At 69.7% G+C, this 55,090-nt stretch carries 50 protein-coding genes and 4 pseudogenes; 26 read left to right on the top strand and 28 right to left on the bottom strand.

From position 1 onward, the window contains the following. The 7 genes from D466_RS0114050 to D466_RS0114020 all read left to right on the top strand — a co-directional run. On the top strand, window positions 1-198 hold a 198-nt coding region (locus D466_RS0114050; RefSeq protein WP_018914344.1), incomplete at its 5' end, for a response regulator. Next, window positions 195-725 carry a protein phosphatase CheZ gene (locus D466_RS0114045; RefSeq protein ID WP_018914343.1) on the top strand — a complete coding sequence of 177 codons (531 nt, stop codon included), beginning with the start codon at window positions 195-197 and terminating at the stop codon, window positions 723-725. The genes D466_RS0114050 and D466_RS0114045, both read left to right, overlap by 4 nt. A 31-nt stretch (window positions 726-756) precedes the next feature. Beyond that, entirely contained in the window at window positions 757-1,722 is a 966-nt protein-coding gene (locus tag D466_RS0114040; RefSeq protein ID WP_018914342.1) for a methyl-accepting chemotaxis protein, read from the top strand. 39 nt (window positions 1,723-1,761) lie between these two features. Beyond that, entirely contained in the window at window positions 1,762-2,130 is a 369-nt protein-coding gene (locus D466_RS0114035; protein ID WP_018914341.1) for a response regulator, read from the top strand. Window positions 2,131-2,163: 33 nt separating this feature from the next. Next, window positions 2,164-2,490, top strand: coding sequence for a lipid asymmetry maintenance protein MlaB (locus D466_RS0114030; RefSeq protein WP_018914340.1), 327 nt, complete (start codon window positions 2,164-2,166; stop codon window positions 2,488-2,490). Then, window positions 2,487-4,745: a chemotaxis protein CheA gene (locus tag D466_RS0114025; protein ID WP_018914339.1), complete on the top strand. Its 2,259-nt coding sequence runs from the start codon at window positions 2,487-2,489 to the stop codon at window positions 4,743-4,745. The genes D466_RS0114030 and D466_RS0114025 overlap by 4 nt, the downstream gene beginning before the upstream one ends. A gap of 97 nt (window positions 4,746-4,842) precedes the next feature. Next, window positions 4,843-5,394 (top strand): chemotaxis protein CheW, encoded by a 552-nt coding sequence (locus D466_RS0114020; protein WP_018914338.1) that lies wholly within the window; start codon window positions 4,843-4,845, stop codon window positions 5,392-5,394. Window positions 5,395-5,449: 55 nt separating this feature from the next. On the opposite strand, the gene D466_RS0114015 is transcribed toward D466_RS0114020, so the two are convergent. Then, window positions 5,450-6,466 carry an LD-carboxypeptidase gene (locus D466_RS0114015; protein ID WP_018914337.1) on the bottom strand — a complete coding sequence of 339 codons (1,017 nt, stop codon included), beginning with the start codon at window positions 6,464-6,466 and terminating at the stop codon, window positions 5,450-5,452. Beyond that, complete coding sequence (gene tadA, locus D466_RS0114010; RefSeq protein ID WP_018914336.1) at window positions 6,459-7,073, bottom strand: tRNA adenosine(34) deaminase TadA; 615 nt, start codon at window positions 7,071-7,073, stop codon at window positions 6,459-6,461. The genes D466_RS0114015 and tadA overlap by 8 nt, the downstream gene beginning before the upstream one ends. A 229-nt stretch (window positions 7,074-7,302) precedes the next feature. Between tadA and D466_RS0114005 the strand changes: the two genes are divergently transcribed. Continuing rightward, window positions 7,303-8,046, top strand: a complete 744-nt coding sequence (locus D466_RS0114005) for an MgtC/SapB family protein (protein WP_018914335.1) — start codon at window positions 7,303-7,305, stop codon at window positions 8,044-8,046. A gap of 63 nt (window positions 8,047-8,109) precedes the next feature. Here the strand turns inward: D466_RS0114005 and putA are convergent, their stop codons facing one another. Then, the gene (putA, locus tag D466_RS0114000) at window positions 8,110-11,961 is read right to left on the bottom strand and encodes a trifunctional transcriptional regulator/proline dehydrogenase/L-glutamate gamma-semialdehyde dehydrogenase (RefSeq protein ID WP_018914334.1); all 3,852 of its coding nucleotides are present in this window, start codon (window positions 11,959-11,961) and stop codon (window positions 8,110-8,112) included. Between the two features lie 201 nt (window positions 11,962-12,162). Between putA and D466_RS0113995 the strand changes: the two genes are divergently transcribed. From D466_RS0113995 to D466_RS0113965, 6 genes are all read left to right on the top strand, one after another. Next, window positions 12,163-13,305 (top strand): branched-chain amino acid ABC transporter substrate-binding protein, encoded by a 1,143-nt coding sequence (locus D466_RS0113995; protein ID WP_018914333.1) that lies wholly within the window; start codon window positions 12,163-12,165, stop codon window positions 13,303-13,305. A gap of 56 nt (window positions 13,306-13,361) precedes the next feature. Then, window positions 13,362-14,267 carry a branched-chain amino acid ABC transporter permease gene (locus tag D466_RS0113990; protein WP_018914332.1) on the top strand — a complete coding sequence of 302 codons (906 nt, stop codon included), beginning with the start codon at window positions 13,362-13,364 and terminating at the stop codon, window positions 14,265-14,267. Continuing rightward, window positions 14,267-15,214, top strand: a complete 948-nt coding sequence (locus tag D466_RS0113985; RefSeq protein ID WP_018914331.1) for a branched-chain amino acid ABC transporter permease — start codon at window positions 14,267-14,269, stop codon at window positions 15,212-15,214. Before D466_RS0113990 ends, D466_RS0113985 begins: the two co-directional genes overlap by 1 nt. Next, the gene (locus tag D466_RS0113980) at window positions 15,211-16,029 is read left to right on the top strand and encodes an ABC transporter ATP-binding protein (protein ID WP_018914330.1); all 819 of its coding nucleotides are present in this window, start codon (window positions 15,211-15,213) and stop codon (window positions 16,027-16,029) included. Before D466_RS0113985 ends, D466_RS0113980 begins: the two co-directional genes overlap by 4 nt. A 2-nt stretch (window positions 16,030-16,031) precedes the next feature. Beyond that, on the top strand, window positions 16,032-16,772 hold the full coding sequence (locus D466_RS0113975; RefSeq protein WP_369759427.1) for an ABC transporter ATP-binding protein: 741 nt from the start codon (window positions 16,032-16,034) through the stop codon (window positions 16,770-16,772). A 111-nt stretch (window positions 16,773-16,883) separates the two neighbouring features. Then, window positions 16,884-18,653 carry a patatin-like phospholipase family protein gene (locus tag D466_RS0113965; RefSeq protein ID WP_018914328.1) on the top strand — a complete coding sequence of 590 codons (1,770 nt, stop codon included), beginning with the start codon at window positions 16,884-16,886 and terminating at the stop codon, window positions 18,651-18,653. A 15-nt stretch (window positions 18,654-18,668) separates the two neighbouring features. On the opposite strand, the gene D466_RS0113960 is transcribed toward D466_RS0113965, so the two are convergent. Together D466_RS0113960 and D466_RS0113955 are read right to left on the bottom strand one after the other, a co-directional pair. Then, complete coding sequence (locus D466_RS0113960) at window positions 18,669-21,299, bottom strand: autotransporter domain-containing protein (protein WP_020610678.1); 2,631 nt, start codon at window positions 21,297-21,299, stop codon at window positions 18,669-18,671. A gap of 405 nt (window positions 21,300-21,704) precedes the next feature. Further along, window positions 21,705-22,520 (bottom strand): helix-turn-helix transcriptional regulator, encoded by an 816-nt coding sequence (locus D466_RS0113955; RefSeq protein ID WP_018914327.1) that lies wholly within the window; start codon window positions 22,518-22,520, stop codon window positions 21,705-21,707. A gap of 80 nt (window positions 22,521-22,600) precedes the next feature. Here D466_RS0113955 and D466_RS0113950 point away from each other — a divergent pair, with 80 nt between their 5' ends. Both D466_RS0113950 and D466_RS0113945 read left to right on the top strand, forming a co-directional pair. Continuing rightward, entirely contained in the window at window positions 22,601-23,494 is an 894-nt protein-coding gene (locus D466_RS0113950) for an SDR family oxidoreductase (protein ID WP_026285276.1), read from the top strand. Between the two features lie 22 nt (window positions 23,495-23,516). After that, window positions 23,517-24,413 (top strand): SDR family oxidoreductase, encoded by an 897-nt coding sequence (locus tag D466_RS0113945; protein ID WP_018914325.1) that lies wholly within the window; start codon window positions 23,517-23,519, stop codon window positions 24,411-24,413. A gap of 139 nt (window positions 24,414-24,552) precedes the next feature. Here D466_RS0113945 and D466_RS0113940 read toward each other — a convergent pair. From D466_RS0113940 to D466_RS23415, 4 genes and pseudogenes are all read right to left on the bottom strand, one after another. Then, window positions 24,553-24,819: pseudogene (locus tag D466_RS0113940) on the bottom strand (nucleotidyl transferase AbiEii/AbiGii toxin family protein); the annotation flags it as partial. Further along, window positions 24,816-25,553, bottom strand: a complete 738-nt coding sequence (locus D466_RS0113935) for a type IV toxin-antitoxin system AbiEi family antitoxin (RefSeq protein WP_026285275.1) — start codon at window positions 25,551-25,553, stop codon at window positions 24,816-24,818. The gene D466_RS0113935 and the pseudogene D466_RS0113940, both read right to left, overlap by 4 nt. A 94-nt stretch (window positions 25,554-25,647) precedes the next feature. Continuing rightward, the gene (locus D466_RS0113930) at window positions 25,648-25,908 is read right to left on the bottom strand and encodes a DUF2274 domain-containing protein (RefSeq protein ID WP_018914322.1); all 261 of its coding nucleotides are present in this window, start codon (window positions 25,906-25,908) and stop codon (window positions 25,648-25,650) included. Beyond that, window positions 25,905-26,090 (bottom strand): annotated as a pseudogene (locus D466_RS23415) (TrbI/VirB10 family protein); the annotation flags it as partial. The gene D466_RS0113930 and the pseudogene D466_RS23415, both read right to left, overlap by 4 nt. Before the next feature lie 155 nt (window positions 26,091-26,245). On the opposite strand from D466_RS23415, the pseudogene D466_RS24815 reads away from it, so the two are divergent. After that, window positions 26,246-26,362, top strand: a pseudogene (locus D466_RS24815) (AlpA family transcriptional regulator); the annotation flags it as partial. A gap of 16 nt (window positions 26,363-26,378) precedes the next feature. Here the strand turns inward: D466_RS24815 and D466_RS0113920 are convergent. The 5 genes and pseudogenes from D466_RS0113920 to guaB all read right to left on the bottom strand — a co-directional run bounded on the left by D466_RS0113920 (window position 26,379) and on the right by guaB (window position 30,840). Continuing rightward, the gene (locus D466_RS0113920) at window positions 26,379-26,903 is read right to left on the bottom strand and encodes an AlpA family transcriptional regulator (protein ID WP_018914321.1); all 525 of its coding nucleotides are present in this window, start codon (window positions 26,901-26,903) and stop codon (window positions 26,379-26,381) included. Between the two features lie 4 nt (window positions 26,904-26,907). Then, window positions 26,908-27,183 carry a hypothetical protein gene (locus tag D466_RS23410; protein ID WP_016448862.1) on the bottom strand — a complete coding sequence of 92 codons (276 nt, stop codon included), beginning with the start codon at window positions 27,181-27,183 and terminating at the stop codon, window positions 26,908-26,910. A 62-nt stretch (window positions 27,184-27,245) separates the two neighbouring features. Further along, a pseudogene (locus tag D466_RS23405) lies at window positions 27,246-27,487 on the bottom strand (integrase); the annotation flags it as partial. 276 nt (window positions 27,488-27,763) lie between these two features. After that, window positions 27,764-29,356 (bottom strand): glutamine-hydrolyzing GMP synthase, encoded by a 1,593-nt coding sequence (guaA, locus tag D466_RS0113905; protein WP_026285274.1) that lies wholly within the window; start codon window positions 29,354-29,356, stop codon window positions 27,764-27,766. 8 nt (window positions 29,357-29,364) lie between these two features. Continuing rightward, window positions 29,365-30,840, bottom strand: a complete 1,476-nt coding sequence (guaB, locus tag D466_RS0113900) for an IMP dehydrogenase (protein WP_026285273.1) — start codon at window positions 30,838-30,840, stop codon at window positions 29,365-29,367. A 131-nt stretch (window positions 30,841-30,971) separates the two neighbouring features. On the opposite strand from guaB, the gene D466_RS0113895 reads away from it, so the two are divergent. Continuing rightward, entirely contained in the window at window positions 30,972-31,490 is a 519-nt protein-coding gene (locus D466_RS0113895) for a DUF4124 domain-containing protein (protein ID WP_018914317.1), read from the top strand. On the opposite strand, the gene D466_RS0113890 is transcribed toward D466_RS0113895, so the two are convergent. Beyond that, complete coding sequence (locus tag D466_RS0113890; protein ID WP_051083762.1) at window positions 31,484-32,482, bottom strand: asparaginase; 999 nt, start codon at window positions 32,480-32,482, stop codon at window positions 31,484-31,486. The two genes, D466_RS0113895 and D466_RS0113890, sit on opposite strands and share 7 nt — an antisense overlap. 63 nt (window positions 32,483-32,545) lie before the next feature. On the opposite strand from D466_RS0113890, the gene lexA reads away from it, so the two are divergent. Further along, window positions 32,546-33,214, top strand: a complete 669-nt coding sequence (lexA, locus tag D466_RS0113885) for a transcriptional repressor LexA (protein WP_026285271.1) — start codon at window positions 32,546-32,548, stop codon at window positions 33,212-33,214. Window positions 33,215-33,232: 18 nt separating this feature from the next. On the opposite strand, the gene rraA is transcribed toward lexA, so the two are convergent. After that, the gene (gene rraA, locus D466_RS0113880; protein WP_018914315.1) at window positions 33,233-33,781 is read right to left on the bottom strand and encodes a ribonuclease E activity regulator RraA; all 549 of its coding nucleotides are present in this window, start codon (window positions 33,779-33,781) and stop codon (window positions 33,233-33,235) included. Window positions 33,782-33,968: 187 nt separating this feature from the next. Here rraA and D466_RS0113875 point away from each other — a divergent pair, with 187 nt between their 5' ends. Next, window positions 33,969-34,850 (top strand): cytochrome c oxidase assembly protein, encoded by an 882-nt coding sequence (locus D466_RS0113875; RefSeq protein WP_026285269.1) that lies wholly within the window; start codon window positions 33,969-33,971, stop codon window positions 34,848-34,850. Window positions 34,851-34,911: 61 nt separating this feature from the next. On the opposite strand, the gene D466_RS0113870 is transcribed toward D466_RS0113875, so the two are convergent. After that, a complete protein-coding gene (locus D466_RS0113870) occupies window positions 34,912-35,511 on the bottom strand; it encodes an SCO family protein (RefSeq protein ID WP_018914312.1) in 600 nt (199 codons plus the stop codon). Between the two features lie 113 nt (window positions 35,512-35,624). Next, entirely contained in the window at window positions 35,625-38,222 is a 2,598-nt protein-coding gene (clpB, locus tag D466_RS0113865) for an ATP-dependent chaperone ClpB (protein ID WP_018914311.1), read from the bottom strand. Between the two features lie 249 nt (window positions 38,223-38,471). Here clpB and D466_RS0113860 point away from each other — a divergent pair, with 249 nt between their 5' ends. From D466_RS0113860 to D466_RS0113850, 3 genes are read left to right on the top strand one after another with little or no spacing between them, the layout of a single operon-like run. Then, window positions 38,472-38,810 carry a YqjD family protein gene (locus tag D466_RS0113860; RefSeq protein WP_018914310.1) on the top strand — a complete coding sequence of 113 codons (339 nt, stop codon included), beginning with the start codon at window positions 38,472-38,474 and terminating at the stop codon, window positions 38,808-38,810. A gap of 13 nt (window positions 38,811-38,823) precedes the next feature. Then, on the top strand, window positions 38,824-39,216 hold the full coding sequence (locus D466_RS0113855) for a phage holin family protein (RefSeq protein ID WP_018914309.1): 393 nt from the start codon (window positions 38,824-38,826) through the stop codon (window positions 39,214-39,216). Then, on the top strand, window positions 39,206-39,538 hold the full coding sequence (locus D466_RS0113850) for a YqjK family protein (RefSeq protein WP_018914308.1): 333 nt from the start codon (window positions 39,206-39,208) through the stop codon (window positions 39,536-39,538). The genes D466_RS0113855 and D466_RS0113850 overlap by 11 nt, the downstream gene beginning before the upstream one ends. 14 nt (window positions 39,539-39,552) lie before the next feature. On the opposite strand, the gene D466_RS0113845 is transcribed toward D466_RS0113850, so the two are convergent. The 9 genes from D466_RS0113845 to D466_RS0113805 form a co-directional block, all read right to left on the bottom strand. Next, complete coding sequence (locus tag D466_RS0113845; RefSeq protein WP_018914307.1) at window positions 39,553-40,035, bottom strand: molybdenum cofactor biosynthesis protein MoaE; 483 nt, start codon at window positions 40,033-40,035, stop codon at window positions 39,553-39,555. Window positions 40,036-40,058: 23 nt separating this feature from the next. Beyond that, window positions 40,059-40,316, bottom strand: a complete 258-nt coding sequence (gene moaD / locus D466_RS0113840) for a molybdopterin converting factor subunit 1 (RefSeq protein WP_018914306.1) — start codon at window positions 40,314-40,316, stop codon at window positions 40,059-40,061. Window positions 40,317-40,445: 129 nt separating this feature from the next. Further along, a complete protein-coding gene (locus D466_RS0113835; RefSeq protein WP_018914305.1) occupies window positions 40,446-41,375 on the bottom strand; it encodes an autotransporter domain-containing protein in 930 nt (309 codons plus the stop codon). A 117-nt stretch (window positions 41,376-41,492) separates the two neighbouring features. Further along, entirely contained in the window at window positions 41,493-44,831 is a 3,339-nt protein-coding gene (locus D466_RS21850; protein ID WP_018914304.1) for an autotransporter-associated beta strand repeat-containing protein, read from the bottom strand. A gap of 304 nt (window positions 44,832-45,135) precedes the next feature. Then, entirely contained in the window at window positions 45,136-46,365 is a 1,230-nt protein-coding gene (glp, locus tag D466_RS0113825) for a gephyrin-like molybdotransferase Glp (RefSeq protein WP_018914303.1), read from the bottom strand. A 173-nt stretch (window positions 46,366-46,538) separates the two neighbouring features. After that, window positions 46,539-47,090, bottom strand: a complete 552-nt coding sequence (mobB, locus tag D466_RS0113820) for a molybdopterin-guanine dinucleotide biosynthesis protein B (protein WP_018914302.1) — start codon at window positions 47,088-47,090, stop codon at window positions 46,539-46,541. A gap of 16 nt (window positions 47,091-47,106) precedes the next feature. Beyond that, window positions 47,107-48,513 (bottom strand): threonine synthase, encoded by a 1,407-nt coding sequence (thrC, locus tag D466_RS0113815; protein ID WP_018914301.1) that lies wholly within the window; start codon window positions 48,511-48,513, stop codon window positions 47,107-47,109. Then, window positions 48,513-49,823 (bottom strand): homoserine dehydrogenase, encoded by a 1,311-nt coding sequence (locus tag D466_RS0113810; protein WP_026285266.1) that lies wholly within the window; start codon window positions 49,821-49,823, stop codon window positions 48,513-48,515. Before D466_RS0113810 ends, thrC begins: the two co-directional genes overlap by 1 nt. An 88-nt stretch (window positions 49,824-49,911) precedes the next feature. Further along, window positions 49,912-51,150 carry a pyridoxal phosphate-dependent aminotransferase gene (locus D466_RS0113805; protein WP_018914299.1) on the bottom strand — a complete coding sequence of 413 codons (1,239 nt, stop codon included), beginning with the start codon at window positions 51,148-51,150 and terminating at the stop codon, window positions 49,912-49,914. Window positions 51,151-51,299: 149 nt separating this feature from the next. Between D466_RS0113805 and D466_RS0113800 the strand changes: the two genes are divergently transcribed. The 3 genes from D466_RS0113800 to D466_RS0113790 all read left to right on the top strand — a co-directional run bounded on the left by D466_RS0113800 (window position 51,300) and on the right by D466_RS0113790 (window position 54,332). Further along, a complete protein-coding gene (locus tag D466_RS0113800) occupies window positions 51,300-51,686 on the top strand; it encodes an Mth938-like domain-containing protein (protein ID WP_018914298.1) in 387 nt (128 codons plus the stop codon). A gap of 135 nt (window positions 51,687-51,821) precedes the next feature. Further along, window positions 51,822-52,286: a peroxiredoxin gene (locus tag D466_RS0113795; RefSeq protein ID WP_018914297.1), complete on the top strand. Its 465-nt coding sequence runs from the start codon at window positions 51,822-51,824 to the stop codon at window positions 52,284-52,286. Window positions 52,287-52,466: 180 nt separating this feature from the next. Next, window positions 52,467-54,332: a PhoH family protein gene (locus tag D466_RS0113790; RefSeq protein ID WP_018914296.1), complete on the top strand. Its 1,866-nt coding sequence runs from the start codon at window positions 52,467-52,469 to the stop codon at window positions 54,330-54,332. A gap of 517 nt (window positions 54,333-54,849) precedes the next feature. Here the strand turns inward: D466_RS0113790 and D466_RS21845 are convergent. Further along, the coding region (locus D466_RS21845) for a transposase (protein ID WP_018914295.1) at window positions 54,850-55,090 on the bottom strand (241 nt) is incomplete at its 5' end.

Raw genomic sequence — 55,090 nt, 5'->3', positions numbered from 1 at the left:
GAGATCCGCGCCAGCGAGGACCCCGGCATCCGCGGCCTGCCGGTGCTGATGGTCACGGCCGAGGCGAAGAAGGAGAACATCCTGGCGGCCGCGCAGGCGGGGGTCAACGGCTACATCGTCAAGCCCTTCCCGGCCGACGCGCTCAAGGCCAAGATCGACGGCATCCTGCACCGGCTGCAGGGCGGGGGTCGGTCATGAGCAGCCCACCGGACGCGCAGGCCTCGGGCCAGGCGCTGCACAACCTGCGCGAGGCCGACGCGCTGCTCACCCAGGGCGTGCAGCGCATCCTGCACGCCTCCAGCGACCTGCCCGGGGCCAGCCACCCGCTGCAGGAGGTGCTGCACCTGAGCGAGCAGCAGGCCATGCTGACCCTGGAGGCGGTGGAGGCCGCGCAGGCCGAGCTGCAGGCCATCCGCGACACCAACGGCGGCTTCATCGACCAGCGCCTGCAGCGCCTCGAAGGGCACCTGCAGACCATCCTGACCACCCAGCAGGGCCAGGACCTGACCGGCCAGCGCCTGAAAAAGACCATTTCGCTGCTGCAGGCCGTGGAGTCGCGCATCCAGGACGCGCTCGGCAAGCTGGGGCCGGTCGCCGCCGGGGAGCAGCCCGCGCTGGTCGAGCTGCACGCCGTGCTTCCTGCCGAGGCCCTGTCCGACACCTTCGGTGCCGGCCGCCTCGACCAGGACAACGTCGACGACCTGCTGTCCCAGCTGGGCCTGTAGCCCGGCGCCCCGCGCCAACCGAGAGACCGCCATGCAAGATGCCGCCCACTTCGTCCCGACCGCCGCCGGCGCGGCGGCGCCCGCCGACTCCCCCGCGGCGCGCGCGCTGGAGCTGCTGTCGCAGCACGTCCAGGGTGCGCGCTCTCAGATGGACGGCGCGGTGCTCGACCTCAGCCGGCGCTTCGCGCAGCTGCACGCGAGTTTCGAGAAATCCATGCGCGCCTCCGACGCGGCCGCCTCGGCGCAGGCCGGCTCGGCCGTGGCCGACGCCTTCTCGCAAAGCCGCGAGGAGCTCGGCCAGATGGTGGAGAAACTGCGCGTAGCCCTGCAACGGCGCGACGAGGCAGCGCGCCAGGCGCAGGGCGTGACCGGGCACGCCAGCGCCCTGCACGGGCTGGTCGAACGCGTGGCCGCGCTGGCCGCCAAGACCGACCTGCTGGCGCTCAACGCCACCATCGAGGCGGCGCGAGCCGGAGAGCACGGACGCGGCTTTTCCATCGTCGCCGAGGAAGTGCGCAAGCTCTCCGCGCAGTCGCGCCTGACCAGCCAGGACATGGCCGAGCGGGTGACGGCCATCGGCAACGAGATGCGCGCCATGGCCCAGGCCGCGATGCGCTCGACCGAGGAAGAAAAGCAGACTTTCGCCGACACCGACCAGGCCGTGCAGGGCGTGCTGGGGCGCCTGCACGAACTGGCCGCCGAGCAGGGGCGCGCGGCGGCCACGCTGCGAGCCGAGGGCGAGCAGGCGCAACAGGAAGTCTCCCGTGTCATGGTGGCGTTGCAATTCGGCGATCGCGTCAGCCAGATCCTGGACCACGCCGCGCGCGCGCTGCAGGACCTGTCGCAGGAGTTCGCCAGGTCCCCGTCCAGCCCCGACGGCGAAGCCATGCTGGCGCGCCTGGCCGTGGGCTACACGACGCAGGAGCAGCGCCTGGCCCACGAAGGGGCGCAGAACGATGCACAATCCGGCGGCGACGACGAGATCACCTTTTTCTAAAACGTTGCGTCCGCAATATCTCCGCGTTAGCCTGTCGAAATGTCCAAGACCATTCTGATCGTCGATGATTCCGCCTCCCTGCGACAGGTGGTGAACATCGCCCTTTCCAGCGCCGGCTACGAGGTGATCGAAGCCTGCGACGGTGTCGATGCCCTGTCCAAGCTGGACGGCCGCAAAGTGCACCTGATCATCAGCGACGTGAACATGCCGAACATGGACGGCATCGAGCTGGTGCGCCAGGTGAAGACCAAGCCCGACTACAAGTTCACCCCGATCATCATGCTGACCACCGAGAGCCAGGCCGAGAAAAAGGCCGAGGGTCAGGCCGCCGGAGCGCGCGCCTGGGTGGTCAAGCCCTTCCAACCTGCGCAGATGCTGGCCGCCGTGGCCAAGCTGATGCCGGCCTGAAGCCCTACCCGTAGCCCTGGAGCCGAGCCCACCATGGAAGTGCTGACCCGCGACGAGGTCGCGCCGGGACGCGTGGAGCTGCGCGGCTCCATGGACATCTACGCCGCCGCCGAACTGCACGCGCGCCTGCTGGAACTGCTGCGCACGCGCCAGCGCCTGGAGCTGGACCTGTCCGGGGTCGACGAGATCGACACCTCGGGCGTGCAGCTGCTGATGTCCACCAAGCGGGCCGCCGCCGCGCAAGGCCGCGCGCTGAGCCTGGTGGCGCACAGCCCGGCGGTGCTGGAAACCCTGGAACTGTGCCAGCTGCTGGCTTTCTTCGGGGATCCGGTGGTGGAGACGACGGGAGCCCGATCATGAGTTTCGAGCAGCAGATGCTGCAGGCGCTGCAGGCCTTCATCACCGAGGCGCGCGACCTGCTTTCCGGCATGGAACACAGCCTGCTCCAGCTCGAGGGCGGAGCCGACCCCGACGTGGTCAACGAGCTGTTCCGCGCCGCCCACACCATCAAGGGCTCGGCCGGCCTGTTCGGGCTGGACGGCGTGGTGCGCTTCACCCACCACCTGGAAAGCCTGCTGGACCAGATGCGCGCCGGCGCGGTCGCCGCCGACGACGCGGTGGTGGGCACGCTGCTCGACGCCCGCGACCACCTGGCGGGGCTGATCGAAGCCGTGGCCGAGGGCGGCGACGGCATGCACCCCGGCTCCAACGAGCAGGCGCTGGTGGCGCGCCTGCAGAGCCTGCAGGCGCCTTCGGGCCTGCCGCAGGCCCCGGCCTCCGCATCCGCCGAACCGCGGGCGCAGGCCGCTGCGGGCGCGGTCACGGTGTCGACGCTGTCCGCGGCCGACGCCGAGACCGTAGTGCGCCTGCAACCGCAGGAGGCAAGCACCGGCAGCTGGCACATTTCCCTGCGATTCGGGCGCGATTGCCTGCGCAACGGCATGGATCCTCTCGCCTTCATCCGCTACCTGCGCGGATTGGGCGACATCGTCGGGCTCGCCACGCTGGACGACGGGCTGCCCGCGCTGCCCGAGCTGGACCCGGAGTCCTGCTACCTGGGCTTCGAGATCAATTTCCGCAGCGAAGCGAGCAAGGCGGACATCGAGGCGGTGTTCGAGTTCGTGCGCGAGGACAGCGACATCTGCATCCTGCCCGCGCACAGCCGCATCGCCGAGTACGTGGAGCTCATCCGCTCGCTGCCGGAGGACGAACTGCGCCTGGGCGAGATCCTGGTGCAGGTCGGCACGCTGACCCGCCACGAGCTCGACCACGCGCTGCGCGAGCAGGAACAAGGCGCGCTGAGCCAGCCGCAGGGCGAGCGCGAGCCCCTGGGCCAGATCCTGGTGCGCGAAGGCGCCACGCACGAGCCCATCGTGCAGGCGGCGCTGGACAAGCAGCGCCAGGCCAAGGAGCGGCGCAGCCGCGAAGGCCAGATGCTGCGCGTGGCCGCCGACAAGCTCGACGCGCTGATCGACCTGGTGGGCGAACTGGTCATCGCCAGCGCCGGCAACGCGCTTCACGCGCAGCAGCCCGAGCAGGTCGAGGCGGCCGCGCAGGTCACGCGCCTGGTGGAGGAAATCCGCGAGCGCGCGCTCAAGCTGCGCATGGTGGAGATCGGCGAGACCTTCGCGCGCTTCCAGCGCGTGGTGCGCGACACCGCGCGCGAACTCGGCAAGGACATCGCGCTGGTGATCCAGGGCGGCGAGACCGAGATGGACAAGTCGCTGGTGGAGAGCATCACCGACCCGCTGATGCACCTGGTGCGCAATTCGATGGACCACGGCCTGGAAAAGCCCGACGTACGCATCGCCCGCGGCAAGCCGGCGCAGGGAACCCTGCGCTTGTCGGCGACCCACGACGCGGGCAGCATCGTCATCGAGGTGGTCGACGACGGCGCCGGGCTGAACCGCGAGCGCATCTGCGCCAAGGCGGTGCAGCGCGGCCTGATCGCCGCCGAGGACGCCGAGGCCATGCCCGACGCCGAGGTGTGGAAACTGATCTTCGAGCCGGGTTTCTCCACCGCAGAGACCATCACCGACCTGTCGGGGCGTGGCGTGGGCATGGACGTGGTGCGCCGCAACATCGAGGCCATCCGCGGCAGCATCGAGATCCACAGCGAGGCAGGCAGGGGCACGACGATGCACCTGCGCCTGCCGCTGACCCTGGCCATCATCGACGGCTTCCTGATCGAAAGCGGCGGGCGCAACTACGTGCTGCCGCTGGACGCGGTGGTCGAGTGCCTGCAGTACCCGGAGAACGCGCCGCAGCAGGGCTACCTGAACCTGCGCGGCGAGGTGCTGCCGTTGCTGCACCTGGAGCGCGCGCTGGGCACCCGGGCGGAAGGCGCGCCGGGCGCCGCCGGCTCGCGCCGCAACGTGGTCGTGGTTTCCGCGTCGGGGCAGCGCGTGGGCCTGGTGGTCGAGCGCCTGCTGGGCGAGTACCAGACGGTGATCAAGCCGCTGGGCTCGCTGTTCGCCCACCTGCGGGGCATCGGCGGCTCGACCATCCTGGGCAACGGGCGCGTGGCGCTGATCCTCGACGTTCCGGCCCTGCTCGCCGCGGCGCCCGAGGTGACGCGCCATCACCGCGCGCTGCCGGGCGCGCAGGCCGCCTGAGGCCGCGGATGCACCGCATGTCCCGCCCGCGCGAACCCTGACCGCCCATGCTGGCACAATCGGCCCTGCACGCACGTTCATTCCACCCGCATTCGCCATGAACCTTCCCGTCCCAGCCTCCTCCACGTCGGCGGTTTCGCTCGATGCCCTGCACGCGCACGGTCCCGCGGGGCCCGGCCAGTACCTGACCTTCTCGCTGCAGGGCGAGTCCTACGGGGTGGACATCCTCGGCGTGCGCGAGATCATCGAATACGCGCGCCCCACCACCATCCCGATGATGCCCGGCTTCGTGCACGGGGTGATCAACCTGCGCGGCCACGTGGTGCCGGTCATCGACCTGTCGCAGCGCTTCGGCCGCCCGCCCACCGAACTGCGCGCGCGCACCTGCATCGTCATCGTCGAGGTGAACACCGCCGACGGCGCGCAGGCACTGGGCGTGCTGGTCGACGCGGTCAACGCCGTGCTCGACCTGGACGATTCGCAGATCGAACCGGCGCCGGCCTTCGGCACCGGGCTGCGCCGCGAGTTCATCCAGGGCATGGCGCGCATGGACAGCGGCTTCATCATCCTGCTGGACATCCCGCGCGTGCTGTCCACCGAGGACCTCGCCGCGCTGGCACACGTGGCCGAAGGCAGCGCCACGGCCTGAACGCGAAGGCGCCGGCGGCGAGCCGGCGCATGCCGCGTCCCGCGCGGCCGCGCCTTCAGTGCGGGTCGTGGGAATCGTGCCCGGTGCCGTGGGCGTGCGCGCCCGGCGCCAGATGGTGGCCGCCGTGCGAGTGGCCGAACACCAGGTAGGCGTCCGTGCCGTCGCGCAGCAGGCGGCAGCGCGCGCCGTGCGGCAGGCACAGCTTGGTGCGCACGTGCCCGAAGGGCAAGCCGCTCAGCACCGGCACCTTGTACTCGCGCAGGCGCGAGCGCAGCCAGGCCACCACGTCGGGCAGGTCGTAGCCGGCGTCGTGCTCGCTCAGGCGGTAGTCGGTGAAAGCGCCCAGCAGCACCGCACGCTGGCGCTGCAGCACGCCGGCACCCAGCAGCTGGGTGAGCATGCGCTCCACCCGGTAGGGGTGCTCGGACACGTCCTCCAGGAACAGCACGCCGCGCGCGCGCGGCAGGTAGGGCGTGCCCACCAGGTTGCACACCAGGCTCAGGTTGCCTCCCCACAGCACGCCGGAGGCGTCGAGCGAGCGCGGGGCGTCGGGGCATTCGAAGCCCACCGCCTCCAGGCGTGCATCCACGACGTCCAGGAAGCTTTCCTGGGTGATCTCGTCCACCCGCTCGGCGCCGAAATCGAAACTCGCCATCGGGCCGCTGTAGCTCACGGTGCCGGCGCGCGCCAGCATGGCCAGTTGCAGCGCGGTGAAATCGCTGTGCCCCACCCACACCTGTCCTCGCCGGCTCACGGCCTCGTGCAGCAAGGCGTAGTCCAGCGCATCGAGCACGCGCGTGAGGCCGTAGCCCCCGCGCGTGGCCATCACCACGCTCGCGCGGCTGCGCGCGGCACGGTGCAGCGCCTGTACGCGCCGCGCGTCGCTGCCGGCGAAACGCTGCTCGCGCAACAGCGCCGCGGAGTCGATTCGCACGCGAAAGCCCAGCTCGCCCAGGTGCTGCGCAGCGCGCTGCACGCGTTGCGGCTGCGGCACGGCGCCGGAAGGAGAGACGATGCGCAGTTCTCCGCGCGGGAAGGCCTTGCGCGCCTTCGGCGCGGCGGGTTCAGACATCGAAATCCTCTCCGGGCTGGTCCAGGTGGCTGACCTCGATGCCGCCCTGCGCGGCGCCCTGCCCGGATTCGTCGGCGGCCTGCGCGCGTTCCTGCGCGCCCAGGCGCCGGCGCTCGCGGAAGAACTCCTGCAACAGGGCCCCGCAGGCCGCGGCCTCCACGCCGCCGTGCAGCTGCGCGTGGTGGTTCAGGCGCGATTCCGCGAACAGGTTCAGCACGCTGCCCCCGGCCCCGGTCTTGGGGTCGAAGGCCCCGAACACGACCCGCTGCACGCGCGCGTGCAGCATCGCCATCGCACACATCGCGCAAGGCTCCAGCGTGACGTACAGCGTGCAGCCGGGCAGCCGGTAGTTGCCCAGCAGGCTGGCGGCCTGGCGCAGCGCGACGATCTCGGCATGCGCGGTGGGATCCGAATCCCCCACCGGACGGTTGTAGCCGGTAGCCAGCACCTTGCCGTCGCGCACCAGCACGGCGCCCACCGGCACCTCGCCCAGCAGCCAGGCGTTCTGCGCCTGATCCAGCGCCAGGCGCATGAAGGCGCTGTCCGCCTGGGCATCCGGCGGATCGGGCAAGTCGCAGCCGTGCTCGGCCTCGGGTTCTCGGTCCATGGCGCAAGCATACCCGGGCGCGTCGTGCGCATGGCGCTCTGGCCCCACGCTCGGGGCATGCTCGGGCACGGCGGCAGCGTGTGAGGCCCTATTTCTGACGGGGTAATAGGGTCGTACGGATGGTGCCATGATGGAAAGCTTTCCTTTGAAACCTATCGTTTGAAACCTGAGGTTTGAAACCTGAGGTTTGAAACCAATGGCAGCCCATCGTGCTGCCAGGGAGGACGCCATGCCACACAGCTACGATCCGATCCTGCGTCTGTTGCTCGCGGCGCTGCTGGGAAGCGTCATCGGCCTTGAACGCGAACGCCTGAACTGGATGGCTGGGCTGCGCACGCACATGCTGGTGTGCGTGGGGGCGGCTCTGGTCATGCTGGTGTCGGCCTTCGGCTTCGCCGATTCCCTGGGCCGCCCCAACGTGGTGCTCGACCCTTCCCGCGTGGCCGCGCAGGTGGTCTCGGGCATCGGTTTTCTCGGCGCCGGGGTGATCCTGCTGCGTGGCGACGTGCTGCGCGGCGTCAACACGGCCGCCAGCCTGTGGTCGGTGGCCGGCGTCGGACTCGCGGTGGGCGGCGGCATGTACCTGGCGGCGACCAGCGCGACCGCGATCATCCTGATCATCCTGGCAGGGATCAAGCCCTTCGAGAACCGCCTGTCCCACGCCGCCGAATTGCAGGGCAATACCGCGCACGGCCCGCGCGTACCCGACCTGGAATTGCTGGCCGAGCGCGATTCGCTGGGGGCGCGGACCGTCTGCGAGGCACTGCGCGACGAGCCCGCGCGCCTGACCGGCATGGTGCTCACGCCCGGCGAACAGCGCCGGGGCCCGGAGCCCCTCGACACCCTCGACCATCTGAGCTTGAACTTCGACCCGCTCTCGGCGCCTGCGCTGCAGCGCATCGAACAGCGCCTGCTGGCGCTGCCCGGCGTACGTGCCTGCTGGCGCGGCGCGGCCGCCGGGGTGCCGCGCTGAGCCTGCCCACCGATCGCGGATTCGGCGGGGGCGGACTCGGCGGGGACGACCCGGCGCCTCGCTTCAGCCGATGGTCATCAGGCTGGCGTTGCCCCCGGCAGCGGCCGTGTTCACGCTCACCGACTGCTCGTGCAGCAGCAGCTCCAGCGGGTAGTCCGAGGCCTTGATGCCGTCGCTGGGCAGCGCATAGACGTTGACCACCGCGTGGTCCAGGCGCGTGAGCTCGGCCTGCAGCTCGCGCAGGCCGGCCGGCCCGCCCTCGTACAACGCGGCGTCGGGCAGGTCCTGCGCCGAGGCCAGGCGCACGCGCTCGCGCAGGGGCTGCGGCACCAGCGCCGCGGCTTGCTCGGCGTGGGCGCCGGACAACAACGCGACGTTGCCGGTGGCCAGCGCGGCGGCGGCCTGGCGCAGCAGTTCCTCGCGGCTGCCGGCGCGGCACAGCAATTGGCCCCGCGGCAGCAGCAGATAGTCGTTGTGCTCGCCCACCGGTCCGGCCAGGCGAACCGGCTGCACCGCCGGCGCCAGCGTCGCGTAGGCCTGCGCCGCCGGGATGTCGATGCCCTGCCCGCGCAGCGCATCCAGCAAGAGCCGCAGTTCCTCGGGCGCCTCGGCGCAGCGCAGGAACGGAGCCCCGGTGGGTGCGACCAGGCGCCGCAGGTACAGCGGGCCGCCGGCCTTCGGCCCGGTTCCCGAGCGCGCATGCCCGCCGAAGGGCTGCACGCCCACCACGGCGCCGATGATGTTGCGGTTCACGTAGACGTTGCCCGCGCGGATGCGTGAGCCCGCCCTGGCGATGGTCTCGTCGATGCGGCTGTGGATGCCGAAGGTCAGGCCGTAACCCAGCGCGTTGACCGCGTCGATGGCCTGCTCCAGCTGCTCGCTGGGGTAGCGCAGCACGTGCAGCACGGGGCCGAAGACCTCGCGGCCGAGTACGTCCACGGAGGGAATCTCCACCAGCGTGGGCGCCACGAAGTGTCCGTGCCGAGTCGCTTCCGGAAGCTTGGGTGCGTACACCGTGTAGCCACGCGAGCGCATGGCCTCGACGTGGCGCTCGATGGTCTCGCGCGCTTGCGCGTCGATCACCGGGCCCACGTCGGCATCCAGGCGGTCCGGGCGTCCGAGCTGCAGCTCGTCCATCGCGCCGCGCAGCATCTCGAGCAGACGATCGGCAACGTCTTCCTGCACCAGCAGGATGCGCAAGGCCGAGCAACGCTGGCCGGCCGAGTCGAAGGCCGACGCGACGATGTCCGTCACCGCCTGCTCGGGCAAGGCGGAGGAATCCACCACCATCGCGTTCTGCCCGCCGGTCTCGGCGATCAGCGGAATCGGCAGGCCGTGCGCGTCCAGGCGCTCGGCCAGCTGGGCCTGGATCAGCCGCGCCACCTCGGTGGACCCGGTGAACAGCACGCCGCGCACACGCGCATCGCCGACCAGCGCGGCGCCGACCCGTCCGTCCCCCGGCAGCAATTGCAAAGCCCCCGCCGGCAGCCCGGCCTCGAGCAGGATCTCCACCGCCGCATGCGCGATCAGCGGCGTCTGCTCGGCCGGCTTGGCCAGCACCACGTTGCCCGCGGCCAGCGCCGCCGCGATCTGCCCGGTGAAAATCGCCAGCGGGAAATTCCACGGGCTGATGGCCACCACCGGCCCCAGCGGACGGTGCTCGGAATCGTGCAGGTGGCGCACCGCCTGCGCCGAGTAGTAGCGCAGGAAGTCCACCGCTTCGCGGACCTCGCCGATGGCCGCGGGAAGCGCACGCCCCGCCTCGCGCACGATCAGGCTGGCCAGGCGCGGCATGCGCTGCTCCAGCAGATCGGCGGCGCGCTGCAGGATGGCCGCGCGGTCGGGCGCCGGCGTGGCCTGCCACACGGGGGCCTCGGCCAGCGCCAGCTCGAAGGCACGCGCGCACAGCGCCGGATCGGCCTCCACCACGGAGCCCACCACGTCACGCAGCTCGGCCGGGTTGAGCACGGGGCGCGCCGCGCCCTGCACCTGGCCGTCGGCCAGCAGCGGGCGCGCCTGCCAGCGCGTCTCCAGGCTGGCCAGCCCGGCCGCGGCCAGCGCGCCCAGGCGTTGTTCGTTGCTGAGGTCGAAACCGGCCGAGTTGGCACGCTCGCCGCCGTACAGATCCACCGGCAGCGCGATGCGTTCGTGCGGCGCGCCCAGCGGCACGATGCGCCGCGCCTCCTGCACGGGGTCGGCGACGATCTCGTCCAGGTCGGCCTTGGGATCGTTGATCTTGTGCACGAAGGAGGTGTTGGCTCCGTTCTCCAGCAGCCGGCGCACCAGGTAGGCCAGCAGGGTCTCGTGCGTGCCCACCGGGGCGTAGATGCGGCAGGGCCGGTTCAGGCCCTCGGAGGACACCACCTCCTCGTACAGCGGCTCGCCCATGCCGTGCAGGCACTGGAACTCGTACTGGCCGACGTAGAAATTGTGGCCGGCCATCGCGTGGATGGCCGCCACCGTGTGCGCGTTGTGGGTGGCGAACTGCGGGAACACCGCCTGCGGGGCGTCGAGCAGCTTGCGCGCGCAGGCCAGGTAGGACACGTCGGTATGCACCTTGCGGGTGAACACCGGGAAGCCCTCCAGGCCGTCGAGCTGGGCGCGCTTGATCTCGCTGTCCCAGTAGGCGCCCTTGACCAGGCGCACCATCAGGCGCCGGCGCGAGCGCTGCGCCAGGTCGATGAGGAAATCCAGCACGAAGGCCGCGCGCTTCTGGTAGGCCTGCACGACGAAGCCGATGCCGTTCCAGCCTTGCAGCGCCGGGTCGAAGCACAGGCTTTCCAGCAGGTCCAGCGACAGCTCCAGGCGGTCGGCCTCCTCGGCGTCGATGTTCAGGCCGATGTCGTACTGGCGCGCCAGGCGCGCCAGGTGGCTCAGGTGCGGCAGCAGTTCCTCCATCACCCGCTGGCGCTGCGCTCGGCTGTAGCGCGGGTGCAGCGCCGACAGCTTGATGGAGATCCCCGGGCCTTCGTAGATGCCGCGGCGCTGCGCCGACTTGCCGATGGCGTGGATGGCCTGCTCGTAGTCGCGCAGGTAGCGCTCGGCGTCGCGCGCGGTGAGCGCCGCCTCGCCGAGCATGTCATAGGAATGCCGGAAGCCCCGCGCCTCGCGCTTGCGCGCGTTGGCCAGGGCGTCGGCGATGGTCTGGCCCAGCACGAACTGCTCGCCCATCAGGCGCATGGCCATGTTCACGCCGCCGCGCACCATGGGCTCGCCGCCGCGCGCCACCAGGCGCGTGAGCAGCGAGGACAGCTTGTCCTCGCTGCTGGTGACCACCAGGCGCCCGGTGAGCAGCAGGCCCCAGGTGGCCGCGTTGACGAACAGCGAGCGTCCGCCGCCGAGATGGCTCTGCCAGTCGCCCGCGCCCACCTTGTCACGGATCAGCGCGTCGCGCGTGGGGGTGTCGGGAATGCGCAGCAAGGCCTCGGCCAGGCACATCAGCGCGATGCCTTCCTGGCTGGACAGCGCGTACTCCTGCAGCAGGGTCTCGACCAGGCCGCGGGTGCGCTTGGAGCGCAGCTTGAGCGCCAGCCGGCGTGCCGTGTCCTGCACCGAGGCCGCCAGTTCCGGCGCGAGTTGCGCCTGCGCCAGCAGCGCGGGCACGCATTCGGTCTCGGGGCGCCGGTAGGCCGCGGTGATGGCCGCGCGCAGCACGGTCTGGGGTTGCACCTCCTGTGCCATTTCCAGGAAAGGCACCGGCGCCGGCTCCTGCTGCGCCTCGGTGGCGTCCAGTCCGCCCGGCTCGGCGGCCTCCTCGCCGGCGGCCAGACCCTCGCCCCGCTCCAGACGCTCCAGGCCCTGCAGGATCATCTGCTTGACCACGTAATGCGGGCTGCGGCCGTGCGTTTCCGCCGCGGCCTTGATGCGCAGGCGCACCTGCTCGTCAATCTTGACACCGATCGTCGTGACACCCATGAATGCAGTCCGGTTGTGCAGTCCGCAAAGCGGCATGGCGCGCATGGTTGCACCTTTGTGCCGCAAAGTAAAGAACGAGGTATAACCTTGATACCATTCCGTGCCGGCTTTAGGTGTAACCCTAATGCGTCTCAGGGTAACACCCGGTATGGTGCGGGCTTCGCTCCCCCGTCTTGTTCAACCTCTGCGAGTAGCCAGATCATGACCATGAAGTTCTCCAGGAAGCTCGTCTACGGCCTCGTCGCCGGCGCCTTCGGCGCTGCCGCCGCCCAGGCCGCCACCCCGATCACCATCGGCGTGCAGGCGCCCATCACCGGGCAGTACGCCAACGAGGGCCAGGGCATCGCCGACGCGGTCAAGCTGCTGGTCAAGCAGCAAAACGCCAAAGGCGGCCTGCTGGGTCACCAGCTGCAGGTCAAGGTCTGCGATGACCAGGGCGAAGCCGCCCCGGCCGCGATCTGCGCGCGCCAACTGGTCAACGACGGCGTGCTGGCCGTCATCGGCAGCTACACCAGCGGCGCCGCGCTCGCCGCGCAGCCGATCTACGCCCGCGCCAAGGTGATCCAGACCTCCGACGGCACCAGCGACGAGCTGACCGCCCACGGCTTCAAGACCTTCTTCCGCAACGCGCCGCCCAACAGCGCCGAAGCCGTGTTCACCGCCGGCTACTTCAAGGCCATGGGCTACAAGCGCGTGGCGGTGGTCACCGACCACTCCAGCTTCTCCACCGGCCTGGCCGACGCCGTCGTGGCCGACGCGAAGAAGGACGGCATCGAGGTCCTCGACAAGGCCTTCATCACCGCCGGCTCGCAGAACTACACCCCGGTGCTGACCAAGCTGAAGGCCCAAAACCCGCAGGTGGTGTACTTCTCCGGCTACTACACCGACGGCGGCCTGATCAAGGCGCAGATGGCCCAGCTGGGCATGAAGGCCAAGTTCGTCGGCGGCGACGCCAACCAGAACGTGGCCTTCGCCAAGATCGCCGGCGCCGCGGCCGCGGGCGCCACCATCATCAACGTGCCCGCCCCGCAGGACCTGCCCTACCCCGCGGCCAAGGAGTTCCTGGGCCAGTTCCAGAGCGCCTACGGCCACCAGCCGCCGAGCATCTTCACGCTGACCAACGCCGACGGCCTGCGCGCGGTGCTGTACACGGCCGAGAAGATCAAGAGCGTGGAGCCGGCCAAGCTGATCCCCGCGCTGCATGAGCTGCACGACTTCCAGGGCCTGACCGGCACCTTCTCCTGGAACGCCGTGGGCGAGCGCACGGGCAGCCCCTACGTGGCCTTCGAGGTCACGTCCTCCGGCGCCTACAAGATCACCTACCCGGCCGCGGCCGCCAAGTAAGAAACACCGCCGGGGCGCGCGCAGGGATGCGCGCGCCCCGCGGGGGGGAAACTTCCATGCTGAGCACCGTGCTGCAGCAGCTCGTCAACGGGCTGACCGTCGGCGGCATCTATGCGCTCATCGCCCTGGGCTACACCATGGTGTACGGGGTGCTGCGCCTGATCAACTTCGCGCACGGGGACCTGTGCGTGTTCGGCGCCTACATCGGGCTGGTGGCGCTGAGCGCCGGCTCGGGCAGCGGGCAGTCGCATCTGCTGCTGCTGGGCGGCGCCTTCATCCTGGCCGCCATCGCCGTGGGCGCCGCCGGGATGCTGCTTGAATTCACCGCCTACCGGCCGCTGCGCCGCGCCGACCGCCTGAGCGCGGTGGTGTCCGCGCTGGGAGCCTCGCTGTTCATCGAGAACGGCATCATGCTCATCTGGGGCCCGCAACTGCGCGTGTTCCCCAGCCACCTGCTGCCAGCACATTCCTGGAACTGGGCCGGCGCGCGCATCGAGCTCGTGCAGGTGCTGATCATCGCAGGCAGCGCCTTGCTCATGGCCCTGCTGTACTGGTTCGTGCACCACACCCGCTATGGCACCGCCATGCGCGCGGCCGCCAGCGACCAGGACGCGGCGCGCCTGATGGGCATCAACGTCAACCGGGTGATCGTCAGCGTGTTCGTGCTGGGCCCGGCCATCGGCGCCATCGGCGGCCTGTTCATCGGCCTGTACTACCGGCAGGTGTACTTCACCATGGGCTGGACCTACGGGCTCAACGCCTTCATCGCCGCCATCCTCGGCGGCATCGGCAACATCCCCGGCGCCATGCTGGGCGGCGTGCTGCTGGGCCTGTTCAACGCCTTCGCGGCCGGATTCGTGTCGAGCTCCTGGCAGGACGCGATCACCTTCGCGCTGCTGATCGGCATCCTGCTGCTGCGTCCCACCGGGCTGCTGGGCGAGCGCGTCGCGGAGAAAGTCTGATGAAAGCCCTGCTCGAGTTCGTCAACCGCCCCTGGGTCGGCGTCGTGCTGTGGCTGGCCGGCCTGGGCATCCCGCTGGTGCTGGACCAGACCTGGGTGTTCATCGCCGCGCTGTTCGCGGTGTACGCCATCGTCGCGCTCAGCCAGGACGTGGTGCTGGGCCGCGCCGGCATGTTCGACATGGGCCACGCCGTCTACTTCGGCGTCGGCGCCTACGTCACGGCGATTCTCAACACGGTGTACGGCTGGCCCATCCTGGCCACCTGGCCGCTGGCCGTGCTGGCCGCGGCGCTGGCGGGCGCGCTGCTGGCCGCGCCCATCGTCAAGCTGCGCGGCGACTACCTGCTGGTGGCCACCATCGGCTTCAATGCCATTTTCATCCTGGCGCTGGACAACAACCTGGGACACCTGACCGGCGGCGCCGACGGCGTGTTCGGCATCGGCGGGCCCTCGCTGTTCGGCCTGGACGCGAGCAGCCAGAACGCGCAGTTCTGGCTCGACTGGGTGGCCTTCGCAGCGATCATGCTGCTGATCCGCAACCTGGACCGCTCGCACCTGGGACGCACCTTTCACTACATCAAGCACGACCAGCTCGCCGCCACCACCATGGGCGTGGACACGCGCAAGTACCGCGTGCTCGCCTTCGCGCTGGGCGCGGCGCTGGCCGGCTTCGCCGGCACCTTGTTCGCGGCGCTGATGGCCGCGGTCAGCCCCGGGTCCTTCGTGTTCACGGCGTCGGTCACGCTGTTCGCCATCGTGCTGGTCGGAGGCCAGGGTTCGATTCCCGGCGTGCTGCTGGGCACCGCGTTGATGTTCGTCGTGCCGCAGGCGTTCCAGAGCTTCGAGAAATACCGCTATTTCGTGTTCGGCATCGCGATGGTGCTGATCATGGTGCTGCGCCCGCAGGGCATCTGGCCGCGCATGGCGCGCAAGGAGAGCGTGCGATGAGCGCGGCTGCGCAAACCGAGCTGCTGCGCCTGGACGGCGTGGGCGTGCGCTTCGGCGGCCTCAAGGCCGTGGACGCGCTGAGTTTCGCGGTCGGCCCGGCGCAGGTGGTGGGACTCATCGGCCCCAACGGCGCCGGCAAGACCACGGCCTTCAACCTGATCACCGGGGTATACAAGCCCACCGAGGGGCGCGTGTCCTTCGACGGCCGCGACATCACCGGCTGGGCTCCGCACCGCGTGGCCCAGGCGGGCATTTTCCGCACCTTCCAGACCATCCGCCTGTTCCAGGGGCAGAGCGTGGTCAACAACGTGCTGGCGGGCCTGCACCTGCGGACCCGGCAGGCCTGGTGGCAGGGGCTGCTGGCGACGCCGGCGCAACGCCGCGAGGAGCGCGAACTGCGCGAGCAGGTGATGGCGCTGCTCGAGCGCCTGCGCCTGGACAAGCTGGCGCTGGAGGACGTGGCCTCGCTGCCCTACGGCGTGCAGCGCCGCGTGGAACTGGCGCGCGCGCTGATCGCCAAGCCGCGACTGCTGATTCTCGACGAGCCCGCGGCCGGACTGAACGACCAGGAATCGGCCGAGCTCAACAAGACCATCCTCGAGGTGCGCGCCCAGGGCATCAGCGTGCTGCTGGTCGAGCACGACATGAACGTGGTGATGAACGTCACCGACCACATCGTGTGCATCAACTTCGGGCGCAAGATCGCCGAGGGCACGCCCGAGACCATCCGCAGCCATCCCGACGTGATCGAGGCCTACCTGGGCACGGACGACGACGACGACGCGCTGCTGGCGCCTGCCGGGGAGGCCGCATGAAACTGCTGGAAATCCGCGACCTCGACGTGCGCTACGGACACATCCAGGCCCTCAAGGGCATCAGCCTGGACGTGGCCGAGGGCGAGATCGTCGCGCTGCTGGGCGCCAACGGCGCCGGCAAGACCACGCTGATGCGCACCATCAGCGGGCTGCTGCGTCCCCATGGCGGGCAGATCCTGCTGCGCGGCGCGCCGATCCAGCGCACCGGCGCCGACGCCATCGTGCGCCTGGGCGTGTCGCAGGTGCCCGAGGGACGGCGCGTGTTCCCCACCCTCAGCGTGCTGGAGAACCTGCGCCTGGGCGCCTACACGCGCGGCAGCGCCGAGGCCGAGCAGACCCTCAAGCAGGTGTGGACCATGTTCCCGCGCCTGCTGGAGCGCCGCGAGCAGCTGGCGGGCACCCTGTCCGGCGGGGAGCAGCAGATGCTGGCGATCGGGCGCGCGCTGATGGCCCACCCGAAGCTGCTGCTGCTCGACGAGCCCAGCCTGGGCCTGGCGCCGATCATCGTGCGGGACATCTTCCGTTCCCTGCACCAGATCCGCCAGCAGGGCATGACCGTGTTGCTCGTGGAGCAGAACGCGCGCATGGCCCTCAAGCTCGCCGACCGCGCCTACGTGCTGGAGACCGGCCACATCCGCCTGCAGGGCCCGGCGGCCGAGCTGCTCGCCTCGCCCGAGGTGCAGGCCAGTTACCTGGGCCACGGCGCCGCCCAGCCGGCGGCTGCCGCACCGGCCGCCGGCTGAGGCGGCGGCGGCCGCCCGCCCTGGCGCCGCCCCGTGTTGCTCGGGCGGTACGGCGCCGGGCGCACGCCTGGGCTACGCTTGCGGCATGGGGATCGAATCCGGGGGGTCTTGATGGACGTTCCGGCCATGCCGGCGCTGCCGGCTGCGCAGCCGCTGCTCGAGCTCATTGCACGCAGCGCCCTGCTTGGCGACCTGCCGCCGCGGGTGCTGGACGCGCTTTTGCCGAGCCTGGAGCCGCTGGAACTGGCCGGCGGGCAGACCCTGTGCCGCCGCGGCGACCCCTCCGACGCGCTGTACCTGCTGTGTTCCGGCAGCCTGGGCGCCTTCGGACCCGGCCATGCCAGCGACGAGGAGCGCCTGCTCGGCTGGATCTCGCCGGGCCAGACGGTGGGCGAGCTGGGCGTGCTGGCGCGCCGGCCGCGTACCGCCACGGTGCGCGCGCTGCGCGACTGCACGCTGCTGCGCCTGCGCGACACCGAGCGCCTGCTGCAACTCATGGCCGCGCACCCCGAGGTGCTCGCGCGCATGCTCGCCGAGCTGCTGGGCCGCGTGGAGTGGCGCGAGGAAGCACGCCACCTGAACCCCCCGCGCACCTTCGCGCTGTTGCCGGCGCACCCCGGGCTGCCGCTGCGCCAGTCCGCCCAGTTCCTGCTCGATGCACTGGCTCCGCTGGGCTCGGCGCTGCTGGTGGATTCCGCGCTGGGGCACGGGCGCGACCCGCAATGGCACGACCAGCGCGAACGCGAGCACCGCTTCGTCGTCTACCTGCCCGACGGCGACGCCGACTGGCGCGAGCGCTGCATTCGCCAGGCCGACCAGTTCCTGCTGCTGGCGCGCGAGGACGACACGGCGCGCGAATGGCCCGACGAGGTGTGCCGGCGCGGCGCCGATGCCCTGCACCGGGCCCGCCACCTGCTGTTGCTGGCCGGCGATGCGCCCGCCCCGGCGCGCGCCACCGCCGCCTGGCTGGAGCGCTTCGAGGCCCCGGTGTCCTGGCACCACCTGCGCGGCCGCGCCGACTGGATGCGCGTGGGCCGGCTGCTCGGGCGCCGCGCGACCGGGCTGGTGCTGTCCGGCGGCGGCGCGCGAGGTTTCGGGCACCTGGGCGTGGTGCGCGCGCTGCGCGAACTGGGCATGCCCATCGATGCGCTGGGAGGCACCAGCATCGGCGCCATCGTCGCGGCGGGCGTGGCCTGCGAATGGGACGACCGGCAGCTGCTGGAGCGCATGCATCAGGCGGTGGTGGCCGGACACCCCTTGCGCGACCTGACCGTGCCGCTGATCGCGCTGACCCGCGGCAACCGCGCCACGCGCCTGTTGCGCGCGGCCTTCGAGTCGCGGCGCATCGAGGAGCTGCCGCTGCCCTTTTTCTGCACCTCGGCCAACCTCACCGCGGGGCGCGTGGCGGTGCACACGCAAGGCATGCTGTGGAAGTGGTTGCGCGCGGGCGCCGCCATTCCCGGCATCCTGCCCCCGCTGCTCGACCGGGGCATGGTGCACGTGGACGGCGCGGTGCTCAACAACCTGCCCACCGACGTGATGCACGACGCCGGGATCCACGACATCATCGCCGTGGACATCGGCGGCGAGGACTCCCTGCCGGCCACCTTCGAGGACGCCGCGCTGCCCACGCTGCCGCGTCTGACCTGGCAATGGATGCACGGGCGCCAGTGGCCCAGCCTGTTCGCCATCCTGGCGCGCTCGGCGATGGTGCACGACGACGTCAGCAGCAAGCTGCGGCGCGGGCTGGCCACCCATTTGCTGACGCCGCCCCACCATTCCACGGGCTTGCTGAACTCGAAGGACTATCAGCGTCTGATCGACAGCGCCTACGACTACACCCTGCGCCATTTCGAGCAGCGCGACCGTACGCGCGCCTGAGACGCGCGCACGGGTTCAGAAGCCCCACTCCAGCCGGGCCTCGATCTTGCCGGCGCGCACGCTGCGCCCGTAATCGCCCCGCAGCGACAACTCGGCGCTCAGCCGCCTGCGCAATTGCGCGTGCAAGCCGATGCCGGCTTCCAGCAGGTTGCGCGGCGGCGCCTCGGTCGAGGTGGTGAAGGGCATGTCGGGAATGCCGTTGTAGCGCAGCAGCACGGCTCCCGGCGGGCGGCGCAGCCAGTGCCGCAGGCCCAGCGTGGCGCTGAACTCTCCGCTGGCGCCACGCCAGTCCCAGGCGTGGACCGCGCGCAGGGCCGCCAGCAGGCTGGCGGTGCAGGCGCGCTGCGCCGGCACCTGCAGGCCCAGCAGCGGGTCCGATTCGGCCGCGCCGCGCAGGCGCAGGGCCTGCAGGTCCAGGCCCAGCACCGGGTTCAGCAGGTCGCGGGGCGACAGCCGGAAATCGCGGCCCAGGCGCGACTGCCAGCTCAGCATGCGGGCCTCGCGCCCGGCCATGCCGTAGCGCACCTGTCCCTGCGAATAGCCCAGCAGCGTGCCCAGTTGCAGGGCGCCCAGCGGGCGCGACGCGAACACCCCCACGCGGTACATCTGCGTGGTGGCGCCGTCGCCGATGCCGTCGCGGGTCACGCCGGCCTGCAAGGTGCCAGCGGCCAGCCCCAGCGCCCACGCGCCGCGGTGGATCTCGCGCCCGAGGGTCAGCCCGCTGGAGCTCTGCCCCAGGCCCAGCGCATTGCCGTCGCCGATCACGCGCGTGCGCGAACCGTCGACCCAGGCGAAGCCGTGGTCGGCGGGGGTGCCGTCGGCGCGTTCGTTCAGGCTCAGGCGCTCGAACAGTTGGCCCCATTCCTGCTGGTCGTCCAGCAGCAGCCAGGACGGTGTCGCCGCGTACAGTTCGCCGTCGATGGTCTGCAGGGCCGTGCTCAGCGAAGGCTGGGCGAACAGCGTGCTCAGGCGATCGAACAAGGCTCCGGTCGCGCTGGCGACCACCGAATCGAGGGCCGCGCCCGCCCCGGACACATTCGGCGGCAGGTTGCCGCCGCCGTTGAAGGGCGAGACCGGCGCGATGGTCAGGCTGACGTTGCCATTGCCGGCCAGGCTGTCGATACTGCTGCCCGCGGTGGCGCCGGAGATGTCCAGCAGCCCGGAATCGTTGACCGAGGAGTTGGCGATCGACCCGGCTCCCGCCAGACGCAGCGTGGTACCGGCGCCGATGGTGGTCGAACCGGTGTAGCTGCTGGCCCTGGTCAGGGTCGCGCTGCCGGCTGCGACCACCACGCCTCCGGAGCCGGAAATGGCCACGCCCAGACTGCTGGTGGAGTTGTTGAAGCTCAGCGTGCCGTTGTCGAGCATCGTCGAGCTCGACGCCAGGCTTCCCCCGCCCGACAGGGTCAGCGTCGCTCCGCCGTCGATGGTGGTCAGCCCGGTGTAGGAGTTGCTGCCGTTGAGGGTCTCGTTGCCGCTGGCGATGTGCAGGTTGCCGGGGCCCTGGATGTTGCCGGAGAAGGTCTGGGTGGGCTGGCTTAGGGTCAGGGTCTTGCTGCCGAGTTGCACCGCGCCGCCGCCGCTGAGGCTCTGGATGGTGGCGCCGCCGCTGGTATTGGAGATGTCGAGGGTGCCGGAGTCGCTGACCGAGGACGAGGCGGCGATCGAGCCCCCGCCCGACAGGCTCAAGGTCGCGCCGGTATCGATGGTGGTCAGACCGCTGTAGCTGTTGGTGCCACCCAGGAACTGGGTGCCTCCAGCGAGTGTCAGGCCGCCGGTTCCCTGTATCCCGCCGAGAAAAGTGGTACCTCCGTTGTCCACCGTGAGGGTTTTGGCCCCCAGCAGCACCGAACCCGAGCCGGACAGGGCGCTGATCTCGGGGGAAGATGCATCCGAGCCCAGGGAGAATGTGCCGCCGACCTGCCACAGCCCCGGGGCCTTGATCGTGCCCTCATCCACCTCCACCGTTGTGCCCGGGTTGATGATCACCGAGCCCGTCAGCGACACGCCGTTCATGGCGTCCAGCTTGAGGGTCCCAGTACCAATGACGTTGAGGTCCGCGCTACCGGACACATCCATCAGGAGCGTTCCGGTCTGCCCGTTGGTGTCGATGTTTCCCCCACCGATAACCTGAATAGGGATGGGGACAGCGACGGGTTCGCCGAATTTCAGCGTGGGCAAGTAGGCATTGCTGTAATAGGTGTGGCTCAGTTGGATGGTCGAGCCCCCAGCGAAGTTGGAGAGGGACGTCACTGTCACGATGGTGGCCGGATCGATGACCACCGGATTCCCGCTGTACACCACCTGGAACGACGGGTCCAGAACAACCTCGGCATAGGCTTGCGAGCTGCTGACCGGCACCGCGTCGAAGGCCATGGCCCCAGTCGCGCTCATGCCGTAGGTGAGGGTCACACCGCTTGCCTCGCCCATCCGGTAGATCATCGACGAGCCCGCCGTATCCAGATAAACGGTGACGCCGCTGCTCAGCGTATAGCTTTGGTCGAGCCGGGCCATCGTGCCGCTGCCGCCACTCGGCACTGAGGTGGACAGTTCCACGCAGCCATTGTTGAAGGCGTTGTACAAGGTGCCCGAACCGGTGCCGGTGTAGCTATTGACCAGCACCCCGGTCGGGCAGATCGAAGCCATTGCAGCGGGCGCCTGCAGGGCCAGCAACGCGCCGAACAGGGCTTCGGACAGGCGAGTGCGACGAAAATGCGGCGCCTCCGCGCCGCGTGAGCGCCGATGGCCCGCGCCCCGCGCGCGCGCCGACCCCTGGCCTGCCCGGCCTTGATTCGCAGTCTTCATAGCCCCCCCCGGAACCATCCACGTCGTGAGGCCTTGCCGCGCACCTGGAATCTATGGCCGGATATTATGTCCGCAACGAATGCGAATATTTACCAGAGCGCGCGGAAAGGGCCGTTTCGGGGCCATGGTAAAGGCGCCAAAGGGGGATGAAATATTGATCACCAACTATTGATCTGCGATTAATACGAACTTGATGCGCCGATCATCCGCGGCTTGCGGAATATTCCTGCCCGCAAAACCAGGCCGTCACGAATCCAGCAAATCCCGCAGGCGCTGCAAATCCCCCGGCGTGGCCGGGTTGTAGACCACCAGGCTGAGGTCGGTCCTGCCGTCCACCGCGAAGGCCGAGTACTCGAAGGCGAAGCTTCCCAGCACGGGGTGGCGGATCTGCTTCACCGCCTCGTGGCGCGAGGGAGGCGGTTCCGCCTCGTTCCACAGGGCGCGGAACTCGGGGCTGAGGCGGCTGAGTTCGTCTACCAGGGGCTGCACCGCCGCCGCGGCGCCGGCGCGCGCCGCCTCCACGCGGAAACTGCCGACCACCGCGCGCGCCACGCTGTCCCAGTCGTACTGGGCCTCGCGGGCCCGGGCATCCAGGAACAGGTGACGCAACACGTTGCGCTGTTGCGGCTCCAGCGCCGCGTAGTCCATCAGCACCCGGGTGGCGGCGCGGTTCCAGGCCACCACGTCCCAGGTGGCGGTGCGGATCACCGCCGGGCAGGGGTCCAGCACGTCGAGCAGGCGCTGCAGGCGCGGCGTGACGCCCTCGGCGCCCTGGTAGCGGGCCTGCGGCGGGCGACCGAGTGCGAGCAGGAACAGGTGCTCGCGCTCGCGTTCGGTCAACATCAGGGCGTGGGCGATGCGGTCGAGCACCGCGGCCGAGGGCGCACCCCCACGGCCCTGCTCCAGCCAGGTGTACCAGGTGGGGCTGATGTTGGCGCGCTGCGCCACTTCCTCGCGCCGCAGCCCCGGCGTGCGCCGGCGCTCGGAGGAAAAACCCAGGGCCGCGGGGTCCAGGCGCGTACGCCGGTCCCGCAGGTACTCACCCAACTGGCTGGTAGTCATTTTACTAGGATAAGATCACTACTTTACCATCATAATTCGCCGTCCCAGAATGCGTCCATCAGCATTTCGGAGCAAGCATGATGCGTGTATTCGTGACGGGCGCGACGGGTTGGGTGGGCTCGGCGGTGGTGCGCGAACTCATCGGCGCCGGGCACCAGGTGCGCGGCCTGTGCCGCAACCCGGCCAAGGCGGCGGAACTGGCCGCCGCCGGAGCCGAAGTGGTCGAGGGATCGCTGCAGGACCTGCAGGGCCTGCGGCGCGAGGCGCAGGCGGCCGACGGCGTGGTCCACCTCGCCTTCGACCATGACTTTTCCCGCTTCGCGCAAAACGGCGCCGACGAGGCGGTGTCCATCGAGGCGTTGGGTGCCAGCCTGCAGGGCAGCGAGCGTCCCTTGGTGGTGGCCTCGGGGGTGGCGCTGCTGGCGCCCGGCAGCGTTTCCAGCGAGCGCAGCCCGAGCCGGCCGGAACTCGCCGCGCTGCCCCGCAACCCCGAGGCCGCGCTGGCGCGGTTACGCGCGCGGGGCGTTCGCGGCGCCGCGGTACGCCTGGCTCCCACCGTGCACGGCCACGGCGACCACGGCTTCGTGTCGCGCATCATCGCGCTGGCGCGGGACAAGGGAGTCTCGCCCTACATCGGCGACGGCGCGAACCGCTGGCCGGCGGTGCACCGGCTGGACGCCGCGCGGCTGTTCCGCCTGGCGCTCGAACAAGGCGCCGATGCCGGCCCCTTCCACGCGGTGGCCGAGTCCGGCGTGCCCTTCCGGCGCATCGCCGAGCTGATCGGTGCGCGCCTGGGTCTGCCCGCGGTGTCCCTGAGCACCGAGCAGGCCCCCGCGCATTTCGGCTGGCTGGCCCAGTTCGTGGGCCTCGATTGCCCCTCGTCCAGCGAGCACACCCGGGCGGTACTGGGCTGGCAGCCCACGCAGGCGGAACTGCTCGCCGACCTCGACCATCCCGCGTATTTCGCGGTCTGAACCTTTGCCAGGGAGAACCAGCATGCGTGTATTCGTCACCGGTGCCACCGGAAACATCGGCTCGGCCGTGGTCGAGCAACTCGTCGCCGCGGGCCACGCGGTCCTCGGCCTGTGCCGCGCGCCCGACAAGGCCCCTGCCCTCGAGGCCGCCGGCGGCGAGGTGCTGCACGGCCGCCTGGAGGACGGCGCGCTGCTGCGCGACGCCGCCGCCAGTTGCGACGGCGTGATCCACCTGGGCTTCAAGCACGATTTCACGCGCTTCGTCGCCAACTGCGAGGAGGACCGGCAGGTGATCCAGGCCCTGGCCGAAGGCCTGGCCGGATCCGATCGTCCCCTGCTCGTCACCTCCGGCGTTCCGCTGGCCAACACCGTGCCCGGCGAGCCCGCGCGTGAACACTACCCCATCGTCGGCACCGAGGTGCACCCCCGCGCGGCCTCGGAACAGGCGGCCGCGCTGGCCGCGGCGGCCGGGGTCAACGTCTCGGTGGTGCGCCTGCCTCAGGTGCACGACACCCGCAGCCAGGGCCTGATCACGCTGATGATCGCCCGCTTCCGCGAACTGGGCTATTGCGCCTACATCGGCGACGGAGGCCAGCGCTGGCCGGCCGCGCCGCGCCTGGACGTCGCCCGCCTGTACCGCCTGGCTCTCGAACGCGCCGAACCGGATGCCAAGTACCACGCGGTCGCCGAAGGCGGCGTGGCGCTGCGCGACATCGCCCAGGCCATCGCCGGGCGCCTGGGCCTGCCGGTGCGCTCCATCGACACCGAACAGGCGCGCCACGTGTTCGGCTGGATGGCCGGCTTCGCCGCGCACGACGTACCCGCCTCCAGCGAACTCACGCGCCGCTGGCTGGGCTGGGAACCCGAAGGCCCGAGCCTGCTGGAGGACCTGGCGAATCTGCAGTTGGCCGCGGCTTGACCGCCGGGATCACTCCCACTCGATCATCAACGAGTCACGCAAGTCCGCGTGATTAACAGGCTGTGATCGACATGAGCCTTTACCGTCGCTTTTACCGTCAGAAAAACACGTCCTTTGCTGGCGCGGGTTTGCGCGGCAGCGGCTCATCATCAACCAGCGTCTGGAACCCCTGCTTCGTCAACCGTTCCGCGGCTTGCCTGACAGCCTCGTTGATGCGCGTCAGCGCCTCAACACGCGGCAACGTGTGATCGGGAAAGACCAAATCGAGATCGACCGACAAGCGCGGCATGTCGCGCACGAACAGATTGATCGCAGTGCCACCCTTCAACGCGAACGTGTCGTCCGCGAACACCAGCGGCGCTACCTGCGTCAGCAGGCGCGCGGTATCGAGGTAGGTCTGGTTCATGGCTTGAGCACCAGCAAGCCATCGGCCGATCGGGACACCCAAGGCCGATCGCTGCCCGTCGGCAGCGTGGCCGGATCGAGCTTCGCCGCCCAAGGCAACGACACCTCGCGTCCGAGTTGCAGGCATAGCCGAACGGTCTTGATGTTCGTGCAGTGCTGCAACAGCTCGCGCAGCACATCGGCGCGCAGGCTGTATGCGCTTTCGACGAGTTCGCGGGCTTCCTGCAAGGGCTGGCGCACCCCGACTTCGCTCAACAGTTCCAGCAAGGCGCGCTCCGGCGCCGAGACCTGCGGCGCCCCGCTGCGCTTCTCGAATGGTCCGACGTGCAGCAAGGCGGTCGGCTGCTCGTCGAACAGGCGCTTGCGGTGGTACTCGCCCGGAAAGCGTTCGGTGAACCATTCCGGCAGGCGGGCCGCCGTCCAGCCATACAGGTGCAGCACGGGTTGCTGCGACACGTACTGGCGCACGCCGTACCAGTCCAGCGCCGACTTGCCGCCGACGTGCAGCCCCTCGAACCGGCGCTGCAACAGCAGCAAGCTGGGGTGAAGCGCCAAGGTGTCGTTCGGGCGGACGTACACCCCGCGGGCCAGGCGCGTGAGCCAGCCTGCCCGGACATAATGCACCGCCAAGTCGGCAGAGATGCCCAGCGCCGCCAAGTCCTCCGAGGTCAGCGGCGTTCCCGGGGCCAGCCGGGTGTAGAGGGCATTTAACTTGCTTGAAGTAGTCGTAGCCATACTACGATTTCTACAACTTTCCCAAGCGGAAGTCCATTTGATATAGTGCCTACAGTCGTAGTTTGGATACGACAATCGCAACATATCCAAACGCTCACCCCTTCGGCATGGCCGCGTGGGGGGCCGGTCGGGTGTCGTCTCCCCTGCCCCGTCTGAACCCCCGATCCCCCGCAATGAACGCCTCCAGCATGTGCGGGATCAGCGTCGTCGCATCGACCGCTTCGCCGTAGCTCTGCGCGTGCATAGCCGCGTAGCGGTCGAGGTCGGCCTTGAGCGTGGCCGGGCACGCGAACGTCAGCTTTGTGCTTTCGGTCTTCGGCAGTGGCCCCAGCCGCAGCTTGCGTGTCGTGCTCATTGCGAAGTCCCCCGGTTGAAGAACATCGGCTGGTACGGCCGCAGCATCAGGTCGCGGTTGACGATGATGCTGACCGGCAAGCCCGGGCGTTCGCTCAGCGTCGGCTGGATGTTGAGGTTGCGGCGTGTGAACTCCTGGCCGACCTGATTGGCTGTGTCCTGCGCGCTGTCCCGTAGCGCGATGAATCCGCGGTCACGTTCGGCAGGAATGGCCGGTCACGATGCTCCGGAATACGCATCTCTACGCTCCAGTCAGTTCCCGCGATAGCAATTGAAAGCCACCATGTCGTCATGCGGTGGCAACTCATATCGCCGGACAACCACGGAGTTCGACATGGCCCGAAGTGCAAGCGGGGATCGAGCAGCGCAAGCAAGCTCCTCGCGGCGGCGTCTCGAAGCCCGATGTCCACCTACGGAAAACCCGCCCTGTCCGGGCGGGTTCGAGTGAGGAATGAAGCCGAGCCACAACACTTATCCCACCAAGGCTTCCAGCTCCTTGGACGCCGAGTGCGGCAACCGGCGGCCTTCTTTCGCCACATTGACCTGCAAGGCCACCCGCGCCACCTCCTGAACGTCCCTGGTCAGCGAATAGCTGCCCTTGGCCTGCAACCAGGCCAGCACGTCCGCCAGGTGCCAGATCGACGCACTGCCTTCATGCACCGGCGCCGGGAAGCTGCCCGGATGGGCCAGCATCAGCTTGCGCATGTTCTGCCGCGACACCCCGACGATCTCGGCCACATCGGTCAACCCGACGAGATCCGGCGCCACCTCGATCAACCTGGCCGACGGTACGGCGCTGCGTACGTCGGCCAACGCGCTGCGCACGGCCGTGTCCGCGCTGTCCGCCTCTCGGGTGAACTCCAACGCCAGCCGCCCCGGCTGGCCGATGCCGACCAGGGCATCGTCGCAGCCGGCCTCACCCAGACGCTCGACCAGGCCATCCGGGTCGCTGTCGTCTTCGGTGAGCTGGTATTTCAGGGTAAAGGTGTATTCCATCGTGCTACTCCTCGGCACCGCCTTCAGCCTCGCGCTGCTTGCGATGCGTGGTGCAGTTGTCCACGACACGCCGTAGAGCGCGTGCGTGGTTTCCAGGGTTCTTCGGCGTGCTCCATACGCTGGTGATGCAGAACTCGCCGCAGCGACACTCCTCATCGTTGTACGGGCAATAAATTCGCCCCCAGGCATGGCTGCCGCCGACTTCGACGCGCCAGCCCTGCCCTTCGGCGTGCCTGAGAGCTTCCTCGACCTCCTTCTTCGGATGAGAGGGACGGGCCATCAGTGATCTCCAGTATCGGGGTGACCGGCCATGGTTGTCAAGTGACAACCATGGCCGCCATTTCAGACTGTCGCGCTCAACACCGGCACGACCACAGGCTCCGGCATCAGCCTGGGCACGTAGGTCTGCCCGTCGATCCAAGCATCGACCATGTTGGCCCACTCCTGCACTGCGTGCCCCGGTTCAAGGTCGCATGGGACATGCAGCGGTCGGAGTCGTAGCGCGACGGCAGCACGAATTTCGAGCCGGCTGCGCAGGTATGCAGCGCCACGAAGATGTCGAGCGCCTGGCGCGACAGCGTGACGGCTTTTACCGTCAGGGGCCAGGAGACCTGCTGATGCTCGGAAAGCCGCATAAAACAAGCTTTCCCGAGGAGACTTTTACCGTCAAAGACCGGTTTAGTCTGGGTAGTTAACGGGAGGGTCTTCATCCGGCCCCCGGTTCATACCGTCAGTTCTACCGCCAACCTGTTCTGCTAGCCGGCGATAGTCACCGATAGCTGCCGTGACGTATTTCTTTCTAACTCAACACGTTATGACAGACTTTCGATAGCTGACGATAGTCCCCGAAGGACCTGATTTCACTCCCACTCGATGGTCGCGGGCGGCTTGGAGGAGATGTCGTAGGTGACGCGGTTGATGCCGCGCACTTCGTTGATGATGCGGCTGGACACCCGCTTGAGCAGCGCGTAGGGCAGTTCGGTCCAGTCGGCGGTCATGAAGTCGCTGGTGTTGACCGCGCGCAGCGCCACCACGTAGTCGTAGGTGCGCCCGTCGCCCATCACGCCCACGCTTTTCACCGGCAGGAACACCGCGAAGGCCTGCGAGCTCAGCTCGTACCAGGTGCGGCCGCTGGCCGCATCGCGGGTGTTGCGAAGCTCCTCGATGAAAATCGCATCCGCCCGCCGCAGCAGGTCCGCGTATTCGCGCCGGACCTCGCCCAGGATGCGCACCCCCAGCCCCGGTCCGGGGAAGGGATGGCGGTCGACCATCTCGGCCGGCAGGCCCAGCGCCTTGCCGAGTTCGCGCACCTCGTCCTTGAACAGCTCGCGCAAGGGCTCGAGCAGCTTCAGCCCGAGGGTTTCGGGCAGGCCGCCGACGTTGTGGTGGCTCTTGATGGTGCTGGCCTTCTTGGTCTTGGCGCCGCCCGACTCGATCACGTCCGGGTAGATGGTGCCCTGCGCCAGCCACCTGGCGCGCTCGAGCTTGCGTGCCTCGCGCTGGAACACCTCGACGAACTCGCGGCCGATGATGCGGCGCTTTTGCTCCGGGTCGGACACGCCGCCGAGAGCCTGCAGGAACTCCGCGCTGGCATCGACGTGCACCACTTTCGCGTGCAGGCGTCCGGCGAACATGTCCATGACCATGCGGCCTTCGTCCTGACGCAACAGTCCGTGGTCGACGAACACGCAGGTCAGCTGGTCGCCGATGGCGCGGTGGATCAGCGCCGCCGCGACGCTGGAATCCACGCCGCCGGACAGGCCCAGGATCACCTGCTCGTCGCCCACCTGTTCGCGGATGCGCTGCGTGGCCTCGGCGATGTAGTCGCCCATGATCCAGTCACCGGCGCAGCCGCAGATGTCGCGCACGAAGCGCCGCAGCAGCGGCGTGCCCTGCACGGTGTGCGTCACCTCGGGGTGGAACTGCACCGCGTAGTAGCCCCGCGCCTCGTCGGCCATGCCGGCGATCGGGCAGCTCGGGGTGCTGGCCAGCAGCTTGAAGCCCGGCGGCAGTTCGGTGACCTTGTCGCCGTGGCTCATCCAGACCTTGAGCATGCCGTGGCCTTCCGCGGTGCGGAAGTCCTCGATGCCGTCGAGCAGCCGGGTGTGGCCGCGCGCGCGCACCTCGGCGTAGCCGAACTCGCGGTGCTCGCTCCACTCGACCTTGCCGCCGAGCTGCGCGGCCATGGTCTGCATGCCGTAGCAGATGCCCAGCACCGGCAGCCCGCAGTCCCACACCGCCTGCGGCGCGCGCAGCTCGTGGTCCTCGTAGGTGCTGGCGTGGCTTCCCGACAGGATGATGCCCTTGAGGCCCTGCGCCACCTGCTCGCGGATGAATGCGTCGCCGACGTCGTTGGGGTGGATCTCGCAGTACACCTGCGCCTCGCGCACGCGCCTGGCGATGAGCTGCGTGACCTGGGATCCGAAGTCCAGGATCAGGATCTTCTGGTGCATGGTCGCGCTCATTCCACGTGGTAGTTCGGGGCTTCCTTGGTGATCTGCACGTCGTGCACGTGGCTTTCGCGCATGCCTGCCGACGTGATCTGGACGAACTGCGCGCGTGCGCGCATCTGCTCGATGCTGGCGCAGCCGCAGTAGCCCAGAGACGAGCGCACGCCACCGACCAGTTGGTACAGGATGGCGCCCAGCGCGCCCTTGTAGGGCACGCGGCCCTCGATGCCCTCGGGCACGAATTTCTCGGCCCCCGCCGAGGCCGGAGCCTCGACCCCGTCCTGGAAGTAGCGGTCGGCCGAGCCGGCGTTCATCGCGCCGATCGAGCCCATGCCGCGGTAGGTCTTGTAGGAGCGCCCCTGGTACAGGATGACCTCGCCGGGAGCTTCCTCGGTGCCGGCGAACATGCTGCCCATCATCACGCTGTGCGCGCCCGCGGCCACGGCCTTGGAGATGTCGCCGGAATAGCGCACTCCGCCGTCGGCGATCAGCGGCACGCCGGTGCCTTCCAGCGCCTGCGCGACGTTGGCGATCGCGGTGATCTGCGGCACACCCACGCCGGCGACGATGCGCGTGGTGCAGATGGAGCCGGGACCGATGCCCACCTTGACCCCGTCGGCGCCGGCCTCCGCCAGCGCGCGCGCAGCCTCGGCGGTGGCGATGTTGCCGCCGATCACGTCCACGTCGGGATAGTGGGACTTGACCCAGCGCACGCGGTCGATCACGCCCTGGCTGTGGCCGTGCGCCGTGTCCACCACGATCACGTCCACGCCGGCGCGCACCAGCGCGTCGACGCGCTCGTCGGTGCCCTCGCCCACGCCCACCGCCGCGCCCACGCGCAGCTTGCCCTGCGGGTCGCGCGCCGCGTAGGGGCGCTCGGTAGCCTTCAGGATGTCCTTCACGGTCATCAGGCCGCGCAGTTCGAACTGCTCGTTGATCACCAGCACCCGCTCCAGGCGGTGCGTGTGCATCAGCGCCTTGGCCTCGTCGGGGGTGGCCCCCTCGCGCACCGTGATCAGGCGTTCGCGCGGGGTCATGATGTCGCGCACCGGGGCGTCCAGGCGGCTTTCGAAACGCAGGTCGCGGTTGGTGACGATGCCCACCACCTTGCCGTTCTCGATCACCGGGAAGCCCGAGATGCCGTGCTGCCGCGACAGCGCCAGCACGTCGCTCACCTTCACGCCGGGGGCGATGGTGATGGGATCCTTGAGCACCCCGGATTCGAATCGCTTGACCCGCGCCACCTCGGTGGCCTGGGCCTTGGGGGACAGGTTCTTGTGGATGATGCCGATGCCGCCTTCCTGGGCCATGGCGATGGCCAGCCTGGACTCGGTCACGGTATCCATCGCCGCCGACACCAGCGGGATGTTGAGCCGGATCCGGCGGCTCAGTTGGGTGGCAAGGCTGGTGTCTTTGGGCAGGACTTGGGAATAAGCCGGAACCAAAAGAACGTCGTCGAACGTCAACGCTTTTCCGAGAAGGCGCATAAATCCTCCAGGCGCAAAACACGATGATAAAAGACAACGCGTCCGACCCGTCGGCCGCCCCTGCGCGCCATGCCGTAAAGTGGAGGGAATTTCCCCCGGGAACGCCCCTTCGTCCACCGGAGCCGAAGCCCATGCGCATCGCCCTTCGCCGCCTTTCGGGCCCCGTCCCGCAAGCCTTGCCGATCCTGCTCGGGCTGGCCGCCCTGCTCTGCCTGGCGCCGGTCGCGCAGGCGCAGTGGAAGTGGCGCTCGCAGTCCGGCGTGCTGCAGTACAGCGACCAGCCGCCGCCTCCCGGCACCCCGGCGCGCTCCATCCTGGCGCGGCCCACGCCCAGCAGCGTGGAACAGCCGGCCGCGCCGGCCAGCGGCGCCAGCGCCGCTGCCAGGGTGCGCGCGGGCCTCGCCAAGGCGAAGGAACAGCAGGAGCAGCAGCGCAAGGCCCAGGAACAGGCGCACCAGCTGCAGGCGCAGGTGCAGGCGCAGCAGCGCGCGCAGGTCTGCGAGCAGGCGCGCCAGCAGTTGCAGCTGCTCGACAGCGGGCGCCGCGTGCGCCAGGCCGGCCCCAACGGAGAGCTGAACTACCTGGACTCGGCGCAGATCCAGGCGCAACGTGCCCAGGCGCAGGCCGCCATGCAGGCCGCCTGCTACTGAGCGGCTCCCAGCCCCTCCAGCAGCAGGCGCACCCGCACCTTCGCGGCGTTCAAACCGTCGAACTCGCCGCCCTCGCAGGGGCCGGTGCGCGGCACCACCTGCACCCGCACGCCCGCGGCGGCGGCCTGGTCCAGCGCGGCCTGCAGATCCTGGTGCACGGTGCCGTGGCCGGTGCCCAGAACCACCAGCGCGTGCAGCGGCGGACGCAGCGTGCCGGCAGCCGAGGCCGCCAGCAGCGCGCGCACCAGTTCCCCGTCGGCGCCGGCATGGCTGCAGACCATCTCCACGCGCGGCCAGCGCGCGTCCTCGGCAGAGGCCTCGGGCGCAGCCAGCGGGCGCTGCGCGGCCCCGGGCTGCTCGCGCGTAAAGCGCAGACCGCCGGCGTCGATGAAACCCAGCGGGCCGCGCTCGCCTGAGCCGAAGGCGTCGATGCGGGCCGGATGCTGCTTGCTCAGGTCGCGCGCGGCATGCACGCGGCCGTGGGCCACGCAGAGCACGCCGCGCCCTGCGGCCGCCGGGTCGCCAGCCACGCGCACGGCGTCGAACAGGTTGCGCGGCCCGTCGGCCGACAGCGCGGCCGCCGGCAGCATGGACGCGGTGAGCACCACCGGGCTGCCCGGCTCGAGCAGGCAGTCCAGCGCGTAGGCGGTTTCCTCCAGGGTGTCGCTGCCGTGGGTGATCACGCAGCCGGCGGTTCCGGCGCGCGCGCGCCAGTCGCGCACCGCCCGCGCCAGGTCCAGCCACAGCGCGGGCCGGGCGTCCTTGCTGTCGATGTTGCAGACCTGGGTGAATTCCAGCCGCGCGTGCTGGTGCACGCCGGGGGCCGAGACCAGCAGTTGCTCCACGCCGAGCACGCCGGCGGTATAGCCGGCGCCGGTGGCGGTGTCCGCCGCGGGTGCCACGCCGGCGATGGTGCCGCCGGTGCCCAGCACCAGCACCTCGGGTAGCGGACCGGTGCCGGCCGCGGGGGATTCGGATCGGGGATCTTGCATTGCTTGTTGATCTGGATAAAAATACAGGCACTTTTATACAGTGCCGCCCGAGGAGCAGCCTGCATGCCCAACGTCGCGAAGCTTACCGCCCGCCAGGAGGAGATCCTCAGGCTCATCGCCCGCAGCATCGAACGCAGCGGGTACCCGCCCACGCGCGCGGAGATTGCCGCCGAGCTGGGTTTCCGCTCGGCCAATGCCGCGGAGGACCATTTGCACGCGCTGGCCCGCAAGGGCATGCTGGAACTGGCCTCGGGCACCTCGCGGGGCATCCGCCTCACCCCCCAGGCCGCCGGCGCCCTGCGCCCCGGTGGTGGCGGCGGGCTGGTGCGCGCGTTGCCGGGCATGGAGCAGCTGATGCTGCCGCTGATCGGCCGCGTGGCCGCCGGCAGCCCGATCCTGGCGCAGGAACACGTGGAAACCACCCTGGGGGTCGACCCCGGGCTGTTCAGCGCACGGCCCGACTACCTGCTGAAGGTGCGCGGCGCCAGCATGCAGGGCGCGGGCATCCTCGACGGCGACCTGCTCGCGGTGCGCCAGACCCAGGACGTGCGCAACGGCCAGATCGTGGTCGCCCGGCTGGGCGACGAAGTCACGGTCAAGCGCCTGCGGCGCAGCGCCGCCCGCATCGAACTGTTGCCCGAGAACCCGGATTTCTCGCCCATCGTGGTCGAGCCGGGGCAGCCCTTCGACATCGAGGGCCTGGCCGTCGGCCTGCTGCGCAACGGCGTCTGAGCCGCTGCGCGAGGGCGCTCAGTCCGGGCCCTCACCCGCCGGCGGACGGTGCAGCGCCTGCGCGCTGACCACGATGCCGTCGGCGTCGGCGTACAACCACTCTCCCGGCCGCACCGGAACTCCCTGGATACGCACCGGCTGGTCGCGCTCGCCGCCGCCCAGCTTGCGCGGCGGCACCGGCATGCAGCCCAACGCGCGCACGCCGATGGCGCAGGCCTGCAGTTCCTGCACGTCGCGCACGCAGCCGTCGATCACCACGCCGGCCCAGCCGTTGCGTACCGCCAGATCCGCGAGTTGGCCGCCGAACAAGGCGCGTGCCATGGAGGCGCCGCCGTCGACCACCAGCACGCGCTGCATGCCGGCCTGCTGCAGCGTGGCGCGCAACAGCGCGTTGTCCTCCAGGCAGCGCAGGGTCACGATCTCGCCGAAGAACACCGGCTGGCGGCCGTAATGGCGGAACACCGGGGGCAGCACCCGCAGGTCCCCACGCTCGATCGCCTCGCCATGCAGGTCGCAGAAGTCGCAGGTGTTGATCGCGCAGGTGGCGGGCGGATTCGGCAAGGACATGGAACGGGTCTCCGGAGATGTCTTGTGGCTGGGGCGCGGCATGTCCCTGATTGCACGGCCTCGCGGGACACAGCGTAATGCTCCAAGTCAAATCCCGTCACAGGAATCGGGCGCCGGGGCGCGCGGCACGCGCATCGCGCTATGCTCGCTGCTGCGCCGCATCGCGGCGCCCGCCGAAGCACGCCGCATGTCGTTGAACTGGTTCGTCCCCTGGTATCCCTCGTGGCCCATGGCCGCCTTCCTGGCGCTGGGCGCCGGGCTGTACCTGCGCGGAAGCCTGCGCCGGCGCACCCCGGCGTGGCGCCAGGCGCTGTTCTGGACCGGCTGGGTGCTGATCTGGCAGGGTTTGCAGACTCAGTGGGACTACCTGGCCGAGCACGAGTTCTTCGTGCACATGCTGCAACAGACGGCCCTGCACGACCTCGGCCCCCTGCTGGTGATCGCCGCCTGGCCCGGCCCCACCTGGCGTTCCGGGCTGCCGGCGCGCTGGCGCCAGCGCTGGCTGCTGCCCCTGCTGCGCCTGGCGCCGGTTCGCTGGGCCTCGGCCTTGCTGCTCAACGCCGCGATCGCGGTGGCGCTGTTCTCCGGGCTGGTGGTGTTCTGGCTGGTGCCGGCGGTGCACGTCGGGGTCATGCTCAACACCCATCTGTACCAGCTGATGAACTGGACCATGGTGTTCGACGGGCTGCTGTTCTGGTGGCTGGTGCTCGACCCCAGGCCCGCCCCTCCCGCGCACATCCGCCCGGGCTGGCGGGTGTTCCTGCCGGTGATCGGCATGCTGCCGCAGATGGCGCTGGGCGCCGTGCTGGCGCTCAACAGCACCGACTGGTACCCCATCTACTCGCTGTGCGGGCGCGCGGTGGCCGGCCTGAGCGCGATGAGCGACCAGCACCTGGGCGGACTGATCCTGTGGATTCCGGCCTCGGCCATCAATGTGCTGGCCTCGATGGCGGCGCTGCGGCGCTGGATGCGCCTGTCCGAGCGCCGGCCCGCCGAGCCGGCGCGAGCGGCCGCAGCCCGGGCGCCGCAGGGGGCAACCCACGCCCCGCAGGCTCCGCGTCACGCCTGATTCCCCGGGACAACAACGGCAGTTCGCCGGCACCCGCCGCGTTATTCCCGCCGCTCGCCGATCATCGTTCGATCAGTTGACGCAGGTCGTGGGTGATCTGCGCCGGCGCCGAGTTCTCCGAGCCGATCAGGCGCCCGCGTCCGCGCTTGTCGAACACGTAGATGGCGGCGCTGTGGTTGACCTCGTAGTTGCCCGAGGCATCCTTGCGGCCGTAGTTGAAGGCCACGTGGAAACGCTTGGCGGTCGCCTGGATCTGCTCCATCGAGCCCGTCAGGCCCACCGCCTGGGGACTGAAGGCCCGCGTGTAGGCCTTCAGGATGGGCTGGGTGTCGCGCGCCGGGTCGACCGAGACGAACAGGATGCGCACGTCGTCGGCCTTCGGGCCCAGCGCCTGCACCGCGTCGGCCAGGTGCGACAGGGTCAGCGGGCACACGTCGGGGCAATGGGTGTAGCCGAAATACAGCACCACCACCTTGCCGGCGTAGTCGGCCGCGGTCACCGCCTTGCCTTCATCGTTCACCAGGTTGAACTTCAGGTCGGGCAGCACGCTGCCGACGTCGTCCAGGTCCCAATGCAGTTTCTTGCCGCAGGCGCCGAGCAGCAGCAGCGCCGCGAGGCCTGCCAGCGCGGCGCGCAGCAGGCGGCCTTTCCAGGAAGTCATCGTCGGGTTCGGGTTGGGGTCGCGCCGTCCGCGCGAGCGGCTTGGCGAAAACCCCATGCTAGCGCCTGGAGGCGCCGGCATGGGGACACCCACGGGCCCGAAAAGGACGCCGGTCAATGCACGGTGCGCTCGAAGGCCAGCTTGCCATCGACCACGTCCACCGGCACCACCGACTTGGGCCCGAAACGCCCTTCCAGCAACAGGCGCGACAGCGGGTTCTCCAGTTCGCTCTGGATCGCCCGCTTCAGCGGACGCGCCCCGAACACCGGATCGAAGCCGGCCTTGGCCAGCAGCGCCAGCGCGGCCGGCGACACTTCCAGGCGGATGTCCATCTGCGCCAGCCGGCGCTCCAGCGAAGCCAGCTGGATGCGCGCGATGCCCTCGATCTGCGACGCGTCGAGCGCGTGGAACACCACCACCTCGTCGATGCGGTTGAGGAACTCCGGACGGAAATGCTGCTTGACCTCCGCCCACACCGCCTCGCGGATCTGCTCCTGCGGCTCGCCGGCCATGCTCATGATGTGCTGCGAACCCAGGTTCGAGGTCATCACGATCACCGTGTTCTTGAAGTCCACCGTGCGCCCCTGGCCGTCGGTCAGGCGTCCGTCGTCCAGCACCTGCAGCAGCACGTTGAACACGTCCGGATGCGCCTTCTCGACCTCGTCGAGCAGGATCACGCTGTAGGGCTTGCGCCGCACCGCCTCGGTCAGGTAGCCGCCCTCCTCGTAGCCCACGTAGCCCGGAGGCGCGCCGATCAGGCGGGCCACCGAATGCTTTTCCATGAACTCGCTCATGTCGATGCGGATCAGGTGGTCCTGGCTGTCGAACAGGAACCCGGCCAGCGCCTTGCACAGCTCGGTCTTGCCCACCCCGGTGGGGCCCAGGAACAGGAAGGAGCCGTAGGGCCTGTTGGGGTCCGACAGACCGGCGCGCGAGCGGCGGATGGCGTCGGACACGGCGCGGATGGCCTGGTCCTGGCCGACCACCCGCTGGTGCAGGTGGTCCTCCATCTGCAGCAGCTTGTCGCGCTCGCCCTGGAGCAGTTTGGACAGGGGAATGCCGGTCATGCGGCTGACCACCTCGGCGATTTCCTCCGCGCCCACCTGGGTGCGCAGCAGGCGCGGCGCGGCCTTGCCGCCCTCGACCGAGGGCGCGGCTTCCTGGGCCTGCGCCTCGTGCAACTGGCGCTCCAGCTCGGGCAGCCGGCCGTACTGCAACTCGGCCACCTTGTTGAAGTCTCCCTTGCGCGTGAGTTCCTCGATCTGGAAGCGGATCTGGTCAATCTGCTCCTTGATCTGGGCCGAGCCTTGCACGGCGGCCTTCTCCGCCTTCCAGATCTCCTCCAGGTCGGCGTATTCCTTCTGCAGTCGGCCGATCTCCTGCTCGATCAGCGCCAGGCGCTTCTGCGAGGCTTCGTCCTTTTCCCTGACCACCGCCTCGCGCTCGATCTTGAGCTGCACCAGGCGGCGGTCCAGGCGGTCCATGACCTCGGGCTTGGAGTCGATCTCCATCTTGATGCGCGAGGCGGCCTCGTCGATCAGGTCGATGGCCTTGTCGGGCAGGAAGCGGTCGGTGATGTAGCGGTGCGAGAGCTCCGCCGCGGCGACGATCGCCGGGTCGGTGATGTCCACGCCATGGTGCACCTCGTACTTCTCCTGCAGGCCGCGCAGGATGGCGATGGTGGCCTCCACCGTGGGCTCGTCCACCAGCACCTTCTGGAAACGCCGCTCCAGCGCTGCGTCCTTCTCGATGTACTTGCGGTACTCGTCCAGCGTGGTCGCGCCGATGCAGTGCAACTCGCCGCGCGCCAGCGCCGGCTTGAGCATGTTGCCGGCGTCGATGGCGCCCTCGGCCTTGCCGGCGCCCACCATGGTGTGGATCTCGTCGATGAACAGGATCACCCGCCCCTCTTCCTGGCCGACTTCCTTGAGCACGGCCTTCAGGCGCTCCTCGAACTCGCCGCGGTACTTGGCTCCGGCCAGCAGCCCGGCCATGTCCAGCACCAGCACGCGCTTGTTCCTCAGGCTGTCGGGCACCTCGCCGGCGACGATGCGCTGCGCCAGGCCTTCGACGATGGCCGTCTTGCCCACGCCGGGCTCGCCGATCAGCACCGGGTTGTTCTTGGTGCGCCGCTGCAGCACCTGGATGGTGCGGCGGATCTCGTCGTCGCGCCCGATCACCGGATCGAGCTTGCCCTGGCGGGCGCGCTCGGTCAGGTCCAGGGTGTATTTGTTCAGCGCCTCGCGCTGCTGCTCGGCGTCCTGGCTGCTCACGTTCTGGCCGCCGCGCACGGCCTCGATGGCGGACTCCAGGCTCTTGCGCTGCAGCCCGGCCTCGCGCGCCAGGCGCCCGGCGTCGCCCTTGTCCTCGGACAGCGCGAGCAGGAAGGTCTCGCTGGGAATGAACTGGTCCCCGCGCTTGCTCGATTCCTTGTCGGCGATGTTGAGCAGGTTGCCCAGCTCGCGGCTGGCCTGGATGTTGCCGCCGGTGCCCTGCACCTGCGGCAGCCGGCCCAGGGCCTGCTGCGCCGCGGCCTGCAAGCCCGGCACGTTCACCCCCGAGCGCGCCAGCAGGGCCTTGGGCCCGTCCTGCTGCAGCATGGCGGCGAGCAGGTGCACCGGCTCGATGTAGGGATTGTCGGCCCCCGCGGCAAGGGATTGGGCGTCGCCGAGGGCTTCCTGGAACTGGGTGGTCAGCTTGTCAAAGCGCATGGATTTCTCCGTGGATACGACGCACAGATGCGGAACATGACGCGATTTTCAAGGTGCGGGGCCGGCCGGGCACTTGATCTGGATGAAGCACGCAGGTCGCAGGAAGTGGCATCATCGGGGCGTACGAATCGTGCGAAAAGGCCTTTTGCCACGCCGTGTTTGCGCGTGGGCTTAAGCTAGCGCCTATCGATTCGACCCACGCCCCACGGCGTAGCCGGTTCCGACCAACCACCCACGGGAGAACGCACCATGGCCAAGATCGCAAGCAAAGCAGCCGCCGCAGCCGAAGGCATCCAGGCAACCGACCGTCTGGTGGCCGACCTGCGGGAGGTCGCCTCGGACGCCGAGGAACTGCTCAGCCTCACTGCCGGCCAGGCCGGCGAACGCCTGGCCGACGTGCGCGCGCGCCTGGGTGAACGCCTGTCCACGCTGAAGGAACAGCTGTTCGAGCTGGAGGCCGACATGGTCGAGCGCGGCAAGCAGGTGGCCCGCGCCACCGACGACTACGTGCACGACAACCCCTGGAAGTCCATCGGCGCCACCGCCGGCGTGGCCTTTCTGCTGGGCCTGCTGATCGGCCGGCGCTGACCGGCCCCCGCAGGTGAAATCCCTGTTCGGCGTCGGCCCGGGCGGCAGCAGCCTGCGCGAGCGCCTCGACCTGCTGCTGCAGTCCGCGCAGACCCGGCTGGAACTGCTGGGCCTGGAGCTGCAGGAGGAAAAGCTGCGCCTGGCCCGGCTGCTGCTGGGCACCGTGCTGGCCGGCGTGCTGCTGGGCTTCGCGGTGGTGTTCGCGCTGATCTGGCTCACCGTGGCGCTGTGGGACTCGCACCGGCAGCTCGGGCTCGGGCTGGCCACCTTCATCACCTTCGGCCTGGGCCTGGGCGCGGCCGGCGTGGCCGCGCGCGCCTGGTCCGCCGGCAGCCGGCTGTTCGCGGCCAGCCTGGCCGAGCTGGAGCGTGACCGCATCGCGCTGGAGCAGCGCCGTGCCCCCTGAGGAAGTCCAGCTGCTGCTGCGCAAGCAGCGCCTGCAGCTGCGCATCGCGCAGCAGCGGGTAGCCTGCCTGGGCCTGCTCGAGCAAGCCGAGGGCCTGCTGTCCGCCACGCAGCGGCTGCGCAACCTGGGGGCCGGACTGGGAGGCCTGCTGCGCGAGCACTCGACCCTGGCCGCGACCCTGGGCAGCCTGTTCCTGCTTTGGCGCCCGCGCGGCGCCCTGCGCTGGTTGCGCAACGGCTGGCTGTTGTGGGTGGGCCTGCGCCGCGGGCGCGGGCGTCTGCAGGCCTGGCTGCGCCTGCTGGGCCGTCTGGCCGGCGTCTGAGCACGCCCAGGCTCCTAGCGCGTGCCGCTGTTGCCCGATTCGATGCCCCAGCGCGCGAGCGCCTCGTCGTCCGCTTCGCGCGCGTCCACCCACTGCGCGCCCTGCGGCGTGGCTTCCTTCTTCCACAGCGGCGCCTGGGTCTTCAGATAATCCATCAGGAAGGCGCAGGCCTCGAAGGCGTCGTGGCGATGGCTGCTGGCCACCACCACCAGCACGATCGGATCCCCGGGATGCAACAGACCCACCCGGTGCACCACCACCGCGCCCTGCAGCGGCCAGCGGACCCTCGCCTGGCCGACCATGCGCTCGATGCTGGCCCGGGTCATCTCCGGGTAGTGCTCGAGCTCCAGGGACTGCACGCCCTCGACCCCGGGGGCATGGTCACGGCAGATGCCCTCGAACACCACCAGCGCGCCGATGTCGATGCGCCCGGCGCGCAGACGGCGCGACTCGGCCCCGGCATCGAAAGCCTCGGTCTGGATGCGAACCTCGAACATGCGCTGGCTCCCCGCGTGCGCGCTCAGCCGCCGGTGACCGGCGGGAAAAAGGCGATCTCGCGCCCCGGCAGCAAGGCCTCGTCGGGCTCCGCCATCACGTGGTCGCAGGCCATGCGCAGCGTGCGCTGCGCTCCCAGCGCGGCCGCATGGCGCTCGCTGCGCGCGGCCAGCCACGTCCGCGCCTCGCCCAGCGTGCGCAGGGTATCGGGAAGCTCGACGGTTTCGCTGGCGGTGCCCAGGGCCTCGCGCACGCTGGCGAAATAGCGGATGGTGGTTTGCATGAGAGCCTGGGCCCGGGGGGCGTTCGACGGGAAGTCTTCGCAGCGCGACTCCTGACGCGCAATCCCCATGATACAAAGCCCCCATGGGCCTTGCGCCGAGGGCCGGGCGGCCTGGGTGCGGGCGCCCTCCTAGAAGGCCCAGGATGCGCGCAGGCTGAGTGCATTGGCGCGGGTGCTGTGCCCGTATTCGCCCTGGTAGGAAAGGCTCAGCGTCATTTGCCTGCCCGTTCGCAGTTGCACACCCAGACTGCCTTCCAGCACATTCCGGTCGGGGGCCACGGCATGGGTCGTGAAGGGAACCCCAGGCACACCATTGAACTCCATGGTCAATCCGCTCGACGGCAGTCTGAATTCATGACGCAGTCCGAGCGCGGTGCTGAAGATCCACGAACGGGTTCCTTGCTCCCAAACCCGGTCTGCGCGGAGCGCGGCGAGCATCGAGCTGCTGTACTCGCTCTGGGAAGGCACCTGCAGGCCCAGCTGCGAGTCGCTCTCGCGCGCCCCTGGCAGCGAAAGGTGCTGCAGGTCCAGCCCGAGCAGGGGCATGAGGGAGAGGCCTTGCCGCGGCAGAACCACATCACGCCCGACCCGCGCCTGCAGGGTCCACGCCCGGGCCGTACGCGATGCACCACCGGTCTGCACCGGTCCCTGCGCATAGCCGAAGACGGCCCCCAGACGCACAGGCCCCATTCGACGCCCGGCGAATCCACCCACACGCCACAACGAGGCCGATTCGGAGTCGGCGGCCCAGTCGCGCGTGGCTCCGTCATGCAGTGAACCTCCCATCACACCCAGGTCCCAACCCGCGCGGCGTCCCTGCACACCCAGGGTCATGGTCGATGCCTGCGTGCGCGTCGCGTCGGCATTGCCGTCGCCGATGGTGTGACCGCGCTGTCCCCCAGTCACCAGGAATACGTCGCGCTCAGGTTGCGGGTCGATCTGCTGGGCAAGGTTCATGCGCGAGAATACCTGCCCCCAGGACCACGATAGATCATGCAGCAACCAGCCGCCAGCCTGCGCGTAGAGCTGGCCGTCCAGACGATCCAGGGCCTGCGACAATTGCGCCTGCGGCAGCGTGTACAGGGCATTGAGGCGGTCGTACCAGCTGCCAGTGGCCGAAGCGATCGCTGTATCCAGAGCACCCGCAGGGCCGCCCGTGTTGGCGGTGGTCGCGTTCTACTGGAAGGAGTTGGCCTGGTAGAGGCTCAGCAGCACCTGCGGGTCGCTCAGATACGTGAGCTGATAGGCGTATTGCGAGCCCAGGCCGGTGAGCTGCAGCTGGCTGAAGCGCCCATTGAGCACGGTGGTCGCCGGCGCCTGCACCAGCACATAGGTGGTCTTCAGATAGTTGCCGGGGGCGGCGCTCACGCGCAGCGTGCCCCCGAGGTTCAGGCTGGGCCCGTTGACCACAAGCTGGCTGTTGCTGCTCGGACTGATGGCCAGGCTCAGCACACCGTTGGCTCCCTGGGTGTAACTGCCGCCGACGCTCAACGTGGCATTCGGGGCAGCCGTGCTGCCGATTCTCAGCGTGCCGCCGTTGGAAACCGAACCGGCCACGCTGGCACTGCCCGCCTGCACGCTGCCACCGCTTTGCACCACCAGGCCCGACGCCAAACTGCTGCCGTTGGCCAGGCCCAATGTGCCACCCTGGACGGTGGTGCCGCCGAGGAAGGAATTGGCGCCACCGAGGACCTCGTTGCCGCTATCAAGGCTCAATCCGCCCGCGCCTGTGATCCCGCCGTCAAAGCTGCCCTGCGCTTGGGTGATGTCGAGGGTGTTGCTACCCAGGTTCACCGTTCCGGACCCCGCCAGGCTGGACACGGAGGCCCCTGCCGTCGTTGTTGAAATATCCAGGGTGCCGTCGTCGTTGACTGCGGACGAAGGGATCGAGGCATTGCCCGACAGCCGCAAGGTTGCACCGGCGTCAACGGTCGTGACTCCGTGGTAGGTCTCGCCTGTACCGAGAGTCTGTGTCCCCGCCACGATGTGCAAGCCGCCGCTTCCCGAGAGCACGCCATCGAGCGAACCACTGGCGTTGACCACCGTCAGCGTATTGCCTCCCCCGAGGACCACCCCACCCGTCCCCGAGATGCTTTTCACCGTCGGGCTGCCTGCGGCGGAAGAAATGTCCAGCGTGCCGTTGTCCACCACCGGCGTTAGGCTCAGCGTGCCATTGCGCGCCAACGCCAGCGTGGCTCCCGCGTCGATCGCGGTGTTGCCGGTGTAGTTATTGTTGCCGCTGAGGGTCTGCGTGCCGGCGGCGATTTCCAGACCGCCGCTGCCCGAGATGGCCCCCATGAGTTCCCCGGAGGCCTGGGTCACCGTCAGGGTGTTCGCCCCCAGCGCCACCGCACCGCTGCCGGCAATCGATGCCACACTTCTCGGGCCGTTGGCCATGGAGATATCCAGCATGCCGTCATCGCTCACCGCTGACGAGGCTATGGAGCCCGAGCCGAACAGGTTCAGCGTGCTGCCGGCCTCGATGTTCGTCGCTCCGCTGTAGCCGTTCACAGCGCTGAGCGCGGCGACGCCGCCGTTGACCGTCACGCCGCCGCTGCCGTCGATCGCCGTGCCCAGGCCCTGCGTGGCGTAGACCAACACCAGGGTACCGTTGTCCAGCGTGCTCGAACCCGAATACAGGCCACCGTCATGGGTCAAGGTCAGGGTCGCGCCCGCGGCGATGGCAGTTTGCCCGGTGTAGAAGTTGGTGGCACTCAAGGTCTCGTTGCCCCCGGTGATGCTCAGCCCGCCGCTGCCGGTGATGCTCCCTCCCAGCGTGCCGCTGCCACTGGTCACGGTCAGGGTCTGGCTGCCCAGGCTCACGCCGCCGTTGCCGGCGATACTGCCCACGCTGGCACCCGAGGTGGTGCCGGAGATGTCGAAGGTGCCTTCGTCGGCCACCGGTGACGAGCCCACCGAGCCATGGCCCGCCAGCGCAAGCGTGGCGCCGGAGGCTATGGAGGTGCTGCCTTGGTAGTTGTTGGTGCCCGTGAGAGTCTGCGTGCCGGCAAGCAGATCCAGCCCGCCGCTGCCCTGGATCACTCCCCCCAGGGTGTTGCCCCCACCGTTGTTCAGGGTGAGGGTCTGCGAACCCAGGCTCACGCCGCCGGTGCCCGACAGGCTGGCCAAGGTGACCCCGGCGCTGGTAGCGGATATGTCCAGGCTGCCGTTATCCACGACTGGCGAGGAACCCAGCGAGCCGCCGCCTCTCAGCGCCAGCGTGGCCCCCGGGTCGATCACGGTGCTGCCGCTGTAGACGTTGTTGCCGCTGAGTACTTGCGTGCCTGTGGCGATATGCAGGGATCCGGAACCGGAAATGCGGCCCGAGAAATTCATGCTCGGATCGGCAGTGCTGATGGTCAGCACCTGCCCGCCAAGGGTCACCCTCCCACTCCCCCCCAGACTCAGCAGCGTACTGCCGCCGGACTGCGCGCTCAGGTCCAGCGTTCCATCTGCCTGCACGGGGGAAGCCGTCATCGTGGCCGACGAACCCAGTTGCAAGGTGGCACCGCCGGCGATGAGTGTCTCCCCCGAGTCGCCGTCGACCCCGCTCAGTACCTGGGTGCCACCTTGCACGAAAATGCCGCCGGTTCCACTGATGTTTCCAGCGAAATCGCTCGAGCCGTAGTTGATGGTCAGAGTCGAGCCGCCGAGTTCCAGCACGCCGGTCGTTGCCCCAGCGAGGCTCTGCACAGTCGGATTGCTGCTGGCTGCGCGCAAGTCCACGGTCCCGTCCGCTTGCAGCGTCCCCCCAATGGCCACCGTACCGCCGCCCGCAACCGTCAGGGTGGTTCCGGCGGCAACGTCGACTCCCGCATAGGGTTCCAGATTGCCGCCAATGACCACGCTTCCGCCGCCGTCGATCAGCATCGCGCTGTTGCCGAGGGTTGCACCACCGTACGCGCCACCGGTAACGTAGACGCTGTGGCCGTTCGTATGTAGCGCGCTCGTACCGCTGCCCGCGAGAGACAAATTGCCATCCACCGTCGTGTTGCCCTGAAAATCCAGGGCGGCCGACAGGGGTCCGCTGCCGCCATCCAGGCGAACGGTCAGCCCCGAGCCGAGCGGCGCACCCGATGCTACTGCGAGAGACACGCCCTGACCGATCTCTGCGACCGCATTGCCGGCAGTCAGAACGCTGAAGGCCACGCTGGGCGCCAGGGTGAGCGTGACCGGAGCGGCCGCGCCGCTGACTGTGTCCGCGGCGAAGTCGAGCACCACCGTGGGCACCTCGTCGAACATCAGGAGCTTGGTCGGACTCGCGGAGCCGGCGAGGGTGTAGGCGGCCGCGCTGCCCGTGGTCTCCAGATAGATGGTGGCGGGCGCCGTCAGCGCCGCATTCTGTCCAAGGGTGTAGGTCCCGCCACCGACCGAGGTACTGAGGTCAGCGCAATTACCATTGGCCAGCGCATACGACAGACTACCGGAACTCGTACCGCTGGCCTGGGTCACCGCACCCGAGGGACAGGCCGTGGCCCAGGCGCTGGCCCCCGGGCAGGCCAGCAGCGAAGCCATGGCCAGCGCTCGGGAAAGCCGGCTGGGCTGCAGTGTGCACGGGCCGGAATCACGGCCCTTGGTGGATCGGCTGGCAGCGCCAACCGGGCGCGGTGCGAGTGCCCTCATGATTCCCCCTTCGCTCGAAAAATTCCAGGAATTTCCCGAATTTGCGTTTTTCTTGCGAATCCGGGGATTTTGGAAATTGTCGCCGCGGGGGGATTTAAAAATCGTTTTCCGGAAAATTCCGGAATATTGATATCGGTGATAATCACCGATGATTCGCGCGCGATTCGCCGGCGGGCGAATCGCGCGACTGGGGCGATCAGCCGAGCAAGGCCGCGAACGGAAGGAAGCGCACCGTGTCGCCGACGCCGAAGGCCTGGCCGGCCGGGTTGTCCACCAGCCCGTCGCCCCATACCGCGGAACTCAGCACCGCCGAGTTCTGCTCCGGGTACAGTTCCACCCGGCCCTGCTCGTCCAGGCGCGCGCGCAGGAACTCGCGGCGGCGGTCGGGGCGGGACCATGCGCTGGCGCTGGGCAGGTGCAGCGCCTGCGGCTGCAGGCGCGAGGCCCCCTGCAGCGCCAGCACGAAGGGGCGCACGAACAGCGCGAAGGTCACGAAACTCGACACCGGATTGCCCGGCAGGCCGATGAAATGCGCCGCGCTGCCGTCGTCCCGGCGCAGCTCGCCGAAGGCCAGCGGCTTGCCCGGCTTCATGGCGATGCGCCAATGGCTCAGATGGCCTTGCGATTCCACGGCGGGGCGCACATGGTCCTCGCCGCCCACCGACATGCCGCCGGAGCTGAGCACCAGGTCGTGGGCGCTCGCGGCGGCGTGCAGGGCCTCGCGCGTGGCCTGCAGGGTGTCGGCCACCTGGCCGAGGTCGCTGACCTCGCAACCCAGCGCCTCGAGCATGGCGCGCAGCATGAAGCGGTTGCTGTTGTAGACGCCGCCGGGGCGCAGCGGCTGCCCGGGTTGCGCCAATTCGTCCCCGGTGCACAGCAGGGCCACGCGCGGGCGCGGGGCCACCAGCACGTCGGCCACGCCCACCGATGCGGCCTGGCCCAGGTCCTGCGGGCGCAGACGCTGCCCGCTGCGCATCACCACACTGCCCGCGCGCACGTCGAAGCCGCTGGGCCGCACCCACTCTCCCGGGCGCGGAACATGGTCCACCAGCACCTCGGCGCCCTCGGCGCGGCACTGCTCCTGCATGACCACAGCGTCGGCCCCGGGGGGAATCGGAGCCCCCGTGAAAATCCGCGCGGCCTCGCCCTGGCCCAGGGGCAGGCCCACCTGGCCGGCCGCGATGCGCTGCGCCACGCGCAGGCGCGCGCCCGGCACGGCCACGTCGGCGCTGCGCAGGGCATAACCGTCCATCTGGCTGTTGTCCAGCCCGGGCACGTCGATGGGGCTGGACAGGTCCTGTGCCAGCACCCTGCCCAGCGCCCCTTCGGTGGGGGTCAGCTGCGAGGGCCCCAGCGGCGCGGCCTGCTCGAGGAGCAGGCTCAGCGCGGCATCGACATCCAGGATCTCGGAAACGGCTTCAGACATCGGCGACGGCTGCCCTTGGTGCAAGCGGGCAGCACCATGCCGCCCGTCCCCGAAATGATACGAGCGCATCCCCTGCCGGCGCGCGCCGCCGGCAGGGCCGCGCCTTGACGGCGCGCAGTACGGGCAGGACTCCGGCGGGGCTGCTCCCCGGTGCCGGAGCGGCCAGGGCGGGTTCAGGCCGGCGGTGGACGGAACCAGGCGCGCTGCTCGATCAGCCAGGCGGAGATCGCCCCGGGGCGCCGCAGATCCAGCAAGGGACAGGCAGGGGTGGCTTCGCCGCCTCCCGCCCCGGCCTGCTGCAAGGCCGGCGGCAGCGGGCCGTCGCTGGCCAGCGCGCGTACCAAGGGGTCTCCCGCATGGCTGCGCGGCTTGCCGGGGCCGGCGCGCCAGACCTCGATCTTGGAGATCGGCGCCTGCCGGAAGCCCTCGACGAACACCCAGTCCACCGGGTCGAGCCGGCGCAGCAGATCGGGCAGCTCGTACTCGCGCGCCTCGCGGGTCTCGCGCTGCAGGGCCAGCAGATGGGGCGAGGCGACCAGCACCTCGTAGGCGCCGGCCTTGCGGTGGCGCCAGGAATCCTTGCCCTCGCGGTCCAGCTCGAAACCATGGTGGGCGTGCTTGATGACCGAGGCGCGCAGCCCGCGGGCCGCGAAATCCCCCAGCAGCGCTTCGATCAGCGTGGTCTTTCCCGCGCCGGAGAAACCCACGAATCCCGCGACGAACATGGTCGGCCCGGCAGGTTCAGCAATGCTCGGCGATGTACGCCTTGAGCGCGTCCACTTCGGGCTTCATGACCACGAAGCGCTGCGGGAGCAGCTCGATGCCGCGCGCCGATTCGGGGCGCTGCGGGTCGGTGCCGATGGCCTCGCGGATGGTTGCCTCGAACTTGGCCGCCAGCGCCGTCTCCACCACCAGCATGGGCACGCCGGGCTCCAGCTCGCGCCGCCCGACGGCGACGCCGTCGGCGGTGTGCGGGTCGATCACGATCCCGCTGGCTTCGAAGGTTTCGCGGATGATGCGCACGCGCGTGGCGTGGTCGCTGCTGCCCGAGACCATGCCTTCGCGCATGCGCGCGAAGGCCGGGTCGGCCGACAGGTCGAAGCTGCCCTGCCCCGAGAGCTGACGCTCGAACAGGTCGCGCGTGCGCGCGGCGTCGCGCCCCAGCATGTCGAACACGAAGCGCTCGAAGTTCGAGGCCTTGGAAATGTCCATCGACGGGCTGGAGGTCTGGTGGGTCTGCTCGGGCGCGCGCGGCCGGTACACCCCGGTGCGCAGGAACTCGTCCAGCACGTTGTTCTCGTTGGTGGCCAGCACCAGGCGGCGCAGCGGCAGGCCCATCTCGCGCGCGACGTGGGCCGCCAGGATGTTGCCGAAATTGCCCGATGGCACGCACACGTCCAGCGGCTCGCCCACCTCGCGCACGCTGCGCACATAGCCGGCGAAGTAGTACACCACCTGCGCGGCCACGCGCGCCCAGTTGATGGAGTTGATGGTGCCGATCTTCCAGCGGCGCTTGAACTCCAGGTCGGCCGACACCGCCTTGACCATGTCCTGGCAGGTGTCGAACACGTCCTGCACGGCGATGTTGTGGATGTTCGGCTCGAGCAGGCTGTACATCTGCGCGGTCTGGAACGGGCTCATGCGCCCGAAGGGCGAGAGCATGAACACGCGGATGCCGCGGCGCCCGCGCATCGCGTACTCGGCCGCGCTGCCGGTGTCGCCCGAGGTGGCGCCCAGGATGTTGAGCTCGGCGCCGGCGGCCGCCAGCGCGCGCTCGAACAGCCCGCCCAGCAGCTGCATGGCCATGTCCTTGAAGGCCAGCGTCGGCCCCTGCGACACCCCCAGCAGGCCGATGTCGGCGTCCAGGCGCTGCAGGCGGATGATGTCGGGGCTGCCGAAGGCCTGCGCGGTGTAGGTGGCGCGCAGCAGATCGCGCAGCTCCCCGGCCGGCATCGGCGCCAGCAGCGGATGCAGCACCTCGAAGGCGATGTCCGCGTAGGACATGCCCTGCATGCGCCGCAGCGCGGCGGCCTCGATGCGCGGGTAGTGCTCCGGCAGGTACAGGCCGCCGTCGGGGGCCAGGCCCTCCAGCAGGATGTCGTCGAAACCGGCGCGCGGCGCCAGGCCGCGGGTGCTCAGGTAGTTCATCAGCGCAGCTCCTCCTTGCGCAGGCGCACCACCGGCGCCAGCACGGTGTCCAGCGCCTGGATGCGCGCCAGCGCCTGGTCCATGCGCTGCTCCAGGGTCTCGTGGGTGAGCAGGATCACGTCGGTGTGCTGGTCGTCCTCGCCCGAGGGACGCTGCAGCAGCGCGTCGATGGACATGCCGTGCTCGGCCAGGATGTGGGTGATCTCGGCCAGCACGCCGGCCTCGTCGCGCACGTGGATGCGCAGGTAGTAGGAGGTGCGCACCTGGGGCATGGCCAGGATCGGCGTGTCGGCCAGTGCGCCCGGCTGGAAGGCCAGGTGCGGCACGCGGTGCTCGGGGTCCGCGGTGTGCAGGCGCGTGATGTCCACCAGGTCGGCGATGACGCTGGAGGCCGTGGGCTCGGAGCCCGCGCCCTTGCCGTAGAACAGCGTGGAGCCCACCGCGTCGCCCTGCACCACCACCGCGTTCATGGCACCCTCGACGTTGGCCACCAGGCGCGTGGCCGGAATCAGCGTGGGATGCACGCGCAGCTCGATGCCGTCCTCGGCGCGGCGGGTGATGCCCAGCAGCTTGATGCGGTAGCCCAGTTGCTCCGCGTAGCGGATGTCCGCCGTTTCCAGGTCGCGGATGCCCTGCACGTGCACGCGGTCGAACTGCACCGGTACGCCGAAGGCGATGGCGCACAGAATGGTGATCTTGTGGGCGGCGTCGACGCCGTCGATGTCGAAGGTGGGGTCGGCCTCGGCGTAGCCCAGGCGCTGCGCCTCGGCCAGGGCGGTGGCGAAGTCCACGCCCTTGTCGCGCATCGAGGACAGGATGAAGTTGGTGGTGCCGTTGATGATACCGGCCACCCACTCGATGCGGTTGGCCGCCAGGCCCTCGCGCACGGCCTTGATGATGGGGATGCCGCCGGCCACCGCGGCCTCGAAGGCCACCATCACGCCGTGTTCCTGCGCCGCCGCGAAGATCTCGTTGCCATGCAGCGCGAGCAGCGCCTTGTTCGCCGTGACCACGTGCTTGCCGGCGCGGATGGCGGCCAGCACCAGCTCGCGCGCCGGCTCGATGCCGCCCATCAGCTCGGCCACGATGTCCACGTCCTCGCGCGTGGCCAGGCCCATGAAGTCGTCGGTCAGCGCCAGCGTCTCGCCGATGGCGCGGCGCGCCTTGGCGGCATCGCGGGCGGCCACCGCCACCACCTCGATGCCGCGCCCGGCACGGCGGCAGAGTTCGTCCTGGTTGCGTTGCAGGACCCGCACCACTCCGGAGGCGACGGTGCCGGCGCCGAGGAGTGCGATTCGCATGGCTTTCATGGGCAGCTTCAGGTTGCGGCCGCGGCCTTCGCCCGAGCGCGCGCGCGCGGCGGGGAGGCGAAGGCGCCGGCCGGAAAGGTTCGGAGTCTCAGGCCGCGCTCACCTGCTGGCGGCGCATGCGGTCGAGGAAACGGGCGATGCGCCCGACGGCGTCGGCAAGGTCGTCCGCGTTGGGCAGGAACACCAGCCGGAAATGATCCGGCCGCGGCCAGTTGAAGCCCGTTCCCTGCACGATGAGCACACGCTCCTGCGCCAGCAGGTCGAAGGCGAACTGCTGGTCGTCGACGATGGGGTAGACCTTCGGGTCCAGGCGCGGAAACATGTACAGCGCTGCCTTGGGCTTGACCACGCTGACCCCGGGAATCTGGCTCAGCAGCTCGTAGGCCAGGTCGCGCTGGCGCGTCAGGCGCCCGCCCGGGGCCACCAGGTCCTTGATGCTCTGGTAGCCGCCCAGCGCGGTCTGGATGGCCAGCTGCCCGGGCGTGTTGGCGCACAGGCGCATGGAGGCCAGCATGCCCAGGCCCTCGATGTAGTCGCGCGCGTGGCGCTTGTCGCCCGACACCACCATCCAGCCCGCGCGGTAGCCGCAGGAGCGGTAGTTCTTGGACAGCCCGTTGAAGGTGATGAACAGCACGTCGTCGGCCAGCGACGCGATGCTGGTGTGGACGTTGCCGTCGTACAGGGTCTTGTCGTAGATCTCGTCGGCGAACACGATCAGCTGATGGCGCCGGGCGATCTCCACCAGTTCCAGCAGGAACTCGCGCGGGTACAGCGCGCCGGTGGGATTGTTCGGATTGATCACCACCAGGGCCTTGGTGTTCGGCGTGATCTTGCGCCGCATGTCGTCCAGGTCGGGCAGCCAGTCGCTCTGCTCGTCGCACATGTAGTGCACCGGGCGCCCGCCCGACAGCGACACCGCGGCGGTGTACAGCGGATAGTCGGGCGCCGGCAGCAGCACTTCGTCGCCGTTGTTGAGCAGTGCGTTCATGCTCATGGCGATCAGCTCGGAGGCGCCGTTGCCGATGAACACGTCGTCGATCTCCACGCCGGAGATGCCCTTCTCCTGGGTGTAGTGCTGCACCGACTTGCGCGGCGCGAACAGGCCCTTGGAATCGGTGTAGCCGGCCGCCCCGGCCAGGTTGCGGATCATGTCCTGCACGATCTCGTCGGGCGGATCGAAGCCGAACACCGCCAGGTTGCCGATGTTGAGCTTGATGATGCGCTGGCCGTCCTCCTCCATCTGCCGCGCCTTGTCGAGCACCGGTCCGCGGATGTCGTAGCACACGTCCGCCAGCTTGTCCGACTTGCGAAATTCCCGGGTCGCCATGAAATCTTCCTGCCTTGCCGCGGCTGTCGCCGCGGCTTCCGATGGGGGGTGAACCCTATAATGTACCTGTAGGCGGACTGTAGGCGGACAGCTTGCGCCGCTCGTGCGCGGCAGCGTCCCGCCCCGCCGCCTCCCCATCCCATCGTCCGATGAAATTCCAGGCAGAAGACAACCAGGCCGCGTTCACGGTGAGCGCCCACGGCCCCGGCTTCGTCGAGATCAACCGTGTGCGCTTCGAATCCGGGGTATGCGTGGCCAGCGACAGCGCGCCCGAGCCCTGGGGCGAACAGGGCTTCGCCGAGCTGACCGAACAGGATTTCGCGCGCCTGGCCGAGCGCGCGCCCGAGGTGGTGATCGTCGGCACCGGCGCCGCCCAGCGCTTCGCGCCGCCTGCGCTGCTGCGCGCGCTGATCCAGCGCGGCATCGGCTTCGAGGTCATGAACACCGCGGCGGCCTGCCGTACCTACAACATCCTGGTCGGCGAAGGCCGCCGTGCGCTGGCCGCGCTGGTCGTGGAGGCACCCACGCAGGACTGAGCCCGCAGCGGGCTCCGGATGATTTGTAACGCGATTCGGTAAAATGGGAATGGTGACTCGACCCGGGGCTTCGCGGTCCGGCGTTGCCGCGTCGGGCGGCGCCGCTAGCCCCGGCCGACGCTAACAGGAGACTTCATGGCTTTGGTTCTGAACAAAGTGGTACCCGATTTCGAGGCGATCGCCACCAGCGAAATCAAATTCAACCCGAAGAACTACCTGGGCAAGAAGCTGATCCTGTACTTCTACCCCAAGGACATGACACCGGGCTGCACTACCGAGGCCCAGCAGTTCCGCGACCTGTACGCGGAATTCGAAAGCGCCGGGGCGATGATCTTCGGGGTGTCGCGGGACAACCTGGCCTCGCACGACAAGTTCCGCAGCCAGCTCGAACTGCCCTTCGACCTGATCGCCGACACCGAGGAAAAGCTCTGCCACATGTTCGGCGTGGTGAAGAACAAGATCATGTACGGCAAGAAGGTCAAGGGCATCGAACGCAGCACCTTCCTGGTCGACGCCGAAGGCGTGCTGCGCGAGGAATGGCGCGGCGTGAAGGTCGCCGGCCACGTGCAGGAAGTGCTCGAGGCCGTGCGCAAGCTCTGAGCCCGCGCCCAAGTCCACGGGCCTGAAGCCCTTGTCCCGCACCGTCCCCCGCGCTACCCGCCAGGTTCCGGCCTGTGCGGGCGCGCGTGCTCGCGCCGGGCACGCCGCCACGGCGCCGCCCGCCGCCCCGCGCGAGCATCTCGACTAGCCTCGCATTCCGTCACGTTTCCAGCCGCCGCCATGCCCCTGCCCAAGCCCCCCACCAAACTCGGTTCCCTGCTCCAGGCGCCAGCGGCAGGCGCGTCGGATGCGCGGGCTGCCGAGCCCGAATTCGAAACCGCCGGCGCCCCGGAACAGGCCGCGCGCGGCTCCAGGTCTCCCGCGGGCGCCGTGGCCGGCGTGACGCCGGCGCGCGGGCGTACGGCGCCGCGCAAGGGTGGCGCCGCGCCTGCTCAGGCTCCGGCCGCCCTCCTGTCCTCACCCCCCCCCGAATCCCCTCGCGCGGCCAAGGGTCCCAAGGCGCGCACCGGCGAGCCGGGCGCGAAGCCCCCGGCCGGCGCCGCGGCCCCGCAAGCCCGCTTCACGGCGCCCGCCATGCCGCCTGCGCCCACGGTGGCTCGCTCCCTGCCCGCCACGGGCCCGGCGCGCGCGCCGGCCGAGGCGCCGGCGGCGGCACGCCGTGGCTCCCGCGCCGCTGCCCAGGCTCCGGCGGAGGCCGGCAAGCTGTTCGTGCTGGACACCAACGTGCTGATGCACGACCCGACCTCGCTGTTCCGCTTCGAGGAACACGACGTGTACCTGCCCATGGTCACGCTGGAGGAACTCGACGGCCACAAGAAGGGCATGTCGGAAGTCGCGCGCAACGCCCGCCAGGCCAGCCGCGAGCTCGACGCCCTGGTCGCCGGGGTCGAGGCCGGCATCGAGCAGGGTATCCGCCTGGACCACAGCGGCCACCGCGAGGCGCGCGGGCGCCTGTTCTTCCAGACCCGCGCACTCGAGGCGCGCCTGCCCGAGGCGCTGCCCCAGGGCAAGGCCGACAACCAGATCCTGGGCGTGCTGCAAGCGCTCACCCAGGCTTTCCCCGAGCGTTCGGTGGTGCTGGTGTCCAAGGACATCAACATGCGGGTCAAGGCCCGCGCGCTGGGCCTGCATGCCGAGGACTACACCAACGACAAGACCCTCGACGATGCCGACCTGCTGTACACCGGCGTGATGGCCCTGCCCGAGGACTTCTGGGACAAGCAGGCCAAGTCGCTGGAGAGCTGGCAGCAGGGAGGCCAGCCTTTCTACCGGCTGCAGGGCACGCTGGTGGCCTCCATGCTGGTCAACCAGGCCGTGTACTGGGAGGCCTCCAACGCCACGCCGATGTACGCGCGGGTCAAGGAAATCCGCGCCTCCACCGCGGTGCTGCAGGTGGTGCGCGACTACACCCACCCCAAGAACAGCATCTGGGGCGTGTGCGCGCGCAACCGCGAGCAGAATTTCGCGCTCAACCTGCTGCTCGATCCTGAGGTGGATTTCGTCACGCTCAGCGGCCAGGCCGGCACCGGCAAGACCCTGCTGGCGCTGGCGGCAGGGCTGCAGCAGGTGCTGGAGGACCGGCGCTACAACGAGATCATCATCACCCGCGTCACGGTGCCCGTGGGCGAGGACATCGGCTACCTGCCGGGCACCGAGGAAGAGAAGATGTCGCCCTGGATGGGCGCGCTCGACGACAACCTCGAGGTGCTCAACCAATCCGGCGGCGGCAACCACGGCGGCGAATGGGGCCGCGCGGCCACGCAGGAACTCATCCGCTCGAAGGTCAAGATCAAAAGCCTGAACTTCATGCGCGGGCGTACCTTCCTGAACAAGTACGTGATCATCGACGAGGCCCAGAACCTCACGCCCAAGCAGATGAAGACCCTGATCACCCGTGCCGGCCCCGGCACCAAGATCATCTGCATGGGCAACCTGGCCCAGATCGACACCCCCTACCTCACCGAAGGCAGTTCCGGCCTGGCCTACGCCGTCGACCGCTTCAAGGGCTGGAAGCACTCCGGCCACATCACCCTCGCGCGCGGCGAACGCAGCCGCCTGGCCGACTACGCAACAGAGATCTTGTGAGCCCCCTCCGTCGCGGGGGGCGACCCCCGCTCCGTCCCCCCGAGGGGGACACCCCCTTCCTTGGGGCGGCCCTGCGGAAGGTGGGTTCTCGGCAGCGGTGCGTCGTGCGTTGATGGGGGACTTTCGGGCGGGATGCACAGCCGCCTGCGGCGGCCCTAGTGTTCTGCCCCGCGGCCACTCCCACCCCGCCCGACGCGCCCCCTTCCTGCACCCCGCACCGCTGCCGAGTGCACACCCGCCGCAGGGCCGTCCCAAGGCGGGGGGGCCCCTCAATGGGATGGACGCCCCCACCCGCGACGGCATCGATGTGCCAAAGTGGAGGTGTTGTCCGACCACTTGAACGAGGGGAGCGTCCACCGTGGTCGGCACAACCCGTTTCCCCCGGGGCACCCGGAGTGCGCCCCCTCGATCGAGAAGCCGACCAGCGAATCCCATCAGGGGCAGCAAGCTTCGGCTTGGGTCGCGTCCCGCGACGTGGTGTAGGTCCACAGCCCGGACAGGCTGAGCTACACGGTACTCAGCGTGCCACAGCGGACAGCCGAGTCGGGGCAGTATCGCAGAGCGACTGAAGGCCTTCAAGCTGCATATACCGGCGATTCAGCGACCACTCGTCGTTCTGCTCCAGCATCATGGCGCCGACCAGGCGTGTGATGGCCGCGTCGTTGGGGAAGATGCCCACGACGTTGGTGCGGCGCTTGATGTCGGCGTTCAGGCGCTCGAGCGGGTTGGTCGAGTAGATCTGCGCCCAGTGCGCCTTC

Origin of the sequence: Thiomonas sp. FB-6, from assembly GCF_000377645.1 — a bacterium.
In the GTDB taxonomy this organism is placed as follows: Bacteria; Pseudomonadota; Gammaproteobacteria; order Burkholderiales; family Burkholderiaceae_C; genus Thiomonas_A.
Note: the sequence above shows the minus strand (reverse complement) of the source record. Positions and strands in the feature narration are given on the sequence as shown.

Bases quoted from the DNA above. Each gene is read 5' to 3' on its own strand.
- D466_RS0114045 (WP_018914343.1), top strand. From the start codon at position 195: ATGAGCAGCCCACCGGACGCGCAGGCCTCGGGCCAGGCGCTGCACAAC.
- D466_RS0114040 (WP_018914342.1), top strand. From the start codon at position 757: ATGCAAGATGCCGCCCACTTCGTCCCGACCGCCGCCGGCGCGGCGGCG.
- D466_RS0114035 (WP_018914341.1), top strand. From the start codon at position 1,762: ATGTCCAAGACCATTCTGATCGTCGATGATTCCGCCTCCCTGCGACAG.
- D466_RS0114030 (WP_018914340.1), top strand. From the start codon at position 2,164: ATGGAAGTGCTGACCCGCGACGAGGTCGCGCCGGGACGCGTGGAGCTG.
- D466_RS0114025 (WP_018914339.1), top strand. From the start codon at position 2,487: ATGAGTTTCGAGCAGCAGATGCTGCAGGCGCTGCAGGCCTTCATCACC.
- D466_RS0114020 (WP_018914338.1), top strand. From the start codon at position 4,843: ATGAACCTTCCCGTCCCAGCCTCCTCCACGTCGGCGGTTTCGCTCGAT.
- D466_RS0114015 (WP_018914337.1), bottom strand. From the start codon at position 6,466: ATGTCTGAACCCGCCGCGCCGAAGGCGCGCAAGGCCTTCCCGCGCGGA.
- tadA (WP_018914336.1), bottom strand. From the start codon at position 7,073: ATGGACCGAGAACCCGAGGCCGAGCACGGCTGCGACTTGCCCGATCCG.
- D466_RS0114005 (WP_018914335.1), top strand. From the start codon at position 7,303: ATGCCACACAGCTACGATCCGATCCTGCGTCTGTTGCTCGCGGCGCTG.
- putA (WP_018914334.1), bottom strand. From the start codon at position 11,961: ATGGGTGTCACGACGATCGGTGTCAAGATTGACGAGCAGGTGCGCCTG.
- D466_RS0113995 (WP_018914333.1), top strand. From the start codon at position 12,163: ATGACCATGAAGTTCTCCAGGAAGCTCGTCTACGGCCTCGTCGCCGGC.
- D466_RS0113990 (WP_018914332.1), top strand. From the start codon at position 13,362: ATGCTGAGCACCGTGCTGCAGCAGCTCGTCAACGGGCTGACCGTCGGC.
- D466_RS0113985 (WP_018914331.1), top strand. From the start codon at position 14,267: ATGAAAGCCCTGCTCGAGTTCGTCAACCGCCCCTGGGTCGGCGTCGTG.
- D466_RS0113980 (WP_018914330.1), top strand. From the start codon at position 15,211: ATGAGCGCGGCTGCGCAAACCGAGCTGCTGCGCCTGGACGGCGTGGGC.
- D466_RS0113965 (WP_018914328.1), top strand. From the start codon at position 16,884: ATGGACGTTCCGGCCATGCCGGCGCTGCCGGCTGCGCAGCCGCTGCTC.
- D466_RS0113960 (WP_020610678.1), bottom strand. From the start codon at position 21,299: ATGGCTTCGATCTGCCCGACCGGGGTGCTGGTCAATAGCTACACCGGC.
- D466_RS0113955 (WP_018914327.1), bottom strand. From the start codon at position 22,520: ATGACTACCAGCCAGTTGGGTGAGTACCTGCGGGACCGGCGTACGCGC.
- D466_RS0113950 (WP_026285276.1), top strand. From the start codon at position 22,601: ATGCGTGTATTCGTGACGGGCGCGACGGGTTGGGTGGGCTCGGCGGTG.
- D466_RS0113945 (WP_018914325.1), top strand. From the start codon at position 23,517: ATGCGTGTATTCGTCACCGGTGCCACCGGAAACATCGGCTCGGCCGTG.
- D466_RS0113935 (WP_026285275.1), bottom strand. From the start codon at position 25,553: ATGGCTACGACTACTTCAAGCAAGTTAAATGCCCTCTACACCCGGCTG.
- D466_RS0113930 (WP_018914322.1), bottom strand. From the start codon at position 25,908: ATGAGCACGACACGCAAGCTGCGGCTGGGGCCACTGCCGAAGACCGAA.
- D466_RS0113920 (WP_018914321.1), bottom strand. From the start codon at position 26,903: ATGGAATACACCTTTACCCTGAAATACCAGCTCACCGAAGACGACAGC.
- D466_RS23410 (WP_016448862.1), bottom strand. From the start codon at position 27,183: ATGGCCCGTCCCTCTCATCCGAAGAAGGAGGTCGAGGAAGCTCTCAGG.
- guaA (WP_026285274.1), bottom strand. From the start codon at position 29,356: ATGCACCAGAAGATCCTGATCCTGGACTTCGGATCCCAGGTCACGCAG.
- guaB (WP_026285273.1), bottom strand. From the start codon at position 30,840: ATGCGCCTTCTCGGAAAAGCGTTGACGTTCGACGACGTTCTTTTGGTT.
- D466_RS0113895 (WP_018914317.1), top strand. From the start codon at position 30,972: ATGCGCATCGCCCTTCGCCGCCTTTCGGGCCCCGTCCCGCAAGCCTTG.
- D466_RS0113890 (WP_051083762.1), bottom strand. From the start codon at position 32,482: ATGCAAGATCCCCGATCCGAATCCCCCGCGGCCGGCACCGGTCCGCTA.
- lexA (WP_026285271.1), top strand. From the start codon at position 32,546: ATGCCCAACGTCGCGAAGCTTACCGCCCGCCAGGAGGAGATCCTCAGG.
- rraA (WP_018914315.1), bottom strand. From the start codon at position 33,781: ATGTCCTTGCCGAATCCGCCCGCCACCTGCGCGATCAACACCTGCGAC.
- D466_RS0113875 (WP_026285269.1), top strand. From the start codon at position 33,969: ATGTCGTTGAACTGGTTCGTCCCCTGGTATCCCTCGTGGCCCATGGCC.
- D466_RS0113870 (WP_018914312.1), bottom strand. From the start codon at position 35,511: ATGACTTCCTGGAAAGGCCGCCTGCTGCGCGCCGCGCTGGCAGGCCTC.
- clpB (WP_018914311.1), bottom strand. From the start codon at position 38,222: ATGCGCTTTGACAAGCTGACCACCCAGTTCCAGGAAGCCCTCGGCGAC.
- D466_RS0113860 (WP_018914310.1), top strand. From the start codon at position 38,472: ATGGCCAAGATCGCAAGCAAAGCAGCCGCCGCAGCCGAAGGCATCCAG.
- D466_RS0113845 (WP_018914307.1), bottom strand. From the start codon at position 40,035: ATGTTCGAGGTTCGCATCCAGACCGAGGCTTTCGATGCCGGGGCCGAG.
- moaD (WP_018914306.1), bottom strand. From the start codon at position 40,316: ATGCAAACCACCATCCGCTATTTCGCCAGCGTGCGCGAGGCCCTGGGC.
- D466_RS21850 (WP_018914304.1), bottom strand. From the start codon at position 44,831: ATGGCTTCGCTGCTGGCCTGCCCGGGGGCCAGCGCCTGGGCCACGGCC.
- glp (WP_018914303.1), bottom strand. From the start codon at position 46,365: ATGTCTGAAGCCGTTTCCGAGATCCTGGATGTCGATGCCGCGCTGAGC.
- mobB (WP_018914302.1), bottom strand. From the start codon at position 47,090: ATGTTCGTCGCGGGATTCGTGGGTTTCTCCGGCGCGGGAAAGACCACG.
- thrC (WP_018914301.1), bottom strand. From the start codon at position 48,513: ATGAACTACCTGAGCACCCGCGGCCTGGCGCCGCGCGCCGGTTTCGAC.
- D466_RS0113810 (WP_026285266.1), bottom strand. From the start codon at position 49,823: ATGAAAGCCATGCGAATCGCACTCCTCGGCGCCGGCACCGTCGCCTCC.
- D466_RS0113805 (WP_018914299.1), bottom strand. From the start codon at position 51,150: ATGGCGACCCGGGAATTTCGCAAGTCGGACAAGCTGGCGGACGTGTGC.
- D466_RS0113800 (WP_018914298.1), top strand. From the start codon at position 51,300: ATGAAATTCCAGGCAGAAGACAACCAGGCCGCGTTCACGGTGAGCGCC.
- D466_RS0113795 (WP_018914297.1), top strand. From the start codon at position 51,822: ATGGCTTTGGTTCTGAACAAAGTGGTACCCGATTTCGAGGCGATCGCC.
- D466_RS0113790 (WP_018914296.1), top strand. From the start codon at position 52,467: ATGCCCCTGCCCAAGCCCCCCACCAAACTCGGTTCCCTGCTCCAGGCG.